This window comes from Novosphingobium sp. CECT 9465 (genome assembly GCF_920987055.1).
Classification (GTDB): Bacteria; Pseudomonadota; Alphaproteobacteria; order Sphingomonadales; family Sphingomonadaceae; genus Novosphingobium.
On the sequence record NZ_CAKLBX010000001.1, the window covers coordinates 170856 to 226415 of the forward strand.

The following is a 55560-nucleotide window of genomic DNA, read 5'->3' on the forward strand; positions in this document are numbered from 1 at the left end:
GGCCCAGACGGGCGTCGGATATCGACATCAGCCTTGCGCGCCGCTCCAAGCGAAACCAGCGAGGGCTGACTCAATGGCGTTGGTGTCACCGTCCACGTTGCGCAAGCGCGTTGTCGTTCCGGTCTCGCTCCAACCGAGCGCAAGAATTGCTCGCGTGCTTGACTTTGCGGCTTTGTCGAAACGCTTTCGGGGACTGCCAGTTGCTATGAGTTCGGCTGAAATTGCTGCACGACGCAGACCGGCGACTGCGCCAATTCCATCAGACAAGACCCGATCATCCTCGACCACCACGGTCACCTCGCAGCGTCCCTCGCCCTTATCCCCAACCAGCATCGCCAGCCGCTCGATTCCCGCAGCCCAGCCGACCGCAGGCGTGGCCGAACCGCCCAGCGCTTCCATCAGCCCGTCATAGCGCCCGCCGCCGAGCACGGTGCCCTGTGCCCCAAGCCGGTCGGTGACGAATTCGAACGCGGTGTGGCGGTAGTAATCCAGCCCTCGCACCAGTGCCGGGGCGCGGACATAATCAACACCAGCCGCCTTCAGACCGCTGGTGACTTTGGCGAAGAAATCCTGTGCTTCATCGTTCAGGAAATCGTCGATCTTCGGCGCGTCGGCGGTAAAAACCTTGTCGCGCGGGTCCTTGGAATCCAAAATCCGCAAGGGGTTGCGCTCCAGCCGGTCCTGCGAATCCTCGCTCAAATCCGCCGCATGGGCGCGGAAGTATTCGATCAGCGCGGCGCGCCAGGCGTCACGGCTGGCGCCATCGCCCAGCGTGTTCAATTGCAGCGTCACGCCATCGGAAACACCCAGTTCCTTCAGCAACTGGTCGGCCATCACCAGCAGTTCCACATCCGCCTGCGGTTCGCCCGCGCCGATGATCTCGGCGTCGATCTGGTGGAACTGGCGGTAGCGGCCCTTCTGCGGGCGTTCGTAGCGGAACAGCGGGCCGTGCGTGGCGACCTTGAGCGGGGCATATTGCTGCCAGCCGTCGGTGAGGTAGGCGCGCGCGATTCCGGCGGTGAATTCCGGGCGCAGCGTCAGCGATTCCCCGCCGCGATCCTCGAAGCTGTACATTTCCTTGGAAACAACGTCCGTCGTCTCGCCCAGACTGCGGCTGAACACGGTGGTCTTTTCGAACACCGGCATTTCCACGCGGCGGAAGCGGTACAGCTTGCGCACACGCTCGAAGGTTTCGACGACGAAGCCGAAAGCCTCGGCATCGGCGCCGAAAATGTCCTGGGTGCCGCGAATGGCCTGTGGTGTTTGTTGACTCATGGCGCGCGATTAGCCGGAAAGCGCGCAAACGAAAAGCGCTGTCAAAAAGGTGTGCGGGAATGGTTGCGGATGCGACCGCTTCGCGCCATGAATTGCTGCATGATAAAGACATTTGCGGCAGCCCCGCTCATTCTCGCCCTCCTGTCCACCTCGGCGCTGGCCCAGAACTCCGCGCCCATGGCCGTGCCGATCACGCAGACCGTGCCCGATGCACAGGATGTGCCCTATCCCGGCACGATGACGCTGGATATCGATGCATCCGATGTGATGCGCGGTGCCTACCGCGTGACGCAGACCGTGCCGGTCGCGTCCGGCGCGAAGGAACTGATCCTGCTCTATCCGCAATGGCTGCCGGGCAACCACGGTCCGCGCGGGCCGCTGTCCGAACTGGTCGGTGTGCAGTTCTTCGTCGATGGCAAGCCGGTGGAATGGAAGCGCGACCGGGTGGAAATGTACGCGTTTCATGTAATGCTGCCCGCAGGGGCCAAGGAAGTCGTCGCCAGGTTCATCCACACTTCGCCACTGGCATCGGCAGAAGGGCGCATCACGATGACGCCCGAAATGCTGAACCTCCAGTGGGAGAAGATGAGCCTGTACCCGGCCGGGCACTATGTGCGGCAGATCAAGGTGAAGCCCACCGTCACCCTGCCGCAGGGTTGGACGCCTGCGACCGCGCTGGATGGCATGGCCATGGCGGGCAACCGCGTGACATGGGGCGTTACCGACTATGAAACGCTGGTCGATTCGCCGATCTTTGCGGGCAAGAACTTCAGGAAGTGGGACCTCGGCCAGAACGTCACGCTGAACGTGGTGGCCGACAAGCCGGAGCAGCTTGAGGCCAAGCCCGAACACATCGCCGCGCACAAAGCGCTGGTGGACGAGGCGAAGCTGGCCTTTGGCGCCAACCACTTCGATCACTACGAATTCCTGCTGGCGCTGTCCGACAAGATCGGCGGCATCGGTCTGGAACATCACCGGTCGAGCGAAAACCAGCTTGAGCCGGAAGCCTTTACCGAATGGGCCAAGCAGGAATGGGACCGCAACCTGCTGCCGCATGAATATGCGCATTCGTGGTCGGGCAAGTTCCGCCGCCCCGCGCGGCTGTGGACGCCCGATTATCGCCAGCCGATGCAGGGCGATCTGCTGTGGACCTATGAAGGGCAGGACCAGTTCTGGGGTGCCGTGCTGGCCGCGCGTTCGGGGATGCAGGGCAAGGACATCGTGCTGGGCATGCTTGCGGCATGGGCTGGCGGCTTCACGCAACAGCCGGGGCGCGATTGGCGCTCGGTCGAGGATACCGGATTCGATCCGGTCTTCGCCTCGCGCAAGCCCAAGCCGTTTGCCTCGCTCGCCCGCAACGAGGACTATTACACCGAAGGCGCGCTGGTGTGGCTTGAGATCGACCAGATCCTTCGCGAAGGCACCGGGGGCAAGAAATCCATCGACGATTTCGCCAGGTCCTTCTTCGGCATGCGTCCGGGCGATTGGGGTCAGATCCCGTTCGAGGTGGACGAGATCGTGACCAGGCTGAACGCGCTCCATCCCTATGACTGGGCCAAGCTGATCGACACCCGCATCAACCAGCCTGGCCAGCCCGCGCCGCTGAACGGGATCGACAAGGGCGGCTACAAGCTGGTGTGGAAGGAAGAGCCGAACCCTTACATGAAGGCCGCGATGGACTTCGGCAAAGGTCTCAGCCTCGCCAATTCCATCGGTATTTCCATCGACAAGGACGGCAAGGTCACCGGCACCCGCTGGGACAGCCCGGCGTTCAATGCGGGGATCGTTACCGGCACACAGATCATGGCGGTGAACGGCATGGCCTACAGCGCGGATGACATGAAGAAGGCGGTCACCGCGGCCAAGGGCGAATCGGGCAAGCCGCTGGAACTGCTCACCAAACGCGGCAGCCGGTTCGAGACCGTGAAGATCGAATACAAGGACGGCCTGCGCTACCCATGGCTGGAACGCGTCGCCCCCGGCAAGGCACCGACCGGGCTTGATCTGCTGCTTACGCCCAAGCGTCCCGGCGGAAGTGTTGCGGCAAAGAAGAAGTAAAGGCGATGGGGCAGGGCGGGGCAGGCTTGGGCAAACGGCTTGCCCCGCCTCGCTTCGTGCTGTTTCTTGTGCTGCTGGTGGCAGGCCTGGCCGGACATTGGTTGTGGAACTGGGCCGAAAACCTGGCCGACGCCGTGGCGATGAGCTTCGATCTTGCGGCGCTGGTGTTCCTGTTGTCGCTCGTGCCGCTGCTGCGCGATACCGACGTCGCTACGATCCGCCACCATGCCGACGCGAACGATGCCAATCGCGTACTCGTGCTGATCGTCACTACAGTTGCGACAATGGTGGTGATGGCGGCGATCGCCGGAGAACTGCCGCGCGCGATGAGCGGGGAAGGCTTTGCCATGGCCAAGCTGGTCAGCACGCTGGCCGTGACATGGCTTTTCGCCAACGCTGTCTATGCGTTGCATTACGCGCACCTCTACTATTCCAGCCGGCCAGACACTGGCGGGGATGCAGGCGGCATTGAATTTCCGGGTGAATCCGCGCCTGACTATCTCGATTTCATCTACTTCAGCTTTACGCTGGGCATGACCTTCCAGACTTCCGACGTGCAGATAACCGGGCGTTCGATTCGCCGCATCGCAACGCTTCATTCGCTCCTCGCGTTCGTTTTCAACCTGGGCGTCATCGCCTTTACCATCAACGCGCTGGGCGGATAGTAATCGGCGGCGCATTTCATCCATAAGTCTTGTTGCAGCGCACAAGCGGCTTCGCTAGGGGCGTGGGCACTCTATCAACACACTGAACAGGGCTGACCCATGCGTATCGACATGATTCCCACCGGCGACAATCCGCCGGAAAGCCTCAATGTAGTCATCGAAGTTCCTGTCGGCGGAGAGCCGGTGAAGTATGAATTCGACAAGGCTTCGGGCGCGCTGTTTGTCGACCGCATCCTGCACACGCCGATGCGCTACCCCGCCAACTACGGCTTTGTGCCGCACACCCTGTCGCCCGATGGCGATCCGCTCGACGCGCTGGTGATCGCGCGTTCGCCATTCGTCCCCGGTTCTGTCGTGCGCGCGCGTCCGATCGCCGTGCTCAACCTTGAAGACGAACATGGCGGCGATGAAAAGCTGGTCTGTGTGCCGGTCGATTCGACCTTCCCGTACTATTCCGACGTGAAGGAAAAGGAAGACATCCCCGAAATCGTGCTGCAGCAGATCGAGCACTTCTTTACCCACTACAAGGACCTTGAAAAGGACAAGTGGGTGCGCGTTGGCGTGTGGGGCGGCGCTGACGAAGCCCGCCGCATCACGATCGAAGCGATCGAGCGCGAGAAGGCGTCCAAGAACGCCTGATCCGGCCAGAAGCCAGTAAAAAGGGCCGCAAGTTCACGATGCTTGCGGCCCTTTTTCGTGTCAGTCGCCCGCGATACTCATGCCGTCCACCCGCAAGGTCGGCACATCGATGCCACGATAGATTTCAAGATCATTGGCGGCGGTCAGCCTTGCGAACATGTCGATCAGGTTGCCCGCCACGGTGAATTCCGCGATCGGCCCGGCAAGTGCGCCATTGACGATGCGGAAGCCCGATGCGCCCCGGCTGTAATCGCCGGTCACCCCGTTCACGCCGTGGCCGATCAGTTCGGTCACATATACCCCATCGGCGATATCGGCCATCAGTTCGGCGGGCGTCACTGTTCCCGCAGCCATTACCACATTGCTGGCGGTCACATGCGGCGGGCCTGACGATCCGCGCGAGGCATGGCCGGTCGGCTGGCGGCCAAGCTGGCGCGCGGCGGCACAGTCTATCAGCCAGCCGGTGATCCGCCCGCCTTCGACCAGATTGCGTGGTCCCGTCGGCAGGCCCTCGCCATCGAACGGGCGCGACCGCATGCCGCGCCGCACATGCGGATCGTCGGCAATGGTAATCGCGCTGTCGAACAATTGCTCCTCCTCGCGGTCCAGCAGGAAGCTGGCACGGCGCGCAATCGATGCGCCCGACATCGCGCCGAGCAGGTGGCCGACCAGCGAATTGCCGACGCGCGGATCGAAGATCACCGGCACCTGACCACTTTTCACGCGACCGGGATTGAGCCGCGCGACGGCACGTTCGCCTGCTTCAAGCCCGATTTCGGCGGGGCGCTTGAGATCAGCCGCATGCCGTGTGCTGCGCCATGAATAGTCGCGCTGCATCAAGCTGCCTTCGCCCGCGACCACGCTGGCAGAAATGCTGTGGCTGGATGCGGCATAGCCACCGGAAAAGCCGTGGCTGGTCGCCAGCGCGAACAGCCCGCGACCAGCGCTGGCGCTGGCACCTTCGCTGTTGGTGACGCCAACTACGCTGCGCGCGGCATCCTCGGCTTCTTCGGCAAGGTGGCGTAACGCCTGAGGACTGCGCTCCATCGGATCGTCAAGGTCGAGATCGGGTGGCGTGTCGCGCAGCAGCAGTTCCTCTGGCGCAAGCCCGGCGAACTTGTCCGCCGGGGCAAGCCGGGCCATGGCGACCGCCCGGCTGGCCAGTTCGTCGAGCGCGGCATCGCCAAGGTCGGTCGATCCGATGGAGGCCGCTGCGCCGCCTACGAACACCCTCAACCCGATATGTTCGGATTCCGAGCGTTCGACGTCTTCGAGCGCCCCCAGCCGCACCTGGATCGATTCGGATGCATTGGCGACATAGATGGCATCGCCTGCATCGGCCCCGGCGCGGCGCGCACGCTCTACCAGCGCTTCGCAGCGCTTCTGGGCTTCGCCGGGTGACAACATGAACAGACCTTTCGCAGCATGGGAAGCTGCGGGGTCTAGCCGCCGCGCCGGGCCGTAGCAATCAGCCTGTGGGACGCTTCTTCAAAACAGGCCGGACAGCAGCTTGAAGCCGCCGGTGATCAGGAATGGAAGAACGGCGGCAAGCAGCCAGACCTGGGCCTGATCGCGCCGGAACGCAGCCTTGAACGCCAGATTGTGGGCCTGTTCGTCGGTCAGCTGTTCCCACTTCCGTTCGAAGTGACGAAACATCGGGATGATCGCGGCGACGAGAATCACCAGTACGACCAATGGCAGGATCGATGCGCTGGTCCCCTGGATTTCGTGCATCGTGACGAAAATCTGCAGCGCGGTATAGACCAGCAGCCCGTAGGCGACATTGTCGCTCATCTTCTTGCGCCAGTCGACCCGCAGGTCTGTTTTCTGTTCCGTCTGGAGGGCCTTGTTCACGGCGCTTCCCCTGTATGATCCTGTTCCCACCGCACTAGATCACGCGTTACAAGGCGCCGCAAGATCAAATCGCCGCCGACCATTCCCCACCGATGCAAAAGCTGGTGCCATGCATAAATCCTGCCAGATTGCACATGGCGGGTTTGCCGGGCCGATCCGACGCGCTATTGACGTATCGAAGAGCTTGAAAAAGACAGAAACCGATGACCTTGACCCAAGACGCCCCTGTTGTCGTAAGCGCTGCCCAGCCGATTCCGCAAGGCGGGCTGGAAGTGGTGTCGATCGCCAAATCCTATGACAAGCGCGCTGTGCTGACGGACATTTCGCTGTCGGTCGGCAAGGGCGAAGTGCTCGGTCTGCTCGGCCCGAATGGCGCGGGCAAGACCACCTGCTTTTATTCAATCATGGGGCTTGTCCGCCCGGATTCGGGTCGTATCCTGCTTGACGGCGTGGATATCACGAAGCTGCCGATGTACCGGCGCTCGGTGCTCGGTCTTGGCTACCTGCCGCAGGAAACATCGATCTTCCGGGGCATGACGGTTGAACAGAACATCGCGACGGTGCTGGAACTGATCGAGCCGGACAAGGCCACGCGTGAGAGTGAACTCGAACGGCTGCTCGATGAATTCGGCCTTGCCCGGTTGCGCAGCAGCCCGGCAATGGCGCTTTCCGGCGGTGAACGCCGCCGTTGCGAAATCGCCCGCGCGCTGGCGGCAAGGCCCTCGATCATCCTGCTAGACGAGCCTTTCGCCGGCATCGACCCGCTTTCGATCAGCGACATCCGCCATCTGGTGAAGGACCTTTCGGGCCGGGGCATCGGCGTACTCATCACCGATCACAATGTGCGCGAAACGCTCGATATCGTCGACCGCGCCTGCATCATCTATGGCGGGCAAGTGCTGTTTGCGGGCAGCCCGGAAGCGCTGGTCGCAGATGCCAACGTGCGGCGGCTCTATCTGGGCGAGGGCTTCACGCTCTGATGTTCTGCCCTGGGGGGATCTAGGACATGGCGCTCGGCCCCAGGCTGGATCTGCGGCAATCCCAGTCGCTGGTGATGACGCCGCAATTGCAGCAGGCGATCAAGCTGCTGGCGCTGTCGAACCTTGAGGTCGAGACGTTTATCGGCGAAGCGATCGATGCCAATCCCCTGCTGGAGATCGGTGATTCCGCTCCGTCCGATGGAATGGATGCTCCGCCTGAGGAATTGCGCCGTACGCACCTCGAATCCTCGCCGGTCGACCAGCTCGTCGCCGAAGGCCGCGTTGCCGAGGATCGCCCGTTGGACATCGATGCCAGCGCGCTCGATCGCGATCGCGACACCGGCGATGGCGGATTGGCCGACCTTTCAGCCGCGCACGATTTCAGCGGCGGCGGCGGCGAGGGGCCAGACATCGACGAGCGGGGGCGGTTCGATGAAACGCTGGCCGAACACCTCCATGCCCAGATCGGCACGACCACGTCCGATCCGCAACTGCTGTTCGTTGCGCGCTGGCTGATCGACCAGATCGACGAAGCTGGATACCTTACGATTCCGCTGGCCGAGGCTTGTGAAGCACTGGGCCTTTCGATGGTGGTTGTGGAACGCGCGCTGGGGCACGTGCAGTCGCTCGATCCTACCGGCGTCGGCGCGCGCAATCTGGCCGAATGCATTGCGTTGCAGGCCAGGGAGGCGGATCGCTACGATCCATGCATGGCGCGGCTGATTGCCAATCTCGAACTTGTGGCGCGTGGCGAAGTCGCCCGGTTGAAGCGGCTGTGCAATGTCGATGACGAAGACTTTGCCGAAATGCTGGCCGAACTGCGCAGCTACGATCCGCGCCCCGGCCTGCGCTTCGGCAGCGGCGCGGGTGAGGCGGTGGTCCCCGACATTCTGATTCGTGCGGGAAAGGATGCCAAGGGTAATGCCGGGGACTGGGACATTGCGATCAACCAGGCAACCCTGCCGCGGCTGATCGTCAACCGCAGCTACTATGTCGAGATGCGTGGAGCCTGCGTTTCAAAGGACGCCAAGGCGTGGCTGGGCGAGAAGCTGGCCGATGCCAACTGGTTGCTGAAGGCCCTCGACCAGCGCCAGAAAACCATCCTGAAAGTCGCGGCGGAGATCGTGAAGCAGCAGGACGGCTTTTTCCGCCATGGCGTGGCGCACTTGCGCCCGTTGACGCTGAAGACCGTGGCAGATGCGATTTCGATGCATGAATCAACCGTCAGCCGTGTGACATCGAACAAGTATCTGCATTGCAATCGCGGAACCTTCGAACTGAAATACTTCTTCACTTCGGGTGTCGGATCGTCCGATGGCGAAGGCGCATCGGCGGAAGCGGTCAAGGCGGCGATCCGCCAGCTGATCGATGCCGAAGATCCCAAGGCGGTGCTTTCGGACGATGCGCTGGTGGATTTGCTGAAGGGAAGGGGTTTCGATCTCGCCCGCCGCACCGTGGCCAAGTATCGCGAGGCGATCGGCCTTGGCAGTTCGGTGCAGCGCCGCCGCCAGAAGACCCTCGCCGGAGTGCGTTGACTGCGATAGGATCGTCGCCATTGCAACGATCGTGGGGGCTACCTTGATGAAATTCCGGCTTTTTGTCGCAGTGGCGCTTGCTTCGGCGGCCTCTCCGCTGGGCGCAAAGCCCATCGAGTACCGGATGATCACCGAGGATTCCGACATCGGCCACTATATCGTTGATCGTGATGGCGCGACGATCACGGTCGATTACAACATCAAGCAGAACGGGCGCGGGCCGACGGTTGTGGAGAAGATCGTGCTCGGCCCGGACGGAACCCCGGCCAACTGGACGATCACGGGGCGCACCACATTCGGCAATGCCGTGGACGAGCGTTTCACCCGCAATGCCAAAGGTGCGAGCTGGCAGGATCTGGCCGGGCCGGGCACGATCAAGGGTGCCGATGCGCCGCGTTATTACGTGACCCAGAACGGGTCCGTCAGCGATATTGCGCTGCTGGCCAAAGCGCTGCTCACCGCCCCTGGCATGGCGCTGAACGTGGCACCCGCAGGTACGGCAAGGCTGATCGAGAAAGGCCGGCATGGATTTGACGGGCCGGACGGTACGCTTGCCGTCACGACCTATGAATTGAGCGGGTTGGCGCTCGATCCCAATTACATCGCGCTTGATGCCACGGGCGAATTGTTCGCCGTTGCGTCGGCGGATTCGGTACTGGTTCGCAAAGGCTATGAAAAGATCGCGGTCGAACCGCTGCGGCTTGAGGCTGAGCGACTGGGTGCCGAACGATTCGTTGCGCTGCAGAAGGCCAGCGCGAAGCTTTATCCAGGGCCGGTCCGCATTCGCAATGTTCGCCTGTTCGATCCCGCCGCCAAGGCGCTCACCGAACCACGCGATGTCGTGGTGTTCGGCAACCGGATCAGCGAAGTCGTTGGCGCGGGCAGTCCGGCCACGCCCGGAGAAACCACGATCGAGGGCGCGGGCGGTACGCTGGTGCCCGGCCTTTACGAGATGCATGCCCATCTGGCGCAGCAGGATGCGTTGCTCAATGTCCTTGCCGGGATCACGTCCACCCGCGACATGGGCAATCGCGACGATGTGCTAGACAAGCTGGTGGCGCGTATTGATTCTGGTGAACTGGCCGGGCCACGGGTCACGCGGTCGGGCTTCATCGAAGGCGAAAGTCCGTTTTCGGCACGCAACGGCACCGTCGTTTCGACGCAGGATCAGGCCCTTGCAGCGGTGCGCAAATATGCCGCGCGCGGGGCGTGGCAGGTGAAGCTGTACAATTCGATGAAGCCGGAATGGGCGCCGACCGTGGTGGCAGAGGCCCACCGTCTCGGCCTGCGCGTGGCGGGCCACGTTCCGGCCTTTTCAAGCGCCGATGCGATGATCGCAGCGGGGTTTGACGAGGTGACTCATGTCAACCAGTTGATGCTCGGCTGGGTGCTGAAGCCGCAGGAAGATACGCGCACGCTGTTCCGCTTCACCGCGATGCGGCGCTTTCCGGCGCTCGATGTGAAATCGGCCAAAGTGCAGGCCACGCTCGATGCGATGGTGGCTGGCAATGTGGCGCATGAGCCGACCATCGGCATTCACGAACTGGGTCTCACCGCGCTGGATGGCCAGCCCAACCCCGGCGCGCTCGATTATATCGATCACATGCCGCCCTCGGAACAGCGCCAGTTGAAGCAGGCCCTGTTCGGCGCGGATTCGCCAAAGGAGCGTGCAGAATACGTTGCCGCCTATGCCAAGGTGCTGGAAACGCTGACGGAGATGAACCGCAAGGGCATCCTGCTGATCCCCGGCACCGATCTTGGCGGCGCGTTTTCCTATCACCGCGAACTGGAACTGTTCACCAAGGTCGGGATGACGCCTGCGCAGGTGCTGTCGCGCGCCACGCTGGAGATGGCGCGATACCTTGGGCAGGACCAGCAACTGGGATCGATTGAACGTGGCAAACTGGCCGACTTCTTCCTTGTTCCAGGCGATCCGGTGAAGGATATCAAGGCGGTCAAGGCCGTCGCCATGGTCGTGAAGGATGGTGCGTTCTACTATCCGGCCGACATCTATCCCAAGCTGGGGATCAAGCCCTTTACACTATCACCAGACGTGAAACTGCCGAACTGAGGCCTCAACTGGTGCCTTGCGGCCGTTCGGCCAGCATGTGCTGGATCATGCCCTGGAGGTTTTCGTCATAGCGGGCGAGCACCTGATGGTCCTCCGCCGTGTCCCAGTGAGTGATCAGTTCACGCCCGTTGAACCAGTGCAGTGCATAGCCGGGTGGATCGGCGATGATCAGGCTGCGCTGGTCGGGCACGTCGGGGTTGATCGGACGCAGGTCCAGCGCCACTTGCGGCGCGGTTGAGGGGCAGGTGGCGACAATCGTGCTTTCCCATACCGCGGTGATCGCGCGGTGGATGTGGCCGCAGACGATCCCGATCACGTTGCTTCGCCCGCGCAGGCATTGCCCCAGCCGTTCGACCCAGGGTTCGGCGGGATCTGTGTTCATCCATGCGATGCCAACCTCGATCGGCGGGTGATGCTGCACGATCAGCGTACGCGCATCGGGCGCTTCATCCAGCCGCGCCTTCAGCCATGTGGCGCGGGCCTCGCAAAAGGCACCGCCATGGCGGCCCTGTTCCAGCGTATCCAGCACAATGATCCGCAACGGACCTGCATCCACGACATATTGCAGGAAACCGTCGTCAAAGGTCGCTTCGGGGAAAACGTCGGCAAAGGTCGCGCGTTCGTCATGGTTGCCAAGGGCATAGTGCACCGGAAAGGGCAGGTCGGCAAAAGCTTCGCGCAGGCGTTCGTAACTGGTCCGGTCGCCCCGGTCGATCAGGTCGCCCGTGGCAAGCAGCAGGTCCGGGCGCGGCTCCATGCCAGCCAGTTCCTCCAGCACGCGATCAAGCCGCTGTCGGTTGAATTCACCGGGGAAATCAGGTTCGAACCCCAGATGAATATCGGTGACCTGTGCGATCAGCATCTTCCCCCGCAGACGTTCTAGTGGGGCTTGACCGGGAAACGGGGCCTTTCGGCCACGGCCACGGTCTGCCTGACGTCTTTCTTCTTGTCTTTCGCGGGCGCCCACGGCGCTCCTGAATCCATGTGATAGGAGTGGCACATCGCGCACGAGGAATCGACCGGGTCTTTTACCGAAACGGTCGAAAGTTTCGCGCCTTCGCCGCCGACATGGCACGAACGGCAGCCGCCCTTGCCATCGATTCCCGGCACCAGCAGATCGCTGGCCTTGCTGGAAGTGCCAGCCTCGGTGTGGCAATCGGCGCAATCGCTCTTGTTGTGCGCCTTATGATCGAACCAGCCCTTGTGATAATAGCGATCGTTCTGGGCCACGGGCTGCACGGCAAAGCCGCCGCTTGCCACCGTGCCGCCGCGCGTCACGGTATGGCAATCGTAGCACATTCCCCCGTTCGAGAAGACCTGTGCCACGGCCTGTTCTGCCCGCGTCGGGTAGAACCGCACCGCGCGCGCATAATCCGCTGCGGTTGAGCGCAAGGCTGCGTCACCGGGTACGCGGCGGGCAAGGCCCGACAGGTTGGCCGGGCGCGAGGGCGCTCCGCCGCGATAGAACGAGCGCAATTCGGCCACGACCTGCTCAGGCTCGCCATGGCGCAGGGTGCGGAAAGTGCCGCCGACCTGATCGAAGCTGAGCGAGTGACAGGCCTGGCACGAATCTTCCATCACCACCGGCTTGAACCGGGTGCCGGTGGCATCGGACTTGTGGCAGTCCTTGCAATCCAGCGCGTCATTCTCGGCAAAGCGGCCGGGCATCCGGCGAACCATCTGGGCAATGCCATTGGTTTTCGACAAATGCTGGCCGTGCGTGAACTTCAACCCGTTGTTCTCCTGCAACGCAGGGGTCCAGTTCGTGCGCGTGAACAAAGGCTTGTCCCCGTCCATGCCGCTGATGATCATCGGCTTGAACTGGGGGTGGGCCATCCCGAAATCGGCGGCATCGGCGATTTTCGTGTCCGGCAAGCGACCCTTCATCCCGTTGTGGCAATCGGCGCAGAACTTCTGCTGGGTTGCTGGCATAGCGCCTTCACCCTCATGCTCGGTGTGACAATCGACACACCTGCCCGCCGGACGATTGAAAGCGGTGGCAAACGCGCGCTGGATCGCGGCCATGCCGGTGGGTTCGCCCCGCGCTTTCAGCAGCCGCGATTTGTCGGCAACGTGATCGTGCGCGTCCTTGGTGTGGCACGTCAGGCAGGCGTTGTCGGTCACCGCCACGAAGGCTTCGGTGTGGCAGGCCTGACAATCCTTGCCGAGGTTCTTGTGGGCAAGGCTCAAGGGACCGGACGACCATGTCTGATCGGCGTGGAAGCTATCGGGCCGCCGCGCCTTTTCCTGCATCGCCAACGGTTTGTAGGTGATATAGCTGTAAATCGGGAAGGCCAGAAAGGCGATCAGCACCAGCACGGCAAAGGTCCATGCCGACATGCGCTTGCCCGGCAGCAGGCCCTTGAGCGTGTAGGCGGTGGTTATGTCCTTGTCTTCGGCGGAATCCGAGACAGCTTCGACCCGGCGCACGGTAAAGGCAAGCAGCCCGCTTTCATCATCGCGCGAAATCGCGATGCGGTGCCCGCCGAACATCAGTTCTGCGCCGACAGCCGGATCGAGCATGGCCTGCGTGGTCGATCGTCCGTTCACTTCGAACGGCTGCGTACCCACCGATTCGATGGTCAGGCTGCCCTCTGCGGTTTGCGTCACGGTGGCGTGGCGCGGATCGACCGCGAGGTCGGGCAGGTGAATGGCGTTTGCCGCATCGCGGCCGATGGTCAGGACATCGCCCTCGATGGTCGAGGGGCGCACGATCTCCTCACCACTGGATTTGAGCGCGATCTGACGGACAAGAAAGCTCATCGTTCGCTCACCAGTAGAAGAAGACGCTGACGATATGGGCGGAAAGCGCCGCAATCAGCGCAAAGGTCACGGGCACATGGACATAGAGCCAGGCCTGCAACCAGGATTTGAGTTTCAGGTGCCGTCGCATTCGGCCCAGCATGGCCTCCTTGCGCGTCAGCAGCGCATCGACCTTGTCGATCGGGTCGTCGTCCGTGCGCGGCTTGTAGGCGCGGATGCGGCGCAGTTCGGCAGCGGCATGGCGTGTCGCGCACCTGGGGTAACTGCCGGTCATGCGGTTCCAGAATGATCCGGTAAACGGGTCCTGTTCAAGGCTGCGGTTGACCAGTGCGGCGCTTTGCGGATTGAGCGGCTGCGCGGCATCGTGGATCTGCCGGTCCAGCGAACGCAGCGATTCGATCATCTGCTTTTCAGTGATCGCGCCTTCATCGTCATAACGGTTGGCCGATAGCGCGCGCGGCGTGGTTGCATAGACCCAGATGCCGAACACACCCGAAGCGATCACCAGCAGCATCAGCGCCCACGCCAGCGTGTGCACGTTCCAGCCGAAGTGAAAGCCCGAATGCAGCGTACCGATCACGGTCAGGCACAGGCCGAGGTAGACGTGAGCGCTGGTCCATGCCTTCAGGCTCCACCGACCCGGCGTGATCGCGCGCTTGCGCATGCCCAGCATGGTCAGCCACAGGATCAGCAGCGCGCCGATGGTGCCAAGCGTATAGCCCAGCCAGCTTGAACCGAAATGCGTACCCGGCAGCGGCACCCAGATGTACAGCGCCAGCAGGCCGAGCGCGAGCGCGGCGGAAAGCTTCGCCCAGAACAGGTTGTTGTGCCGCAGGAAGCCTTCGTGGGTGCTCGTGCGTGTGCGGCTGGTCGTTGCCCGCTTCCTGGGTGCGATGGATGCCATCTGTTCAGGCCCCTTCGTTTTCAAGGCGCGACACGGTCAGGAACTCGTCGGGCGAAACGCGAATGGCGGCGCCGGTCGGGCAGGCGCGCACACAACTGGGTCCACCGTCGATCCCGGCGCACATGTCGCACTTGATCGCCTTCTTGCGGTCGAGCAGTTCGTCGACCGAAGGATCGCCGGTGTATTTGGTGTTCTTTTTCGACCACTTGTAGGGCGGCTCGCCCGGTCCCGGCCCGGACCCGAAGAACAGCCAGCTCAGCAGCGAAGGCTTCTTCGGCGGCACCTTGTCCATGCGAATCACGCCATAGGGGCAATTGCGTTGGCAATTGCCGCAGCCGATGCAGGTATCATCGATGAACACTTCGCCGTCCGGGCCGCGATGGATCGCGTTGGGCGGGCAATCGGCCATGCAGTGCGGGTGTTCGCAGTGGCGGCACGATGTGGGAACGTGCAGGTGGGCAAAGCTCTTGCCCGCCTCGCGGTCCAGCCGGGAAAGGCCATCGTGGCTGTCGGCGCAGGCCTTTTCGCAATTGTCGCAGCCCACGCAAAGGCGTTCATCGATCAGCAGAACGTCCGTCGCTTCGCCAAGGCCCTGGGCCACAAGGAATTTGGCCTGTTCGGAATAGAGATCGACGACGCCCGAAAAGCTGTCTTTCTTCGATTCGATGAAGGCGTTGGTCGCACGGCGCACTTCCATGTCCTTGCGCGCGCGTTCCAGCAGTGCGGGCTTGGCGGCAAGTACGCGCCCGAAGGCCTCGCCATCGATCCTGATCACTTCGCTCTTGATCGCGGCGCGGACCGTTGCGGTGCGGCGGCCCCCGTCGATCAGCGCCATTTCGCCCACATAGGACCCTGCGGGCAGGTAGGACAGGAACACCGGCTTCCCGCCGACTTCCTTTTCCACGATCATCGATCCGACGCGGATGACGTAGATGTCGTTGTCCTCGTCACCCTCGGTGATGATCGCCTCGCCCGCGCGGACCGGAACGATCGTCGCAGTCTCGACCACTTCGGCGATGTCGGCGCTGGTCAGCCCCGATCCGAACATCTGGAGGATCTGGCGCTCGGTCGATATGCGTTCGATCGCGCGGCGGGCGGTCGGCACCTGGCTTTGCAGCTTGAGCGCGGCATTGCGGCTGATTTCGACGCAGACGGTATCTTCGGCGGCCACGATGGTCGCGCCGCGCCGACGCCCCGAAATCAGGCCCACTTCACCGAAGATCGTACCCGCGGGGATCGGGATGACCTTCGAAGGATCGGTCGCATCGATCCGCACATGGACCGAGCCGGACGCGATGGCGAAGAGCGACGATCCCGGATCGTTCTTTTCGAACACCACCTGCCCCTTGGCATAAGCGCGGGCCGACGAATCAAGCATGAATTCGCGCAACTGCAGCGTGGTCATGCCATCGAGGATCGAGACATTCGTGCGCAGGAATTCCAGCCATTCATTGACCGAACGGTTGCCGGGAAGCCCTGCAAACTTGGCTTCGAGCAGTGGCTCGTCCGCCGGTTTCAGCGCGGTGTTGCCGTTGATGAACTCGACGACATCGTAGCCCTGATTCATGCAGTGCTTGATCAGCGGATAGCCCGCCAGCGCCCCGATCACGAAAATGCCCGGCGCGGTCGATTCGAACTGCGGTGACAATGTCGGGAAGGCAAGCCGATCGGCACTAGCGAATTCGATGCCGCAATCTTCGACGAAGGCGCGCGGCGGGGCAGACCCGATTCGCGCGATGATCCGGTCGCAGCGGATGCGTTCCTCGCCATCGCGGGTGGCCAGCGTGATCCAGCCTGGCTCGATGGCCTTGGTTTCGGTTTCGTAGCGGATGGTCAGGCGGCCCGCCGCGTCATCCTCGACCAGGCCGCGCGCATTCTCGATCCCGGCGTCGCCCGTGCCGATCACCACGATGTGCTGGTCCAGCAGGGCATAAGGATCGTCGAGCTGGTAAGTCACATGCGGCAGGTCGCCGCCGGGGCAGCGCATCAGGTTGGGGTTGCCCTGCGTACCGATCGCCAGCACCACGTTTTCGGCCATGACCGTTTCGCCACTGGTCAGTTCGATGGCGTATGGCGGGGCGAAGCGCTGGAGTTCGGTCGTCGTCGTCGATCCGTCGCGACCGCGTGAGACGATCTTCTGGATCGATCCTGCGATGGCGGGGCCGGTGCCGCGAATCGATTTGACGTCGGCATTGTATTTCACGTTCACGCCAAGGTCGGCTGTGCGCCGCTTCCACTTGTCGAGAATGTCTTCTTTCTTGCCGGCGTCGAATTCCTGATCGGACCGCAGGATCAGCTGCGATGGCGTGGCCATCACATGCTTGCCCTTCTGGTATTTGTAGATCGTATCGGAAAGGTGATCGGTCTTTTCCAGCAGGACATGGCTAAGGCCAAGCTGCGCCGCACGGCCCGCAGCGCTCATGCCTGCAGGGCCGGAACCGATAATCGCAACCTTGAAAACCTCGCCCACCGGTATGCGTCCCCCGCATCGCGCGCACGGACGGCGCATGTTTCCACGCCTGCCCTTGCCAATAAACCGATTTGCGACCCCTATCGAGCGGACTTTACCCGATGCGCCGCGCATTGCCAGCCGCAAATTGCGCATTATCCGGTCCGCGGCGTTGTAGCGGACCGAATGGCAGCTCTTCAAGCGCTTGCAAGGCACCCGTCCGCCGCGATATGCGCTTCGGGTGCGACGGTGCTGCCACGGGCGCCCGACAGGAGTATGCAATGACCGAGCCTCAGCCTCCGCTCCCGTCCAAGGCGGAAACGCGCGATTCTGCGCAGAGTGGCTCGCGATTCGGCAAGGTTGCGCTGGCGGCCGCGGCGCTGATCGCGCTGGGCGCTGGGGGCGTGGCCATGATCCGCGGCCCGGAAACGCCGCCTCCCGCCGCAGTGCCGCCTGCGGTCACCCCCAATCAGCAGCCGTCGGTCGACGATGTCATCGCCAGGCTGGAGAAGAAGCTGGCCGAAAACCCGGAAGATGCCGAAGGTTGGCGCATGCTCGGCTGGTCCTATTTCCAGACCGAACGCTATGCCGAGGCTGCCACCGCGCTGAAGCAGGCGACCAGGCTCGATCCCGAACATGCCGAGACATGGTCTTTCCTGGGCGAAGCGCTGGTGCTGGCGAGCAAGGAAGAAGGCCGGATGCCGCGCGATGCCAAGGCGGCATTCGACAAGGCGATCAAGCTTGATCCCAAGGATGCCCGTGCGCGCTATTTCCAGGCGGTCTCGCTCGATCTGTCGGGCCGCCACCGTCAGGCGATCAACGCCTGGTTCGATCTGCTGGGCGATACGCCCGCCGATGCCCCCTATGCCGAGGATATCCGCGAAGTGATCCGCAATGTCGGCGAACGGCGCAAGATCGACGTGGAGAAGCGCCTTGCCGAAGCGCAGTTCGCTGCTCCTGCCAATGGCGTCATCACCGATGGCCCGCACAAGGCCGCCGCCGGGATTCCGGGGCCGACGTCCGAGGAGATGAAGGCTGCCGCCGGTTTGCCCAAGGGCCAGCAAGAGGCGATGATCCGCGGCATGGTCGATGGTTTGGAGGCCAAGCTGGTTGCAAATCCCGCCAATGCCGATGGCTGGATCATGCTGATGCGCAGCCGGATGCAACTGGGTGAGCCGAAAAAGGCTGCCGACGCCCTCCAGAAGGGCCTTGCCGCGTTCCGCAATGACAGCGCCGCCGCCCGCAAATTGCGGGAAGCCGGGTCCAGTCTGGGTGTGGCAGGGGCGTGATTCGTTTTGCACGAATCGCCGAAGACTCCCGGATTGTCCCTAAGTGTTAACCACGGTGTGGGTTTTCAGCCTGCGGAACATGTGACTGATTCATAACGGGACAGCCCGGATTTTCGGTGAAAATCGCCTCATCTGAATCACTTCGCACCAGACCGGACTCATTACCGGGCATCTGCGGTGTTGCTGCGATGCTTTCATGGCATTGCGTTTACAGCAAATTAACCTTTCATGTTCATTCCTCCTATGGTTAATGGCGGGCAAGACGGGATGATCCCGGTTTGATTGCCAAGGGGACATGGCAAGTAAGGGGCGGATCAATGCGCGTACTGCTGATCGAAGACGAACCGACGACCGCCAAGGCGATCGAACTGATGCTGACGACCGAGGGGTTCAACGTCTATTCGACCGATCTCGGCGAAGAAGGCCTCGATCTCGGTAAACTGTATGATTACGACATCATCCTGCTCGACCTGAACCTGCCGGACATGCACGGCTACGATGTGCTGAAAAAGCTGCGCGTCGCCAAAGTGCAGACCCCCGTCCTGATCCTTTCGGGCATTTCGGAAATGGACTCCAAGGTCCGCTCGTTCGGCTTCGGTGCCGACGATTACGTGACCAAGCCTTTCCATCGCGAAGAACTTATCGCTCGCATTCACGCCGTGGTGCGCCGCTCCAAAGGCCATTCGCAGTCGGTCATCCGCACCGGCAAGCTTTCGGTCAATCTCGATGCCAAGACAGTCGAAGTCGATAGCGCCCGCGTGCACCTGACCGGCAAGGAATACGCGATGCTGGAGCTGCTTTCGCTGCGCAAGGGCACCACGCTGACCAAGGAAATGTTCCTCAACCACCTTTATGGCGGGATGGACGAACTCAAGATCATCGACGTGTTCATCTGCAAGCTGCGCAAGAAGCTGGCGCATGCCTGTGGCGGTGAAAACTACATCGAAACCGTCTGGGGCCGTGGCTACGTGCTGCGCGATCCTGACGACATGGCGGCCACCGAAGCGGCCTGACGCCGCGCCTCCACGCCATCCCTCGAAGCGGCTCGCCTGACCGGCGGGCCGTTTTCGCATTGGTGGCCCATTGACCGCCTGCCGTCCTCCTGCCAATCGCGCCACCCATGACTGCGCACAAATCCGGCGATCCGACCACGCTCAACCGGCTTTATGGCCGCGCCAAGGGCAAGCCCTTGCGGCAGGGCCAGCAAGGGCTGGTCGATACGCTTCTGCCCAAGATCGCGATGCCTGCCGAGGGGCCGATCACGGCCGAGGCGCTGTTCGGCGAACCCCGGCCATTGCACTTCGAGATCGGCTTTGGTGGAGGCGAGCACATGGCGTTTCGCGCCGACATGCTGCCCGATCACGGCTTCATCGGCGCCGAACCGTTCCTCAACGGGGTGGCGCAGGCGCTGACGCATGTGGCTGGTGACAACGGTGCTCACGCGCCGCTCGGCAACGTACGCATTCATCACGGCGATGCGCTTGAAGTGCTTGCGCGCGTTCCCGATGGGTCGCTGTCGTTCCTCTACCTGCTGCACCCCGACCCATGGCCAAAGGCGCGCCACGCCAAGCGGCGGATGATGAACGATGGCCCGATCGACATGTTCGCCGCCAAGCTGCGGCCCGGCGGAGAATTTCGTTTCGGCACCGATCATGATGTCTATCTGCGCCACGCGCTGATGGTCATGCGCCGCCACAAGCACCAGTTCGAGTGGCTGGCGAAGGATTGCACCGATTTTCAGGTGCGTCCCGGCGGTTGGCCTGAAACGCGCTATGAACACAAGGCGCGCACTGTTTATGGCCATGAAGTGTGGTACTTCCGCTATCGGAAACGCTGATCGCCGGTCCTGCACGGCATAGCGTCGTTTCACCGGGGCAAACCAATTCTTCTGTTTTGGTAGACATTGTTTGCGGCTAATCCACCGTCGAACAGGGAAGGATTCGCGATGGAGTTTCTCGCCGGTATCGATTTTGCCGCGCTGTTGCCGTTTATCGCGGTCGGCTTCGCCGCGCAGATGATAGATGGGGCGCTGGGCATGGCCTTCGGCGTCATTTCCAACACGTTGATGGTCGGGGTTCTGGGGATCCCGCCCGCGCTGGCATCGCAGCGGGTCCATATCGTCGAATGTTTCACCACGGCGACGTCCGGCATCAGCCACCTGATTCACGGCAACATCGACAGGAAGCTGTTCTTTCGCCTGCTCGTTCCAGGTGTTATTGGCGGTGTGCTTGGCGCTTATGTGCTGTCGTCGCTGGATGCATCGGTGGTAAAGCCATGGGTGCTGCTCTATCTTGCCGCCATCGGCGTCTACCTGCTGGTGCGTGGCCTGCTTTATCCGCCCAAGATCAAGGAAGCAGGCTGGGTCGCGCCGTTGGGCCTTGTCGGGGGCTTCCTCGATGCTGCGGGCGGTGGCGGTTGGGGGCCGGTGGTCACCTCCAATCTGCTGATTCAGGGCGCCGATCCGCGCAAGGTCGTGGGCACGGTCAATTCGGTGGAATTCTTCCTGACGCTGACGGTTTCGGCCACTTTCATCTGGCATCTTGGGTTTGCCGATGTGGCCGGCGCAACGCTGGGCTTCCTGATCGGCGGGATCGCCGCCGCGCCGTTCGGCGCATGGGCGGCCAAGCACATCCCGGCCAAGGCCATGCTGATCATGGTCGGCGTGGTGCTTACGCTGACCAGCCTCTATGGTGCCTATAGCGCGCTTTCCTGATCGTTATCGGGACAGGCGGGATCGCCCGCAGTGCTGCGTCGTAGTTATGGTTACGCGAAATTAACCACGACGTGACAGGATCAGTCCCGCGCCCGAACGGATTTCGCGGCTGGCAGGGGAGTTGATCATGGCGCGGTACGATGCAAGCGGAATGACCATCGCCGAATTGCGCGAATTCGCCAGCTTTGCGCCGTGTGAACAGCGCTATATCCGCCGTAGTCTCGATATTGCGCTGGGCCGGGGCGATGCCGTGGCACGGTGGGCCAGGGACGAGGACGAAGCCGCCTCGATCCGCGCACAATGCGTTGCCTACCGGGATCTCGACCAGTTGCGCACCATCCTGCCGAGCGTGGATGGCCTCGACAGTCTGCAGCCGTTCATGGCGCGGGTCATGCACCAGACCGCGTTCGATCTGATGCAGGGCCGGATCGCAGGCTTCTCCGCTTACCGCTTCCTTTATGAACGGCTGTTCGGTGCAGAAGTGCGGCCCTGGCTGCCTGCCGCGTTCTGCGGGGCAGCGGCGATGCCGTTGATTCGCCCGGAAAAGCGCCGCGTCCTGTTGCAGTCGATCAGCGAAGCGGCCGCCACCGCGCACGGCTGGTCAACCCGTCCGCCATCCTTCTATCCCGAATTCGTCGAGGCGGAAGCCGCCTAGAGCCAGACGACGTATGATTGATCCACCGGGACGGAGCCGATTTTGGCTCAGGGCAAGGAACGAGGAGGGAGCCATGTCATCGCATCGTGACCGACGAGTGACGCAGCACTGGGCCAAAATCGGCCCGCCCCTTCGGGGTTGCTCTGTGAGGCTCGCCGCCCGCGTCACGTCGCTGGCACGGGCAACCAGCCCGCGCTGCACGACGCTCCTTGGCAGCGAACCTCACAGAGCAATCACGGTGGGTCAATCATATGTCATCTGGCTCTAGGGGACCAGCACCGTGTCGTGCGCTTCGGCATCGGTCCGGGGGTAATCCAGCGTGTAGTGCAGCCCCCGGCTTTCGTGTCGTGCCCGTGCCGAACGCACGATCAGTTCGGCGCTTTGCAGCAGATTGCGCAGTTCGATCAGGTCGGTCGTCACGCGGAAGTGACCGTAGTAGTCGTTGACCTCGTCATTCAGCATCTGGATGCGATGCGCGGCGCGCTCCAGTCGCTTGTTGGTGCGCACGATGCCCACGTAATTCCACATGAACCGGCGGATTTCGGTCCAGTTCTGCTTGATGACCACTTCCTCGTCCGAATCGGTAACGCGGCTTTCGTCCCACGCCTGCACTTGCGGCGGCGCGTCGAAACTGTCCCAGCGGCGCAGAATGTCGCGTGCGGCCACATCGCCGAACACGAAGCATTCCAGCAAGGAATTGGAAGCAAGGCGGTTGGCGCCATGCAATCCGCTTTCGGTGCATTCGCCAGCGGCATACAGTCCCGGCAGGTCGGTGCGGCCATCAAGATCGATCAGCACACCGCCGCAGGTATAATGCTGGGCCGGCACGACCGGGATCGGCTGGTGGGTCATGTCGATGCCAAGGCCCAGCAGCTTTTCGTAGATGTTGGGGAAGTGCCCCTTCACGAATTCGGGCGGCATGTGGCTGATGTCGAGGTGAACGTAATCCAGACCGAACCGCTTGATCTCGGAATCGATCGCGCGAGCCACCACATCGCGCGGAGCCAGTTCGAGCCGTTCGGGATCGTAGAACTCCATGAAGCGCTTGCCGGTGCGCGGATTGATCAGCCGTCCGCCTTCGCCGCGCACGGCTTCGGTGATCAGGAAGTTCTTCACGTCAAGGTTGTAGAGGCAGGTCGGGTGGAACTGCATCATTTCCATGTTGGAAACGCGGGCGCCTGCCCGCCATGCCATCGCAATGCCGTCTCCGGTCGCCCCGCGCGGTGCGGTGCTGAACTGGTACACGCGGCCAGCGCCGCCCGTGGCCAGGATCGTGGCGCGGGCTGTGTGGGCTTCGACCCGGCCTGTCGCCTCATCCAGCGCATAAACGCCCCAGACCCTGCCCGACCCGGAATAGCGCGCCGCCTCGTGGCGTCCGGTGATCAGGTCGATGCACGTGCGCCCAGGCAGCAGCGTGACGTTGGGGTGCTCCCGCGCGGCATTCAGCAGGGCTTTCTGGACAGCGGCCCCCGTGGCATCGTCGACATGCACGATCCGGCGGTGTGAATGGCCACCTTCGCGAGTGAGGTGCAGCGAACCTGCCTCCGCGTTGAACGGGACGCCCAGCTTGCTCAGGCGCTCGATTGCCGCGGGGGCATGCTCGATGACGAATTCAACCGTTTCGCGGCGATTCAGGCCGGCACCGGCGATCATGGTGTCGCGGATGTGATCCTCGAAAGTATCGCCTGCATCCAGAACGGCAGCGATGCCGCCTTGCGCCCAGTTGGTCGAACCGCCATCCAGCGCGCCCTTGGCCAGCACCAGCACACGGCATCGTTCGGCCAGCACAAGCGCGGCCGTCAAACCCGCGGCACCTGAACCGATGATCAGGACGTCGTGCGTTTCCATGACGGCGCCGTTCGATTGCTCGCCGCGCATTGGCGGTTCTCCATCCTCTTCCGCCGTTTCCGGCATGGTCAGCCGCCCTAGCTTGTGTCCGGCGCGCTGGAAAGACCCCCGTTCGCTCGTGTGTCAATTCACCCTTTATGTGATCAAGCGCACAACCGTCTTGCTTCGCAATCGCAGCATGGTAAGTATTTACCTATAGGTTTTCTTCTGGACGCCGGAAGGTCCCATGCCCGTGCTTCGTGTCTTGTGTCTGTTCAACCGTCATCGCCCGATCCGTGAGGAAGTCACGTGGACGGGTCTGGCTCACGAAGGTGCCTGCAAGCGTTGCAGAGCGCCTATCCGACGGCTGGAAGGCGGTGGTTGGCGGAAGCGTAAAGTCAAAACACTTTGATTAATATGCATTAACCAATTTAATCGTGGATTGATTGCGTCAATTTTGTGGGCTGCTTGTCAGGGTCACAAACACATCTTCCAGGTCTGCTTCGCGGGTTGAAACGTCCACGATGGCATAGCCTTGGCCTTGCACTATCGACATCACCTCGCCCGCAGTCACGCGATCCTTGTCATATGTGATCTCGACCTGACGTTCGCCGGTGCGGACGCTTTTGGTGAACAGCTCATGCTGCAATGCAGCATTTATGTCGCGATCGAGTGTCAGCACCACGATTTTTTCGCGGGCCATATCCACCATTTCGCGTGTCGGCTTGTTCGCAATCAGCTTGCCATGATTGATGATCGCGATCCGGTCGCACAATTCTTCGGCCTCTTCGAGGTAATGCGTGGTCAGGACCACGGTCACGCCCTCGCGGTTCATTTCGCCGACCAGTTCCCACAACTGCCGCCGCAATTCCACATCGACGCCCGCCGTCGGCTCGTCCAGCACCAGCACCGGCGGGCGATGGACCATGGCCTTGGCAATCAGCAGCCGACGCTTCATTCCGCCGGAGAGGGACCGGGCATAGGCATCGGCCTTGTCCGCCAGATGGACGGCGCGCAGCAGTTCCATCGTCCGGCGCATGGCCTTGGGGACACCATACAGCCCCGCCTGGTTCTCCAGCACTTCGGCGGGTGTGAAGAACGGGTCGAAAACGATTTCTTGCGGCACGATGCCGATCGAGGCCTTGGCGTTGCGCACGTCGCGGTCAATGTCGTGGCCCCAGATTTCGACCGAACCGGACGTTTTCGTAACCAGCCCGGCAAGCGTGTTGATCAAGGTCGATTTGCCCGCGCCGTTGGGTCCGAGCAGACCGAAGATCTGTCCCTGCGGTACGTCGAAGCTGACCCCGTCCAAAGCCAGCTTCCCGGCAGATTTTCCGGTGGGGGCATAGCGTTTCACGAGATCGCGAATACGGATGGCGGGGGCGTTTTCGGGCTGGGACTGCATGGAGCGGTGCCTGCCCGAACCCGGACCAAAACGCAATTGTCTGTGGCTACCGCATTTGCTAGCGCAGAGCCATGCAACAGGCTCCTGAAACCGAGTTTTCCGATACCGCCCGCGTCAAGTGTGACGGTGCTTCCGATATTCGTGGCGGCATTGCGCTTGGGCATCCGCGCGTCTGGCTTGAAATCGATGAGCGCGGCTATGTCGAATGCGGTTATTGCGACAAGCGCTTCGTGCTGAAGGGCGGTCCGGCGGACAGCGCGAAGGCCGCCTGAAAAGCGGGCCTGCCTGAAGCGAGGTCGTCTGGCAAAACGCCGCATTGGCGTTTACGGGCAGAGCGCCTATATCGGGCGGAATGACATTCACCGATCCCCGCTCGCTGCTCTATCGTGCCGGTCTGCTCACCCCGGACGATGCGCAATGCCTCACGCGTGAGGCCCTGCAAAACTGCGATGACGGGGAACTGTACTTGCAGTTCATCGCATCCGAAAGTTTCGGGTTTGACGATGGGCGTTTGAAAACGGCCGATTATTCGCGCGATGCCGGGTTCGGCCTGCGCGGCGTTTCCGGCGAGATGACCGGCTTTGCTCACGCGAACGAGATTTCCGCTGCCGCAATCGCGCGCGCGGGCGAGACGCTGAAGTTGCTCGATCCGGCCAAGGGTCAGTCTGCTCCGCCGCCGCGAAACAACAATCGCCACCTCTATACCGATGCCTCGCCCCTGGACGCCGTGCCGTTCGAGGCCAAGGTCCGGCTGCTCGAAACCATCGATGCGGCGGCGCGCGGGCGCGATTCGCGTGTTGCGCAGGTTTCTGCCTCGCTCTCGGCTTCGTGGTCGGTGGTGGAGATCGTGCGCGCCGATGGCTTTATCGGGCACGATGTGCGTCCGCTGGTGCGGCTCAACGTCTCGATCGTGGCCGAACAGGACGGACGGCGGGAAACCGGCACGTTCGGCATTGGCGGCCGCCGCCTCTATGACGATCTGTTCGCGCCGGCCACCTGGAACCGCGCGATTGACGAAGCGCTGGCACAGGCACTGGTGAACCTTGAATCGGTGGCTGCGCCTGCGGGCGAAATGACGGTATTGCTCGGCCCCGGCTGGCCCGGCGTGTTGTTGCATGAAGCGGTCGGGCACGGTCTCGAAGGCGATTTCAACCGCAAGGGCACCAGCGCTTTTTCAGGGCGCGTCGGCCAGCGCGTGGCCGCGCCGGGCGTCACCGTCGTTGACGATGGCTCGATTGCCGGACGGCGCGGGTCGTTGTCGATCGATGATGAAGGCACGCCGACGCAGGAAAATGTCCTGATCGAGGACGGCATTCTCAAGGGCTATATCCAGGACCGTCTCAATGCCCGGCTTATGGGTGTTGCGCCCACGGGCAACGGCAGGCGCGAATCCTATGCCCACGCCCCGATGCCGCGCATGACCAACACCTTCATGCGCGCTGGGAATGACGATCCTGCCGAACTGCTTTCCCGCATGAAGAGCGGCATCTTCGCCAAATCGTTCGGGGGCGGGCAGGTTGATATCACCAGCGGCAAGTTCGTTTTCTCCTGCACCGAAGCCTACCTTGTCGAAAACGGCAGGCTGGGCGCGCCGATCAAGGGCGCAACGCTGATTGGCGATGGCCCGACCGTGCTGACGCGCGTGACCGGCATCGGTAATGATCTTGCGCTCGACGAAGGCGTCGGAGTGTGCGGCAAGGGCGGTCAGAGCCTGCCTGCTGGTGTCGGCCAGCCGACCCTGCTGGTGGAAGGACTGACCGTGGGCGGGACCGGCTGATTTCAGGCGGCATTCAGATGAATGGGGGTATTCTACGCGAACCGATTCGAAAGGAAGTGCCAGCCATGAAGACTGTTGCCGCCAGAATTGCCACGGCGCTCGCTGCCGGTTCGCTGCTTCTTGCCGGTGCGGCCGCCGATGCCAAGCCGCGTCTCACGCCCGAACAGGAACTCGCCAAGGCGCTTGAAGGCCGCGTGGCCGGAAAGCCGGAAAGCTGTCTCTATCTGCCGCGGGTCACCAACACCCGCATTTATGACAAGACCGCCATCGTTTACGACACGGGCAAAACGCTCTGGGTGAACCGCCCTGAATCAGGTGCCGGGAGTCTCGACGACAATGACATCATGGTCACGACGCCCTTTGGATCGCAACTGTGCAACGTCGATATCGTGCGGATGATCGATCGCACTGCCGGGTTCTGGCGCGGCTCGGTCGGCCTGGGGCAGTTCGTGCCCTATACCAAGGTGAAGGCCGAAGCCGAAAAGGGCTGATACGGCAGTAGCGCACCCCGCATTGGAACCGTAAGGCTGCGGGCATGACGCTTCGCCTTGCCGTGCCTGCTGACGCTCCCGCCATTGCCGATCTCGGCCGTCGTGCCTTCGTGGCGAAGTTCGGCCATCTCTACAGTGCCGCAAACCTCGCCCGATTTCTCGACGAATCGCACGGCTTGGCCAAAGTGGACAAGGAACTGGCCGACGCTGCCATGATGGTTGCGGTGATCGAGCAGGACGGCAGGCTGGCCTCGTTCTGCAAGATCATCCGCGCCAGCAGCCTCCCCCGCCACACGGCCGCTCAGGCCCCGATGGAACTCAAGCAGCTTTATACCGATCCCGATCTGATCGGACGCGGGGCAGGCGCCCGCCTGATGGACTGGGCGCTGGCGCAGGCGCGTGATTGGGGTGCGGACGAGATGCAATTGTCGGTCTATGCCGATAACCCGCAAGCGCAGGCGTTCTACCGCAAGTTCGGGCTGGAAAAGGTGGCCGACATCGAATTCTGGGTGGGCGATCACTGCGATCCCGAATTCATGTTCGCGCGGACGATTTAGACGCCTTTCAGTCGTCACGGCTTGTCTCTATAGGAGGGGCTATGTCCTCCATCCGTCCATGGCGCGATATCGCGCGTCGCAAGAGCCGCCAGATCATGGTTGGCGCGGTTCCCGTTGGCGGCGATGCGCCGATCACCGTCCAGACCATGACCAACACGCCAACGTCGGATGCGGTCGCCACGATCGACCAGATCCGCCGGTGCGAGGATGCGGGCGCTGACCTGATCCGCGTGTCCTGCCCCGATGTGGAAAGCACCGCCGCGTTCAGGAAGATCGCCAGGGCGGCGCGCGTGCCGCTGATCGCGGATATCCATTTCCATTACCAGCGCGCGCTTGAAGCTGCCGATGCAGGCGCGGCCTGCCTGCGCATCAATCCCGGCAATATCGGCAGCAGCGCGCGCGTGGCCGAAGTGGTCCGCGCGGCCAAGGCCAACGGCTGCGCGATCCGCATCGGCGTGAACGCTGGCAGCCTTGAGAAGGACCTGCTCGAAAAATACGGGGAGCCATGCCCCGAAGCGCTGGTGGAATCCGCGCTCGATCACATCAAGCTGCTGCAGGACCACGATTTCCACGAATACAAGGTGGCGGTGAAGGCTTCCGACGTGTTTCTGGCGGTTGCGGCCTACATGGGTCTTGCCGACGCGGTCGATTGTCCGCTGCACTTGGGCATTACCGAAGCGGGCGGCCTGATCGGCGGAACAGTGAAATCCTCCATCGGCATCGGAAACCTGCTGTGGGCGGGGATCGGCGATACCGTTCGCGTCTCGCTTTCGGCAGAGCCGGAAGAAGAAGTGCGCGTCGGCTTCGAAATCCTCAAGTCGCTGGGCTTGCGTACGCGGGGCGTCCGCGTCGTCTCGTGTCCCAGTTGCGCGCGTCAGGGCTTTGACGTGATTCGCACGGTCGAGGCACTCGAAAAGCGCCTGTCGCACATCAAGACCCCGCTTTCGCTGTCGGTTCTCGGCTGCGTCGTCAACGGACCCGGCGAAGCGCGCGAGACCGACATCGGCCTGACCGGCGGCGGCAATGGCAAGCACATGGTGTACCTGTCAGGCGTAACCGACCACACCGTGCAGTCCGAAGACATGCTCGAACACATCGTGGCTCTGGTCGAAGCCAAGGCGGCGGAGCTTGAAAGCGACACGACCGATGTGGGCAATGTGACCGAGGCGGCGGAGTAAGGCTCTGGCTTGTCCAATGGAATCTTGGTAACCTTGCGCTATGGGCAAGCTTGAGAAACTCTCCGTCGAAATTCCCGCTGAATTGCTTGATTGTGCGAAGAGTGCTGTCGCCGGAGGCGAATTTGCATCGGTCGAACAGGTGATTGACGCTGCGCTGCGCAGCTGGATGATTAAACGTGATGTTGAACTGGCCAGAATTCGCGGGTTGCTTGAAGAAGGCATCGCCAGCGGTTTTGAGCCTTGGGACGGGGTTGAAGGGATCATTGCTGAAGGAAGGCGGGGGCTGGCTGAGCGCAAGGCGTGACCTTCCGCATCGAGCGCGCCCTCAAGGTACGGCAGGATCTGCTGGAAATCTGGCAGGGCGTTGCGATCCACGACCCTGAGGCCGCCAATCGACAACTGAGCCGGATCGAAGACGCTATAGCTGCGCTGGCCGACTTTCCTCATATCGGTGCTCCAAAGGAAGACGTTCTTGCTGGGTCAAGAACGATCCTCAAGTCACCGCATCTGGTGTTCTACCGCGTGTTTGAGGCCGAACGGCTTGTGCAGATACTCAGAGTTTTGGACGGTCGCCGCGATATGAAAGCATTGTTTTTGGAATGACCCTCACCATCCGCCCCGCTGTTGCCGATGACGTGCCCCTGATCGCCAGCCTGATCCGCGCTCTGGCCGAGTACGAAAAGCTGGCTCACGAGGTTCGCTTCGATGAAGCGGTGCTGGGTGAAAAGTTGTTCGGTCCGCGGCCCTATGCCGAAGTCGTGATTGGCGAGATCGACGGTTTGCCCCAAGGGTTCGCCTTGTTCTTCCACAATTTCTCGACGTTCGAAGGCAAGCCGGGGATCTATCTCGAAGACCTGTTCGTGCAGCCGCAAGCGCGCGGCAGCGGGTTGGGCAAGGCGCTGCTGGCGCATCTGGCCGCCTTGGCGGTGGAGCGCGATTGCGCGCGGCTGGAATGGTCGGTGCTCGATTGGAACACACCTTCTATCGGATTTTACAAGTCGCTGGGCGCAAGGGCGATGGACGAATGGACGGTTATGCGCCTCGATGGCGCCGCGCTGGCTCAACTGGCTGGAAATCGCCTGGAAAATGCGTAGAATAGCCTTGTTCACGCTGGATAAGGGCGGGGCGTGATAGGGACTAGGCATGAGCATCGTGGTTGACAGACGAAAGGTTCTGGCAGGCGTTGTGGCAAGCGCCGCGGCCGCGGTGTTCCCTCCGCGCGTGGCCGCTGCAACGTATTACCCCAACGATCAGCACCGCCGCGTTCTGGAACTGGCGAAGGAACAGGTCGAACGGCACCGCGCCTCGCTGTGGCGGACTGATATCGTTGCCATTGCCGATTTCGCGATGCCGTCGTCCCTGCCGCGTTTCCATTTCGCCAATCTTGACCGGGGTGAAGTGCGCTCGTTCCTTGTCTCGCACGGGCGCGGGTCCGATCCCGAACATGACGGCTTTCTCAAGACTTTCTCGAACGAAGTCGGCAGCCTTGCCACCTCGCGCGGGGCCTATCTCACCAACGAATGGTACAAGGGCAAGTACGGCACCTCGATCCGCCTCACCGGCCTTTCGCCCGAAAACTCCAACGTGCTGGACCGCGCCATCGTGCTGCATCCGGCAAAGTACGCCAACCCGGACATGCTGGACCGCTTCGGCAAGCTGGGCCGCTCGGACGGTTGTTTTGCGATGAGCGAGGCCGATTTCAACGAGGCGCTGTGGCACTTGTCCGGCGGTCGCCTGATCTACGCCGACAGGCTGGGTCTCGGTTAACAGGGCCTCGGTTAATCGGGCTTCGGTTATAGGGGACGGGGTTGGCGCCGTCCCTTGGTACGACTCGTCAGGTGGAAGCGCCTGCACCTGTCGCATGCGTAAGCGTGAAGCACGAGGCCACTTGTCCGCGCGGCCTCGATTGCGTCTTCACGGCTCACATAGCGCAGCTTGCGCTGGCAGACACTCAGCCGGGTTTTCACGCGATCCCCACGCGATTACAGCGGATTGTCGAGCTTGATGACTTCCTCGGTGCTCTTGCGTTGCGTGGTGTGCAACTGGCGCGGTTGCGCAAAGCTGGCGAGCACCGGGGCATCGCGGTTGTAGATGTCCGGGAAGGACCGCAACATGCCAGTCACGTCGCGCGCCACGGTGAAATAGGTGAGATAGACCGGGACGGTGCGGGTCATCGGCACTTTCGTGTAAATCTTGGACGTGTGCGCGGCATAGGCGTCGTCCGGCGTCATTCCGGCACCAAGGATAGCCATGGTCATGGCCAGTTCAATGGCACCTTCAACACGCACGCAGCCATGGCTAAGTGCGCGCGAAGGCAGGTTGAAGGCTGCCTTGCTCGGCGTATCATGCAGGAAGATCGCATGCTCGTTCGGCATGTCGAGCTTCATCCGCCCCAGCGAATTGTTGTCGCCCGGCTGCTGGACGACATAGATCGTGCCGTCGGCAGCTTTGGTAACCTTGTAGCCTTCGCGCGCGGCTTGCTTGGGGTTGCCAACCAGTCGGGCGCCAAGGCCTTCGCCGACCACGATTGATTGCGGCACCGTCCACGTCGGGTTGAAGATCACGCCTTCCACAGTCTCGGCCAGTTGCGGCGTTGCCGTGCGGCCGGGTTTTCCGACCACGACCTTGTAGGTTTTGATAACCTTGTTGCGCACGGTGATCCGCAGCATCTGTTCGGGCACGTTGGCAAGCAGGTACGGCGATCCGAGATCGCGCGCCAGCCAGCGCCAGCGGTCCATGTTGGCGCGGATCAGGGAGGCCTGCTTGGGCGTCTGCGCCTTGGGCAGGGCGGCCTTCAGTGCGGCATAATCGGGAACGGTGGGGGCAAGCGCCATCAACGCGCCCTTCACGTCGCGGCGCACCAGAGCATCGGCCAGGATCAGCGAGGTAGGATTCACGTCCTGATCGGGATCGACCGCGAACCATTGCACACGAGCGGTCATCGGTGTGCGCCCGTCGCGCAGGTCTTCGGCAAGCCAGGTGAACAGGCGCGTGGCGGTCTCGTCCAGTTCCGGGCCTTCGCCTTGCATGATCGCGGCGAACAACGCCTCTGGCTGGTAATCCCTGGGAAACAGGCCCTCGGCTCCGATGCCCTTGATCGTGGCGAGCAGGCTTTGCGCATCGGCCTGCGACCAGTGGGGCGTGGGCAGCGGCGCCTGCGGCGTGGCAACCGTGGGCGCGGCAACGGGGGCGGGCATGGCCTGTTTTGTCAGGTCAACCGGGCCGGTACTGGCAGCGGACTGCGCCAGCACAGGTTGTGCCGCAAGCGTCAGGCATACCATCGCCACGCCCAACTTGCCGGGAAGGCCGGTCCTGTCGATCACACGCTTCACGTTTGCATCCCTGTATTCCACGCACCGGCATTTCGCCCGTGCAAATCGTCCTGCCGTCACCACGTCCTGCCCCAAGCCCTGAAATCTATCAAGCATTGCCATCGATCGGGCATCGCGCCTGACTGCACGCTTAATCGGGCGGGGTGCCTCATCGGTAACGAACGAGGGACAAGGCGGTTTCGGACTTGCGCCAACTTCCCTATGCCGCCCGCCATGAACCACAATCGTACGCCATTCATGCCAATCGTTGCGGCGCTGCTGGGGCTGGGGCTGTTCTCGATCATGGACGGGGTGATGAAGGCAGCCTCGATCCTGGCAGGAGCCTATGCCGCCATGTTCTGGCGCGGTCTTGCAGGCTCGGCGATGATGCTTCCGCTGTGGCTCCGCCGGGGCAATGGCTGGCCCCCGCGCGCGACGATGCGCGTTCATGTCCTGCGCGGCATCGTTGCCGTCAGCATGGCCACGCTGTTCTTCTACGGGATCGTTCGCACCCCGCTGGCCGAAGGCATTGCGCTGTCGTTCATCGCGCCCTTGATCGCGCTTTATCTGGCGGGGATCATGCTGGGCGAGAAGATCCAGTCGGCGGCGGTCGGCGGATCGGTGCTGGCCCTGCTGGGCGTGGCGGTCATCGGCTGGGGCAAGTTCGATGGCCCGTCCGATCCCGAGGCGGTGAAAGGGCTGATTGCCATCTTGGTCTCGGCGATTCTCTACGCCTGGAACCTTGTGCTGCAGCGCCAGCAGGCGCAGATCGCCGGGCCTGAGGAAGTCGCCTTTTTCCAATCGCTGGTGGGGTTCTTGTTTCTTGGCGTCGGTGCGTGGTGGCTGGCCCCCTGGCCGAGCGCGACGGCCTGGGGGCTGATCGTGATATCGGCGGCGCTCTCCACCGGATCGCTGATGCTGCTGAGCTGGGCCTATTCCCGCGCGGAGGCGCAAGTGCTGGTCCCGCTGGAGTACACGGCCTTCATCTGGGCTGCCATCGTGGGCTGGATCGCCTTTGCCGAACCGGTCACCCTGCCCACATTGGGTGGAGTCGTGCTGATCGTGGCGGGATGCCTGTATGCAACGTGGCGCAACCCTGATCCGCCTCGCCCCGAAATGCCCAATTGAGCCTGTCGCACGGCGAATTGCGCGCGTTTTTGCAAATGCAAATCAATAAGGGAAATTTTGTGCGACTGCGGCATGGATTGGTGCGCCCCCGCCCTTGACGGGGGGCCGGTTTACGCGCATCGCGCTCTCGCTTTCAGGCCGTAATCCGCCACGCCGCGTGGGTTTTCCTATCGCGAATTCCTGCGTGGCATTTGTGCAAATCGGCCGCGACAGGAGGGAAGACGCACAGCCATGACCCAGGTCGGACAGGATACACTCGGCGCCCGCACCACGATGAACGTCGGTGGCAAGGACTACGCCTACTATTCGCTCAAGAAGGCTTCCGAAAAGTTTGGCGACATTTCGCGCCTGCCTTTCTCGATGAAGGTCCTCCTCGAAAACCTCCTGCGCTTCGAAGATGGCGGTTTCACCGTCTCCACCGATGACGTGAAGGCCGTGGTCGACTGGCAGAAGAACCCCAGCGAATCGAACAACGAAATCCAGTATCGCCCCGCCCGTGTGCTGCTGCAGGATTTCACCGGCGTTCCCTGCGTTGTCGATCTGGCCGCGATGCGCGATGCCATTGCGACGCTTGGCGGCGATACCAGCAAGATCAACCCGCTGGTTCCGGTCAACCTCGTGATCGATCACTCGGTCATGGTGGACGAATTCGGCCATCCCAAGGCCTTCGAACAGAACATGGAGATCGAGTACGAGCGCAACATGGAGCGCTACGACTTTCTCAAGTGGGGTTCGAAAAGCCTCAACAATTTCTACGCCGTGCCTCCCGGCACCGGTATCTGCCATCAGGTGAACCTTGAAAACATCGCGCAGACGGTGTGGACCAGCACCGATCAGAACGGCGTGACGGTTGCCTATCCCGACACTTGCGTCGGCACCGACAGCCACACCACCATGATCAACGGCCTTGGCGTACTCGGCTGGGGCGTTGGCGGGATCGAGGCTGAGGCCGCGATGCTGGGCCAGCCCGTCTCGATGCTCGTTCCCGAAGTCGTCGGCTTCAAGATGGTGGGCGAGATGAAGGAAGGCGTCACCGCCACCGATCTCGTGCTCACCGCCACCAACATGCTGCGCAAGCATGGCGTGGTCGGCCGCTTCGTCGAATACTACGGTCCCGGCCTTGCCTCGCTCTCGCTGGCTGACCGTGCGACACTGGCGAACATGGCGCCCGAATATGGCGCCACCTGCGGCTTCTTCGGCATTGATGACAAGACGCTGGACTACTTGCGCCTCACTGGCCGCGAAGAAGACCAGATCGCGCTGGTCGAAGCCTATGCCAAGGAACAGGGCTTCTGGATCGATCCTTCGATCGAGCCGATCTTCTCCTCGACGCTGGAACTCGACCTGTCGACCGTCGTGCCCTCGCTTGCCGGACCCAAGCGCCCGCAGGACCGCGTATCGCTTCCTGAAGTGGATGACGTTTTCAACGCCGACATGGCCAACACCTACAAGAAGGCACAGCAGCGCGTGCCGGTTGCAGGCACCGATTACGACATCGGCGATGGTGACGTGACGATTGCCGCTATCACCTCGTGCACCAACACGTCGAACCCCGGCGTTCTGGTTGCGGCGGGTCTCGTGGCCAAGAAGGCCAATGAACTGGGTCTCAAGCCCAAGCCATGGGTCAAGACTTCGCTGGCCCCCGGTTCGCAGGTCGTCACCGACTATCTCAACCGCGCCGGTTTGCAGGAACATCTCGATGCGGTTGGCTTCAACCTCGTCGGTTACGGCTGCACCACCTGCATCGGCAATTCCGGTCCGCTCGCCGAGCCGATCAGCAAGGCGATCAACGACAATGGCCTTGTCGCCGCTGCCGTGATTTCGGGCAACCGCAACTTCGAAGGCCGCGTCTCGCCAGACGTTCGTGCGAACTTCCTCGCCTCGCCGCCGCTCGTCGTTGCCTATGCGCTCAAGGGCACGGTGATCGAGGACTTCACCACGACCCCGATCGGAAAGAGCAAGGACGGCGTCGATGTCTACCTGAAGGACATCTGGCCTTCGAACGCGGAAGTCGCCACGACCATGGCCGGCTGCATGGACCGTGCGATGTTCCAGGCCCGCTATGCCGACGTCTACAAGGGCGACGCGCACTGGCAGGCAATCAACGTCACGGGCAGCGAAACCTATTCGTGGCGCGCCGGATCGACCTATGTCGCCAACCCGCCGTACTTCGAAGGCATGTCGATGACGCCGGCTCCGGTGAACGACATCATCGATGCCAAGCCGCTGCTCATCCTCGGCGATTCGATCACCACCGATCACATCAGCCCGGCAGGCTCGATCAAGGCCGACAGCCCCGCCGGCAAGTGGCTGATGGAGCATCAGGTCGCCAAGGCTGACTTCAACTCCTATGGCGCGCGCCGTGGCCACCATGACGTGATGATGCGCGGCACCTTTGCCAACATCCGCATCAAGAACGAAATGGTCCCCGGCACCGAAGGCGGCTTCTCGCGCTATGGCGACGAAGCCGGCTCGGTGTTCGATGTGGCGATGAAGCACAAGGCTGACGGTACGCCGACGGTCGTCATCGCGGGCAAGGAATACGGCACCGGCTCCAGCCGCGACTGGGCGGCCAAGGGCACCAACCTGCTGGGCGTTCGCGCCGTGATCGTCGAAAGCTTCGAACGTATCCACCGGTCGAACCTCGTCGGCATGGGTGTGCTGCCGCTGCAGTTCAAGGAAGGCCAGAACCGTACTTCGCTGGCGCTTTCGGGTGACGACACCTTCACCATCAAGGGTGTTGCCAGCCTGCAACCGCGCCAGGACGTGGAAGTGGAAGTCACGCGCAAGGACGGCACCAAGCTGACCTTCACCGCGCTTTGCCGCATCGATACCGCCAATGAAGTCGAATACTTCATGAATGGCGGCATCCTGCATTACGTGCTGCGCAAACTGGCTTCGTAAGGCGCAGGCGGCATTGCCGAAAACAAAACCCCGCCGGGATCATCCCGGCGGGTTTTTGCTTGGCCACCCTATCGTTTCAAAGGTGCGCGCTGGTACGCCGCCACCGATGAAGGCAACACAATCGCCAGGGAAATAGGACTTATGTCGCTTTGCTTCATCGGCTTCGCCTCCTGGCAATGACGAAGGGATGTTTGCAAATGACACAATCACCAAGGAAAAAGGGCGGCTCCCCCCGGAGACCGCCCTTTCATTTTGCCCCGCCGGAGAGCGGGGGCTTTAGCTGATGTGCGTCAGTCGGCTTTCGCCTTGCCAAAGCGCCGGCGTGCGACAAGGCCCGCAGCTGCCGCGCCGAACAGGATGATCATCGACGGTTCGGGCACTTCGGTGCCGCCCGTGGTCGATGATGTCGTCGTCGTGCCACCGTTCGAGCTGGAGCTGGAAGTCGAGCTTGAGGTCGACGACGATGTCGAACTGCTGGTGCTGCTGGATGACGAAGTCGATGAACTCGACGTCACGTTGCCTGACGAAGTGGATGTCGACGAACTGGACGTGACATTGCCCGACGATGTGCTGACGTTTCCACTGGAGGTTGATACGTTGCCGCTCGAACTGGACACGTTTCCGCTCGACGTCGATACGTTGCCCGAACTGGTCGAGACATTGCCCGACGAGGTGGAGGTGGATGTCGAAACACCGCCAGTCGAGGTGGACACGCCGCCGGTAGATGTCGAAGTCGAAACGCCCCCGGTCGAAGTGGAGATGCCGCCGGTCGTTGTCGAACTGGTGATGCCGCCCGAGCTGCTCGACGTGGAGCCGCCCGACGACGATATCGATCCGCCGGAGGTCGAGGTGGAGCCGGTGCTGGTCGAGGAAACGACCACGCTGCCCCCTCCTCCTCCGCCGCCGCCGCCGAAGAATCCGCCGAAGAATCCGCCGCCAAAGCCGCCAATACCGCCGCCGCCGATTACCACGGGAACACCACCTCCCGTGCTGCCGCCGATGGGCTGCGGGGGCATTGGCGGCATATAAGGCACCGGCACCATCGCCATCTGCTGGGCAGGCTCGCAAGACTTGGTGGTCGTGGTCGTCACAACGCGGCGAGCGCGATGCACCTGGCGCGGCGCGGCGCGCGCAATCTTGCGCTTGGCAGGCTTGGCCTGCTTGACCTTCACCGGCTTGACGTGATGGATTTCACCCTTTGAAGGCGCTTCCGATACGTGGACTGCGCCGCCGCCGAGCATTGCTCCGCCCGCTGCTGCTGCTGCCAGTTTTGCCAAAGCCATCCGAACCGACATGATCTGTGCTCTCGTTCTTCCCTGGGAAAGCGCCTTAGCAAGGACGGGTTAACGCCCTGCTAGCCTTTCCTGACCTGTCCAAGAACGCAGATGGGTGCGGGTGGGGCAATCCCGTTAACCCTGTTTGAACCCCTGAATCTGACCGAAATCGGGACCACGACGTCGCAGCGGTTAACAGTGTCCCAATATGGAACCGAATCCCCGATGAGTCCTTAAAGCGTCACTCGTCGTCGAACAGGGAGGGTGTCGAGCCGGTCGGCGGGGTGAGTCCCAGATGTTGCCAGCCGCGATCGTTCAGGCAGCGCCCGCGCGCGGTGCGGGCGACCAGACCCAGCTGGATCAGGTACGGCTCGATCACTTCCTCGATCGTGTCGCGCGGTTCCGAAAGGCCCGCCGCCAGCGTCTCCACGCCCACCGGCCCGCCCTTGTAGATGTCGGCGATCATCATCAGGTAGCGCCTGTCCTGCAGGTCCAGCCCGATCTTGTCGACTTCAAGCCGAGTCAGCGCGCCGTCCGCGATGCTCTGCGTAATCGTTTGCACGCCATCGACTTGCGCAAAATCGCGTACGCGGCGCAGCAATCGCCCGGCCACGCGCGGCGTGCCGCGCGCGCGGCGGGCAATTTCGGTGGCGCCGCCCTTGTCGATGCCCACACCCATCAGCGATGCCCCGCGCGCCACCACGCGCTCCAGTTCGGCCACCGAATAGAATTGCAGCCGTACCGGAATGCCGAAGCGGTCGCGCAAGGGGGTCTGCAACAGCCCCTGCCGCGTCGTAGCGCCGATCAGCGTGAACGGCGGCAGATCGATCCGCACCGACCGCGCCGAAGGGCCTTCGCCGATGATCAGGTCAAGCGCGCGATCCTCCATCGCCGGATAGAGCACTTCCTCGACCACGGGATTGAGCCGGTGAATCTCGTCGATGAACAGCACATCACCCGATTCGAGATTGGTCAGCAGCGCGGCCAGATCGCCCGCCTTGGCGATGACCGGGCCGGACGTGGCACGAAAATTGACGCCCAGTTCGCGCGCGATGATCTGCGCCAGCGTGGTCTTGCCAAGGCCCGGCGGCCCGAAGAACAGCACATGATCCATCGCCTCGCGCCGCATTTTGGCCGATTCGATGAACACCCGCAGGTTATCGCGCGCGGCTTCCTGCCCGACGAATTCGTGCAGCGTCTTGGGCCGCAGCGCCGCGTCCGGGTCTTCGTGCTGGCGATCAGGGGAAAGGAGGGGGTTATCGGTCATGCTTGGCCTGCTTCACAGCGCTTTGAGCATCCATTGCATGATGTACGATACGCACAATCAGCAGATCGTCACGCGTGAGCTTGTAGATAATGCCATGTTGACGGTGGCTCAGGTAGCGAACGCCACGCCCCAATTCAGGCATAGCCCGTCCCGCCTTCGGGAAATCGCGCAATTTCTGGAATGCGCTGGTGAAGCTGTGCATGTAGGCAGCCGCTACGGCACTTCCGAACTCGCTCATGCTATACGTATCGATGTCCGCAAGGTCGTTTTCGGAAGCAATGGAAAAGCGAACTTCAACCACGCGCGGATTTACGCCGCGAAATAATAGTCTCGATAATTGTTTCGGGCGTTTCCGAGGAGATACCCGAAGCAACACCTTCCTCTATCATGCCGCGTAACCGAGCGGTTTTATCTGCCGCGCTTTCGAGATCCCGCTCGATGAGGTCACGGACATAATCGCCGACGTCAGCATAACCGGCTTGGGTCGCACGATGCTCGATCCGGCTGTGAAGCGGCGAGGGGATGGAAAAGCTGAGATCGGTCATGGGTCGACAATACCGTTTTTGGAGCGGGATGGCAAAGTGCGTGGACTTGCGTCAAGCATGTCGGCAGGTTTCGGAAGAGTAGTCCCAAGCGCCACCAACATCGAGACACGCGTCAATGGAAAATTGGCGGTTCGACCAGAGCCAGAAGCTGCTCAACAGCAGCGCCATTGCAATGAGCACTGCCGCGCGGAGCATCACCCCGCCGCCCTCTTCAGCGCGACCCGCACAAGGTCGTTCAACCCCGCGTCCTCGCCCAGTTCCTCGACCGCCTTGCCCACCGCGTTGTTGGCAACCAGCGGCTTGAAACCCAGATTCTGTAGTGCCGAGATCGCGTCCGCACTGGCCGAACCCGGCGGCACGTAAGAGACATCGCCGCCCATTCCAGCAGGAGAGGCATAGCCCGCGAGACCGCCTGCCTTGTCCTTCAATTCGTTGACGATCCGGCTCGCCAGCTTCGGCCCGACGCCGTTGGCGCGCGCCACCATCGCGGCATCGCCATGGGCGCAGGCGCGTTGGAGTTCCTCGATGGCGAGGGCTGAAAGGATCGCCAGCGCCACTTTGCTCCCCACGCCCTGCACGGCGGTCAGCAGGCGGAACCAGGCGCGTTCGCCCGCGCTGGTGAAGCCGATCAGGCGCTGGTCGGTCTCGCTCACCTGCATTTCGGTGTGAACCACCACCTTGTCCCCGCGGATGCCGAGATGGGTCAGCGTCTTGGCCGAGCACTGCACGAGGTAGCCGACGCCGTTCACGTCGATCACGGCCCAGTCGGGGCCGGTGTCGTCGAGTATGCCGGTGAGCTTGGCGATCATGGTTTGTTCCTATGGCAGGGAACCGGAGATGGAGCAAGCGGGGGTGTGCATCCTTCGACAGGCTCAGGATGAGCGGCGTTGGTGATGGTCAAGCCCGCATTTGCATGCAGCAATTCGATTCGCTCATCCTGAGCCTGTCGAAGGATGCCGCGATACATCCGCGCCTAGCGATGGCTGCCGAGCATGTTGGCGTGAGTGATTGCCACGGCCAGCGCGTCGGACGCGTCCTCGCCTGCCAGCTTCACGCCGGGCAGCAGAATCTTGAGCATGTGCTGGATCTGCTGCTTTTCCGCGCCGCCGGTGCCGACCAGCGCCTTCTTGATGACCTTGGTCGAGTATTCCTCAACGGGGATGCCGGACCGCGCGATGGACAGCATGGCCACCCCGCGTGCCTGCCCCAGCTTGAGCGTGGATTGCGGGTTCACGTTCATGAACACCTCTTCCACGGCACCTGAATCGGGCTTGTAGAGGTCGATCACGGTGCCCAGCGCCGCGTCGAGTTCGACGAGTCGTTCGGCCATGCTCGCCTTGGCATTGGTGCGGATCTGGCCATTGGCGACATGACGCAGGCTGCTGCCCGATTTGGAGATCACGCCCCAGCCGGTGACGGTAAGGCCGGGATCGATGCCAAGGATGATCATCGGTGTATGAGCACGGCTAAAGTCTCAGCCCCAACCGTGGACCGATTTGTATCATCGCGAGATAAAGCGCGACGGTGAGCGCGCAGCCTGCCCCCAGCGCCATCCAAAACGGCATGCCCGCACGTAGCATGCGCGGGATGACGAGAAACATGGGGAGCGAGGGGAGGACATACCAGAACGTCGCTTCGGCATGAACGGCCATGTTTTCGACATCTGGCCGCTCGCGCCAAAGCAAAATCATTCCAAGAACGGAAACAAGCGGAAGCGAGGCTACCAGTGCTCCTACCGCCGGAAGCTTTCGCCCGATCTCGGCGATCAGGGCGATCAGCAATCCCGACAGCAGCGCCTTGGCAGCCAGAGCGATCATCCGCTGTTTGCTCCGCTGTCCGCGCCTGACATGTTCAACCCAGCTTCTCCATCACCTCGTCGGGGATTTCGTAATTGCCCCATACGGTCTGCACGTCGTCATCGTCGTCGAGCACGTCGATCAGCTTGAGCAGGGTGGCCGCATCGTCGGCAGAAACCACGGTCTTGAGGCTTGGCTTCCATGCCAGCTTCACGCCCTCGGCCTCGCCCAGCACCTTTTCAAGTTCGCGGGCGACTTCATGGAGGTTTTCCACGGCGACCCAGATGGAGTGCGAATCCTCGTCCGATTCGACATCGTCCGCGCCCGCTTCGATCGCGGCTTCGAGGACTTTTTCCTCATCGCCCACGCTGCCGGGATATTCGATCAGACCCAGTCGTTCGAAGCCGTGGCTCACCGCGCCGCTCGCGCCAAGGTTGCCGCCGTTCTTCGAGAATGCGGTGCGCACGTTGGTGGCGGTGCGGTTGCGGTTGTCGGTCAGGGCTTCGACGATGACCGCGACGCCGCCGGGACCATAGCCTTCGTAGCGCACTTCTTCGTAGTTATCGCCTTCGCCCTTGCTCGCCTTGTCGATGGCGCGGGCGATGTTGTCCTTGGGCATGGACTGCGCCTTGGCCGCGTTGACGGCGGCGCGCAGGCGCGGGTTCATGTCCGGGTCGGGCATGCCCATCTTGGCCGCGACGGTGATTTCGCGGGAAAGCTTGGAGAATTGCGCCGAGCGCTTTTTGTCCTGCGCACCCTTGCGGTGCATGATGTTCTTGAATTTGGAATGGCCTGCCATGGTCCGTGCTTCTTGCTGGTCTTGCTGAAATGTGGGTTGCCCCTAGCGGACGGCGCGCTTTCGGGCAATGATTGCGCGATGATCGATCAGACGACCGTTTCCGCCACCTTGACCGAACCCTTCGGCTTCTGGCGCCACCCCCGCCCGATGCGGCCCGAAGGCTTGCGCGCGCCGGGGGCGTGGCGGCGGTGGGGGCTGCTGACCGCGCTGCAGGTGGGCGTGCTTCTGGGCGTGGTCGTGCAGGTGATGATGCTGTGGCAGAAGGCGTTCGGCCTGCCATCGCCCGATGCGTTCGATGGTCTCAACCCGCTGGCCTTGTGGGGCGGGGCGGTACTGCTGGCCCCGGTGCTGGAGGAACTGTTCTTCCGGGCATGGCTTGGCGGGTTGCCGCGCGCGCTGTGGGCCATGGCGGCGGTCGTGCTGGGCCTCGCGCTGTTCGTTGCCGTGGGCAAGGGCAGTGCAGTTGTCGGCGGCGGCATACTGGTGGCGACGGTAGTCGTGGCGCTGGGCGGATGGTTGCGCCTGCGTCGCCGTGCCGATTGGCCCCGTTGGTTCGATCGTGCCTTTCCGGTGCTGTTCCATGTGAATGCCGCCATTTTCGCAGCGATTCACCTCGCGAACTATCCGAAGTTCACGTGGGTCCTCATCCCGATGGTGCTGCCGCAATTGTGGACGGGGTTGATGCTTGGCTTCATCCGCCTGCGCATCGGGCTGATTGCGGCGATGCTCACTCACGTCGTGTCGAATGCGGTCACGCTGGGCATCGCGCTTTCGGCGGGTTAGGCCGTAAACTCATAAATCACACCGTCGAGGTTTGAGGCAAAACGGCTCAGCGCAAGGAGGGCAGACGCAGGAATATGTCGATATTTCAAGTCTGCCCGACGAAGCGATGGGCCGTTTTGCCTCAAATCCGCAGGACGTCGAAATGACTTCCATCTCGAACCAGGTCGCCCTTGGAAGGGCAACCAGCCCTCCCAGCGGGCGCCTTGGCCCGATATGTTCGTCATTTCGACGCCTCGACGGTGTGGTTTATGAATTTACGGCCTAAAGCACGACCGCCGTGCCGCTGACGCTGACCATCAGCATCGATCCGCGCGCACCGATGGTTTCGTAATCGATGTCCACGCCGATCACGGCATTCGCGCCCATCGCCAGTGCCTTGTCCTCAAGCTCGCGCAGCGCCTGTTCGCGCCCGCGCGAAAGCACTTCCTCATACTTGCCCGAACGCCCGCCGAAGATGTCGGTAATGGAGGCGAAGATGTCGCGCACGATGTTCGCGCCAAGGATCACCTCTCCGGTCACCACGCCAAGATAGCGCTGCACCGGACGGCCTTCGATAATGCTGGTGGTGGACAAGATCATCTGGCTGGCCTTTCGCGGATATTGTATGGTCGGGCTAGCACTCTGGAATATTGCGTCCAGTTCCGCGTCAGCACAATGGCGTCTCGACCACTTATTTCGGACTAGGCCGTGAACCCATTAACGCGACGGTGTCTGAGCCTTCTTGATCTGTCGCACCGCCCAGATGACAATCGGAATTGTCAGAATCAGGAACACGATAAGTCGGGTGTTCCACTGCTCACCGCTGAAGAATGCGATCAAGGCAGCGGCAAAGAAGAATAGCGTCCAAGACATCCAGGGCTTCATAGGGTTCATCGTAACACGCCTTTCCTTGTTGAGCGAAAGCTGATTCAGGGACTGGATGAGCCGATATGACCTGACCGATTTCGAGTGGCGTGTGATCGAACCAATGTTGCCCAACAAGCCTAGAGGCGTGCCACGTGTCGATGACCGGCGTGTGCTGAATGGCATCTTCTGGGTGCTGCGGTCAGGGGCGCCGTGGCGAGACTTGCCGGAACGCTATGGCCCGCGCACAACCTGCTACAATCGCTTCGTGCGATGGCGAAAAGCCGGTGTGTGGGATCGAATGATGGACGCCATCACCGCCGCCCATGATGGCGATATCCAGATGATCGACAGCACTTCCATCCGGGCGCACCAACAGGCTGCGACGGCAAAAAGGGGGATCGAGATCATTGTCTCGGTCGCTCCCGAGGCGGGCTCACCACCAAAATCCACGCGGTCGTCGATGGGCAAGGCCTCCCGATCCGGCTCAGCCTGACTGCCGGGCAAAGCCACGACGGGCAAGCGGCTGACGATCTACTCAATCACGTTGGCGCCGGAACAATCGTGCTGGCAGACAAGGCGTATGACGCCGATCGTATCCGAGCGTCTCTCCGCGAAAAGGGATCGTTTGCCAACATTCCGCCCAAGGCAAACCGGAAGTCGAAACCGTACTTCAGCACATGGCTGTACCGCGAGCGGAACCTGATCGAACGCTATTTCTCCAAATTGAAGCACTTCCGCAGAGTAGCTACCCGCTACGACAAGTTGGCCGAAAACTTTCTGGCCATGGTCCAACTCGCCTCAATGCGCCTGTGGCTGCGCGTTTATGAGTCTACGGCCTAATATTTGTTGCTGCACGAGTGCAGGAGGGTGGATGAGCAATTCCAAAACTTCAAACGATGAACAGCGCCAAGAGTTTGAAAAAGCGTTTGTCGCCACTTTGATCAAGGATGCAGAAGCAGCAATCCGAAGGTTCGGGTCATCAGGCCGCGAAGTTCAGCAAGCGCGACGTGACCTTGTCCGTAGTTTGCACGCCACAATCGAAGGTGTTGTTTGGGCATTCAGAGAACACGTGCGCTCGTCAAGCAAAACAATGGATTTGCTCACATCCGCAGAGGAAGCCGTATTGAGCGAAACGACCTTTCAGGTAAGTGATAGTGGCGCAATCTCTATTCAGCCACGCTATCTACCGATGCTTGGTGCCGTGCGATTGGCTTGCAAAATCGCGACAAAGATCAACCCAACATTTTCAGTCAATTTCGACGGAAAGGAATGGGCGGATTTTCGGCAGGCGGTTGCTACGAGGAACCGGCTTATGCACCCGAAGACCCTTGCCGATCTCGCCGTATCAAGTGGAGAGATTGCTACGGTCATCAGTTCCTTCTTCTGGATACTTGAAGTCTCAATCCGGGCGATGGAAGCATCCGTTGAAGCTCTGCGCGACTTTGTCACGAAACTTGATGAGGTATTGCAGGGCTTGAAGATAGGCGATCCCGAAATCGTTCAAATGGTCGAAATCGTCAAAGCACATCGCCAAGCCCTTGGTGATGACTAGCCTTACTCGATACCCAAAGCGGTCTTGTAAAGCTCTAGAATCGCTTCCATCTCACGGCGGTCATCGGGCTTCATCTTACGCAAACGAATGATCTGCCGCATGATTTTAACATCGTATCCGACCGCCTTGCCCTCATTGTAAACGTCCTTGATATCGTCGCCGATGCCCTTCTTTTCCTCTTCGAGGCGTTCAATGCGTTCGATCAGAAGGCGCAGGCGGTCATCGGCGGTTTCGGCCATCGGGAGGTCTCCGGGTAACGGGTGAATCGGTTGGCCGCGCTGATAGACGCGCCGCCCGCTATCGGCAAAGCAGGGCTTGTGGAAATCTTCAGCCGCTATGGTCCGATCAGTGCGTTGCGCGGTTCTTCTTCACGCTTTCCTCCATGCGCGCCAGCTGTTCCGGCGTGGCTTCGGTCTGGAAGCGCGTCTTCCATTCGTCAGCCGGAAGTCCGTGGATGACTTCGCGCGCCGTCGCCTTGTCGAAGCCTGCGCCGGCATCGTTGATCCAGTCCGCCAGGCAATTTCGGCAGAAGCCTGTAAGGCCCATCAGATCGATGTTCTGGACATCGTGTCGATGGCGCAAGTGTCGGACGAGCCTGCGGAACGCGGCAGCGGCCACGGCATCGGGAAGCTGGTCCAGCGCATCGCGATCATCTGGGCCGTCATGTTCGATTGCATTCGTATCCACTGTAATCGTCCTTGGGTTTTTCGAGGGCATACGCCATAGCGCGTGACGTTAGTGCATAAGGGAGCAAACCGCCGTGGCAAAGACCGATCCTGCTGCCATCATGACCAGAGGGCGCAAGGTCAAGATTCTCGCCACCGTCGGCCCGGCCAGCCGCTCTCCCGAAATGCTGGAAAAGCTGGTGCGGGCAGGGGCCGACGCCTTTCGCGTCAACATGAGCCATGGCGACCATGCCGTCCATGCCGAAACCATCGCCAGCATCCGGGCGCTGGAACAGAAGCTTGGCCGCGCAATCACGGTGCTGTGTGATCTGCAGGGGCCGAAGCTGCGTGTGGGGCAGTTCAAGGAGGGCCGCGCGGTGATCCGCCATTCGGGCCACTTCACGCTTGATCGCAATCCTGAACCGGGCGACGAAACACGCGTCTGCCTGCCGCACCCGGAATTGTTCGGTGTGCTTCAGAAGGGCCAGCGCCTGCTGATTGACGATGGCAAGTTGCGGCTGCGCGTGATTCGCGCCGACGACAACGAGATCCTGTGTTCGGCGGAAGTGGGCGGCGTGATTTCCGACCGCAAGGGCGTGAACGTGCCCGATGCGGTCGTGCCGGTGCCTGCGCTTACCGAAAAGGACCGCCGCGACTTGTCATTTGCGGTTGAACATGGCGCGGACTGGATCGCGCTGTCATTCGTTCAGCGCCCTGAGGACGTGGCCGAAGCCCGCCGCCTGATGGGCGGCTATGGGGCGCTGATGGCCAAGATCGAAAAGCCCGCCGCCATTTCGCGTCTTGAGGAGATCGTCGAGCTTTCGGACGGTATCATGGTGGCGCGCGGCGATCTGGGCGTCGAACTCAATCCCGAAGAAGTGCCGCCGCTGCAAAAGCGCATTGTTGAAAGTGCACGTCGCCAGGGCAAACCGGTGGTCGTCGCAACGCAGATGCTCGAATCGATGATCGAGGCGCCGACGCCGACCCGTGCCGAAGTCTCGGACGTGGCCAACGCGGTCTATGATGGTGCGGACGCCGTGATGCTTTCAGCCGAAACGGCGGCGGGCGCGTGGCCTGAAGAAGCGGTGACGATCATGCATCGCATTGCCGCGCAAGTGGAAGCCGATCCGGGCTATGCCGCGCGCGTCCACTTTGTCGAAACGCTGCCCGACCCGACGACCGCCGATGCCCTGGCACAGGCTGCGGCGAGCATTGCCGAAACGCTGCCGATTGCCGGGATCATCGTGTTCACAGGCTCTGGCTCCACCGCGCGCCGGGTGGCGCGTGAACGGCCTGCCGTGCCGATGCTGGTGCTGACACCATCTGAAAAGACCGCGCGCAAGGTGGGCCTGCTGTGGGGCGCGCACGCGGTCAGCACCAGGGACATCGGCAGTTTCGAGGAAATGATCGCAAAGGGCAAACGCATGGCCTTGCGCCATGGCTTCGGCACGGCGGGGTCACGCCTTGTGGCGCTGGCCGGCGTTCCGTTCGGTACGCCGGGCGCAACCAACCTGTTGCACGTGGTCACGCTTACCGGCAACGAACTGGATCGCTACACCTGATGGGCGCGGGATTTCTGCGTTTGGCGTGATGAAGCGTCAGGTCTGCCTTGCGTTGATCGTTGCCAGCCGCGGGGCATCGCGCCCTGATCGTCGTTCGGATGCCAGTACGCAGTTCTTGCCCGCTTTCTTGGCGGCATAAAGCGCGGCGTCTGCAATCGGCAGGATGTCGGTGGCAGAGGTTGCGGTTTCGGGCACGGTGGCAACGCCCAGCGATGCACTGATCGCGCATTCGTGGCTGCCGCTCAGCGATTCGATGCGTTCACGCAGCAGTTCGGCCTTTTCCAGCGCGTCTTCCAGCGAACAATCGGGCAGGATGGCGACCAGTTCTTCGCCACCATAGCGGCAGATGACATCGGTGGGACGCAACGCGCCCACGATCTGCGCGGCAACGTCGCGCAGCACCGCATCGCCCTTGGCATGCCCATGGTCGTCGTTGAGTCGCTTGAAATTGTCGAGATCCAGCATGACGACCGCGGTGCTGCCGCCGTTGCGCGAACCGAGCGATACGAACCGCTCCAGCGCGTCTTCCATATAGCGCCGGTTGTACAACCCGGTCAGTGGATCGCGCAGCGATTGCGTACGCAGCTTTTCGCGCAGGGCGATGTTGGACAGTGCCAGCGACATCGAATCCGATAGCGCCCGGCCCATCCGGCGAATGTCCATCAGCCGGTCGAATGCGCCGTCGATTTCCGCATGGGTCAGGATCAGCAGGCCATGAAGCTGGCCGGATGCCATCATCGGCAGTTCCACGCTGGCCACTTGCGAACCGTGATGCGCGCAGCACAAGGTCATTTCGTGCGGTGCATTGATATGTGGCTTGCCGCGTTTCAGCGCCCAGCAGTTTGCAGGGGACAGCATCTCTTGAGCGACAACGCCTTCGGGCATGTCCCAGGCCCGCGCCAGATCCAGCCGGTCGCGCGAATTGTTGAATATGTAAAGCGCCGCACCATAGCCGGGCAACAGGCGCCGCGCGGTGGCCATCAGAACGGCGGCGGCGTCCTCATACGTTTCGGCCGCCTGGAGCATGTCCGTCATCGCGAACAGTTCCTGGATCTGTTCGCGGGAATCGCGGGTCTGGGTGAACTGCGCGCGCTGTTGTTCGCGGAGCGCCACAGCAACGCGTCGCAAAAGAAGCTGAAGCACGAATACGATGACCAGCCCCAGCGCAGCGATGCCCGCAAGCTGGTTGTGGTAATGATCTTGCAATACGAGATTGAGCAGAACCGCGACGAGCACCACGCCCTGCGCTGCCATCGCTGCAATGTGCGCGCGGTCCAGCAACGAATTGTTGGCGAAGACCCGCTCACTCTTGTCCGATAGCTTGGCGGCCATGGCCGTCGATTCTCCCGTTTCCTGCGCAATTTCTGCGCTTCAATCGGGAACATTGGGTTAATCCCGACGACAGTGGGAACACTCTGGCTAGAACGTGTGAAAGTAAGGTTAAGAATCTATTCTTTTCAGCGTGTTCCGAAAAGAGCTGAACCTACGCGCACGTGCGTCGCGCCCAGTTGCACCGCGATTTCCAGATCGTCGCTCATGCCCATGGACAAGCCGGCCACACTATTGTCGTCGGCAAGTTTGTCGAGCAGCGCGAAAAACGGTGCCGGTTCGATCCCGGCAGGCGGAACGCACATCAGGCCGATCACGTCGATGCCGCTATCCCGCGCCCGTGCCAGCAGCGTGGGCAGATCAGCGACGGCACAGCCGCCCTTCTGGTCCTCGGCCCCGATGTTCACCTGCACGAAGCACGGTACGCGCTTGCCCAGCTTGTCCTGCGCCTTGGCAAGCGCGCTCACCAGACTGGGCCGGTCAAGCGAATGGATGCAATCGAACAGCGCGACCGCTTCTTCAGCCTTGTTCGATTGCAATTGGCCGACAAGGTGCAGTTGCAGATCGGGATGTGCGGCGCGGATCGCGGGCCACTTCTCTTGCGTTTCCTGTACGCGGTTTTCGCCGAACACGCGCTGGCCCTGTGTTATCAGGTCAAGAATCGCCTCGGCAGGCTTGGTTTTCGAAATGGCGATCAGCGTCACTTCAGCCGCCTTGCGGCCTGCCATACGGGCGGCCCCGGCAATGCGGGCGCGGACCTGTTCGAGCGGCGATGAAGGGACTGCCTGTTCCATGGCGCGGTGCTATAGCGAAGGCATGGCAAAGCGCCAGACCAACAAACGGACTCCTGTCCCTTGTCTCATTCTCCTCAGCGACGCGCGCAACGATGCCGCGCTGGATCGCACCCTGGCGCGCATGCCACGCGGGAGTGCATTGGTGTTTCGCCATTACCATCTGCCCCCTGCCGAAAGACGCTTACGGTTCACCCGGCTGAAGCGCATTGCCCGCGCCCATGGCATCACCGTCGTCGGCGCAAGGGTGCCGCGCGGCTGGGGCACGGACGGTATTTACGGCCCCGCCCGCGATGTTGCGGGGCAGCCCGGCTTGCGTCTCGTCACCGCGCATTCGCTGGCCGACGTGGGTGCGGCGGCGCGGGTGCGGGCGGATGCAGTATTGCTGTCGCCGGTGTTCCGCACGCGATCTCATCCGGGCGCGGCGGTGCTGGGGCCGGTGCGGTTCGCCCTGATCGCGCGCCAGTCACCCGTTCCCGTGATCGCGCTGGGCGGGATGACGCGCCGCCGCGCTGCGACCCTGCCGGTCCACGGCTGGGCTGCCATCGACGGTCTGACGTGCTGAATCCCCACGCTTCCTGTCGGGATTCTTGACGCTGACTCCCCTTCGGGCGCATGATGGGCACAGCAAGGGCAGGGATACGCGATAGTCATGGCAAGCCGGGCAGCATCGAACGCACGCGGAAGTGGCGCAGACTGGCGCGCCGTGCTGCGCCGTTCCCTGCGCCGCAGCCTTGAACTGATCGGCGGCGGTGTGCTGGTGGGCGTACTGGTGTTCCTTGCGCTGTCGCTGGTCAGCTATACGCAGACCGATCCTTCGGGCAGCACGGCTTCGGGCAGCCCGGTCGAAAACTGGATGGGTATTCCGGGCGCGTGGGCGGCCGAACGCGTCCTGCTGTTCTTCGGCCTGCCCGGCGCGCTGTTTTTGCCGCTGTTGTGGGTGTTTGCGCGCCGCCTGTGGGATGCCGAAAGCGACCTGATCGATGGCGACGACGAGGAGGGCGAGGCATCTTCCCCGCGCTGGTGGCGGCCGACGCTGCTGCTGTTCGTGGCGATGGCGCTGGTCGGCACTGCGCTTGCGCTGTGGGGCGCCAGCGCAGGTAGCCGTCTTCCTGCCGGGCTGGGCGGCATGGCGGGCCTGCTGGGTGCGGCAGCGATTACCGCGCTTGCCAATCTGATCCCGCAAGCGGAGGCGTGGTGGATCACCGGGCCGCTGGGCCTGATCGTATTGGGCGGCGGTATCGCCATCGCCAGCCGTGTCTTCGCGTTCGACTGGGGCCGGATGTTGAGCCTTCCGCCATTCCTGCGCCGCGCGCCGCGCGCTGATATGGGCGATGACGAGGAGCCTGTCGTGGCGACGCCCAAAAAGGCCCGCCGCGAAAAGGAAGCGCGGGCGGTTGCCGAATCAATCGATATCGAAGCCTCGCTCGCTCCGCGCAAGCCGACCGAGATTTCCGATCCGAGCCGCAATCCGCCGCCCGCCGCCGCACAACCCAAGGCGCGGCAGGGCGATCTGTTCGACAAGTACGAACTGCCCTCGATCGAAATCCTCGTCGAAGCGCCCGCGGGATCGGCCCAGAAGATCGACAAGCTCGCGCTCGAACGCAACGCCCGCCTGCTCGAAAACGTGCTCGACGATTTCAACGTCAAGGGTGAGATTACGGCCGTGCGCACCGGCCCGGTCGTCACCATGTACGAACTGGAACCGGCCCCCGGCATCAAGGCCAGCCGCGTGATCGGGCTGGCCGATGACATCGCCCGCAATATGAGCGCGATCTCGGCGCGTGTGTCTGCCATCCCCGGTCGCACGGTCATGGGCATCGAACTGCCCAACGCGATCCGAGACATGGTCAGCTTCCGCGAACTCGTCGCCTGCGAAAAGTTCGCCAGTTCGAAGGTGCTTCTGCCGATCATTCTGGGCAAGGACATTTCGGGCGAACCGATCGTGGCCGACCTTGCCACCATGCCGCACTTGCTGGTTGCGGGCACCACCGGATCGGGCAAGTCGGTCGGTCTCAACTGCATCCTGCTTTCGCTGCTCTATCGCCTCACGCCCGCGCAGTGCCGGTTAATTCTCGTCGATCCCAAGGTGTTGGAACTGAAGTCTTATGATGACATTCCGCACCTGCTCTCGCCGGTTGTCACCGAGCCTGCCAAGGCGGTCCGCGCGCTGAAATGGGCGGTTGAGGAAATGGAGCGGCGCTACCGCCAGATGTCGTCCATTGCCGTGCGCAATATCTCCGGCTTCAATGAAAAGGTTCGCGCTGCGCAGGCCAAGGGCAAGCCGCTGGGCCGCCGCATCCAGGTGGGCTTCGATCCCGATACGGGCGAAGAACTGTTCGAGGAACAGCAGCTCGAATACGAAGTGCTGCCCCAGATCGTGGTCATCGTCGATGAACTCGCCGATCTCATGGTCACTGTCGGCAAGGAAATCGAAGTCCTGATCCAGCGGCTTTCGCAAAAGAGCCGCGCTGCCGGGATTCACCTGATCATGGCCACGCAGCGCCCGTCGGTCGATGTCATCACCGGCGTGATCAAGGCCAACCTCCCCACCCGCATCAGCTTTGCCGTGACCAGCCGCATCGACAGCCGCACCATCCTTGGCGAACAGGGCGCCGAGCAATTGCTGGGCAAGGGCGATATGCTCTACAAGCCCAATACTGACCCGATCAAGCGCGTCCACGGCCCGTTCGTATCTGACGAAGAGGTTGAAAAGGTTGCCGATCACTGGCGCAGCCAGGGCAGCCCCGACTATGTCGATTCGGTCACTGAAGAGCCGGAAGACGGCGGCTTCGGCTTTGACGACATCGATGGTGCGTCCGATAATCCCGAAGATCGCAAGTATCGCCAGGTCTGCCAACTTGTATTCGAAAGCCAGAAGGCATCGGCAAGCTGGATTCAGCGTCAGATGGGCGTGGGCTATAATACAGCGTCGAAATGGATTGAACGGATGGAAGCGGATGGCCTTGTCGGCCCGGCAAACCACGTCGGGCGCCGCGAAATCTATCGCGACAAGGATGGCAACGTGCTGTGAAATGATCGCTCAATTCTGAACAATTCGGTTTGGGCACATCATTGTATTATTGGTGGTGATGTTAACCGGCCTCTAATCTTGTCGGCCTAGATCATATCAATGGCTTGGACTTGCGGAAGATGGCTGTGGCTTTTCGTTCTGCTGTTGGCGGGATTGGCGCCCGTCACGGCGGCTGCGGAAATCGTGCCGGTCGGGCCGGTATGCCACGCCGATGCGGCTGCCACTGAATCGCTGTCTGCCATCTCCCGCGATCCACAACGCTGGCGCTGCGACAACAGTCGGTGGAGCCTTTCAGCCGAAGCCGTCGTCATAACTTTTGACCTGGGCCGCGATGAAGGGCGCCCGTTGCCGCAAAGCCTGACGACGCATACGGGCCATTTTGAACGTATCGACATTGGCCTGATCGACGATCGGGGCAGGGCGCGCTGGTCGTCCTGGTCGCCCGCCGATCTTCCGCACCTTTCTACCGGGCCATACATGTCCCTGCCGCTCGGCAAGGTTGATTCGTCCATACGGCAGGTCGCGGTGCGGGTGGTTCGGCCCTGGAGCAAGACGACTCTGAGCGAAATGCACCTCGATTCCGAACCGCGCGGCACGGGGTGGCCCCTGCACAGGATCGTGGCAATGGCTGCGATCTGCGGCATGCTGCTGGTGCCATTGCTGATCAACACCGCATTCTATTCGGTCATGCCCGAACGCTATGTGATCTGGCACCTCGTGATGGTGGCAGCAATGCTGGGGCAGGCGGGTTTTGCCACCGGCTTCGTCCACCTGCTGGCCGATACCAGCCCGATGCTGGAATGGCAGGCATCGAACCTGGCCTTTGCCGCGATGGTCGGGGCGGCACTGATGTTTGCCGCCACCTTCATTGAACCGGACAAGCTTCATCCCTCCTTGCGCCAACTGGCGGTGCGTACCGCTCCGCTCATGCTCGTCGTCGGTGTGCTTTCGTGCATTCCGCTGGAAGCGGTGCGCCCGCATTCCGCGCCCGCCATGCACATCGCGATTGGCATTGCGATTGCTGTCATCGTGGCGATCATGATTGACGCGTCGCGTCGCGGCAGCAAGGCAGTCCGGTTCCAGATCGTGGGCTGGACTCCGGTGCTTATCGTAGGCAGCTACCGCATCCTTGCCTATGTCGTGCCGGCATTGCGGCCGACAGAAGCGATCGTCACCTATCAGCTGGCATTGGCACTGGAAGTGCTGGTCACCGCGCTCGGCATTGTAAGCCGCTTTGTCGAAGTGCGCCAGCAGCGCGATGTTGCGACTGCCCGCGCCATCGAACTCGAAGGTGTGGCAGGGCGCGATCCGCTGACCGGTCTGCGCAACCGGCGCTCGATCGAACGGCGCTTCGATGAACTGTTCCGCACAGGCTTTCGTACCATGGCGGTGATTGATCTCGACCAGTTCAAGTCAGTCAATGACACGCATGGCCACGCTGTGGGTGATGTGGTGTTGCGCAGCGCGGCGGCGGCGCTGCTTGATGATCGCGATACCAAGGCGATCCGCATGGGCGGCGAGGAGTTCCTGCTCCTGCTGCGAGGCCCTGATTCCGCCAGCCGGGCCGAGCGTTGCCGTCGTGCAATCACGTCGCGCATTGCTGCCGAAGTGCAGGGCCTTGACCGCATGGTCACCGCCAGCATGGGACTGGTGGAACATGATATGCATGGCACGTTGCAGATCGAATTCGTGACGCTCTACGCCCGATGCGACCAGCTACTTTATGAAGCCAAGCGGCTCGGCCGGAATCGTACGATGAAGGAGCGGGTAACGGGGTTCGAAGCAGCCCGCACTCCGGTTCCTCACAATGCCCCGGCTGAAACAGGTTTGTCATCGACGGGCCTATGAACCGTAAGCGCCGTCACCATGCCTTGCACGGCATCGCGCAACGCGTCCAGTTCTGCCGAAGACAGCGCCAGCTCTCGCGCCAGCGTGGCGGGCACGCGACTGGCCGGCTCACGCAAGGCGCGCCCCTTTTCGGTCAGCGTTACGAGCACACGGCGTTCATCCGATGGATCGCGCAGCCGGGTGATCAGTTCCGCAGCTTCCATCCGTTTCAGCAGCGGGGTAAGTGTGCCGCTGTCAAGGTGCAGCCGCTCACCCAGCGAGCCCACGGTCTGCGGTGCCTTTTCCCACAGCACCAGCATGACCAGATACTGGAGATAGGTAAGCCCGATTTTATCGAGCACGGGCCGGTAAAGGCGGGTCAGCAGATTTGAGGCAGCGTAAAGCGGGAAGCATACCTGCCGGTCGAGACGCAAAAGATCGTCAATGTCGTCCGGCATGGCAACTCCCCGCTTTCGCGTTTGTCCTTAGTGGGTCGTGACGGTGATTGCGACGTCAATGTTGCCCTTTACCGCGTTGGAATAAGGGCAGACCGCGTGTGCCTGGCCGACTATCGCTTCTGCAGTGGCCTGATCGATCCCGGCAATCGCCACGTCCAGCGCTACCGAAAGGGCAAAGCCGCCGCTGCCGTTGGGGGCCATGCCCACTTCGGCCACGACGGTAATGTCATTGTCGCGCACCTTTGCGGCCTGGTTGCGGGTGACGTGAATCACCGCGTTTTCAAAACACGCGGCATAGCCGGCTGCAAACAGTTGCTCCGGGTTGGTTGCACCGCCCTTGCCGCCAAGCGCAGGCGGCAGGGCAAGGCTCATTTCGAGCAAGCCGTCATCGCTGCGGATCGTGCCGCTGCGGCCGCCAATCGCGGTGACCCTGGTGCTGTACAAAGTGCTCATGCGAATCTCCTTCGTGATCGACGAAGGTCTTCTAGACCGCAATTAGATTGTGTACAATATAATTGTTAAAAATATTATCCTTGGTCAGCCACACCCAGCTGCCAGAGAATGAAGGCGAATTCCTCTGCCGTTTCCTTGAGCGATTCGAACC

At 62.2% G+C, this 55560-nt stretch carries 58 protein-coding genes (2 of these 58 running past the window's edge); 30 read left to right on the top strand and 28 right to left on the bottom strand.

Features of this window, described 5'->3' with window-relative positions; genetic code table 11:
* Positions 1–28, bottom strand: partial view of a peptide chain release factor 1 gene (prfA, locus tag LUA85_RS00805; RefSeq protein ID WP_231466431.1) — the beginning only. It extends 1037 nt beyond the left edge of the window; 28 of the gene's 1065 nt are visible here — the first part of the coding sequence; its start codon is at positions 26–28; the stop codon falls past the left edge of the window.
* Entirely contained in the window at positions 28–1275 is a 1248-nt protein-coding gene (gene hisS, locus LUA85_RS00810) for a histidine--tRNA ligase (protein ID WP_231466432.1), read from the bottom strand. The genes prfA and hisS overlap by 1 nt, the downstream gene beginning before the upstream one ends.
* 99 nt (positions 1276–1374) lie before the next feature.
* Between hisS and LUA85_RS00815 the strand changes: the two genes are divergently transcribed.
* From LUA85_RS00815 to ppa, 3 genes are all read left to right on the top strand, one after another.
* Positions 1375–3333, top strand: coding sequence for a M61 family metallopeptidase (locus LUA85_RS00815; protein WP_231466434.1), 1959 nt, complete (start codon positions 1375–1377; stop codon positions 3331–3333).
* Positions 3334–3359: 26 nt separating this feature from the next.
* Positions 3360–3998, top strand: a complete 639-nt coding sequence (locus LUA85_RS00820; RefSeq protein ID WP_371823633.1) for a DUF1345 domain-containing protein — start codon at positions 3360–3362, stop codon at positions 3996–3998.
* Positions 3999–4097: 99 nt separating this feature from the next.
* Positions 4098–4637, top strand: a complete 540-nt coding sequence (ppa, locus tag LUA85_RS00825; protein WP_231466438.1) for an inorganic diphosphatase — start codon at positions 4098–4100, stop codon at positions 4635–4637.
* A gap of 60 nt (positions 4638–4697) precedes the next feature.
* On the opposite strand, the gene LUA85_RS00830 is transcribed toward ppa, so the two are convergent.
* Both LUA85_RS00830 and LUA85_RS00835 read right to left on the bottom strand, forming a co-directional pair.
* Positions 4698–6044 carry a TldD/PmbA family protein gene (locus tag LUA85_RS00830; RefSeq protein ID WP_231466439.1) on the bottom strand — a complete coding sequence of 449 codons (1347 nt, stop codon included), beginning with the start codon at positions 6042–6044 and terminating at the stop codon, positions 4698–4700.
* Between the two features lie 81 nt (positions 6045–6125).
* The gene (locus LUA85_RS00835; protein WP_231466441.1) at positions 6126–6491 is read right to left on the bottom strand and encodes a hypothetical protein; all 366 of its coding nucleotides are present in this window, start codon (positions 6489–6491) and stop codon (positions 6126–6128) included.
* 203 nt (positions 6492–6694) lie between these two features.
* Here LUA85_RS00835 and lptB point away from each other — a divergent pair, with 203 nt between their 5' ends.
* The 3 genes from lptB to LUA85_RS00850 are packed head-to-tail and all read left to right on the top strand — an operon-like array spanning position 6695 to position 11077.
* Complete coding sequence (gene lptB, locus LUA85_RS00840; protein WP_231466443.1) at positions 6695–7471, top strand: LPS export ABC transporter ATP-binding protein; 777 nt, start codon at positions 6695–6697, stop codon at positions 7469–7471.
* 26 nt (positions 7472–7497) lie between these two features.
* Positions 7498–9006: an RNA polymerase factor sigma-54 gene (gene rpoN / locus LUA85_RS00845; RefSeq protein ID WP_231466445.1), complete on the top strand. Its 1509-nt coding sequence runs from the start codon at positions 7498–7500 to the stop codon at positions 9004–9006.
* Between the two features lie 46 nt (positions 9007–9052).
* Positions 9053–11077, top strand: a complete 2025-nt coding sequence (locus tag LUA85_RS00850) for an amidohydrolase family protein (protein ID WP_231466446.1) — start codon at positions 9053–9055, stop codon at positions 11075–11077.
* A 4-nt stretch (positions 11078–11081) separates the two neighbouring features.
* Here the strand turns inward: LUA85_RS00850 and LUA85_RS00855 are convergent, their stop codons facing one another.
* Genes LUA85_RS00855 through LUA85_RS00870 form a run of 4 tightly spaced genes read right to left on the bottom strand, consistent with a single transcriptional unit; the run spans position 11082 to position 17253 of the window.
* Complete coding sequence (locus LUA85_RS00855; protein WP_231466448.1) at positions 11082–11939, bottom strand: phosphodiesterase; 858 nt, start codon at positions 11937–11939, stop codon at positions 11082–11084.
* Between the two features lie 17 nt (positions 11940–11956).
* Positions 11957–13840, bottom strand: a complete 1884-nt coding sequence (locus tag LUA85_RS00860; protein WP_231466449.1) for a cytochrome c3 family protein — start codon at positions 13838–13840, stop codon at positions 11957–11959.
* A gap of 7 nt (positions 13841–13847) precedes the next feature.
* Complete coding sequence (locus LUA85_RS00865; RefSeq protein WP_231466450.1) at positions 13848–14744, bottom strand: hypothetical protein; 897 nt, start codon at positions 14742–14744, stop codon at positions 13848–13850.
* Positions 14745–14748: 4 nt separating this feature from the next.
* Positions 14749–17253 carry a cyclic nucleotide-binding domain-containing protein gene (locus tag LUA85_RS00870; protein ID WP_256448202.1) on the bottom strand — a complete coding sequence of 835 codons (2505 nt, stop codon included), beginning with the start codon at positions 17251–17253 and terminating at the stop codon, positions 14749–14751.
* 221 nt (positions 17254–17474) lie between these two features.
* On the opposite strand from LUA85_RS00870, the gene LUA85_RS00875 reads away from it, so the two are divergent.
* From LUA85_RS00875 to LUA85_RS00895, 5 genes are all read left to right on the top strand, one after another.
* Entirely contained in the window at positions 17475–18482 is a 1008-nt protein-coding gene (locus LUA85_RS00875) for a tetratricopeptide repeat protein (protein WP_231466453.1), read from the top strand.
* A 317-nt stretch (positions 18483–18799) separates the two neighbouring features.
* Positions 18800–19495, top strand: a complete 696-nt coding sequence (ctrA, locus tag LUA85_RS00880) for a response regulator transcription factor CtrA (protein ID WP_231466455.1) — start codon at positions 18800–18802, stop codon at positions 19493–19495.
* A 107-nt stretch (positions 19496–19602) separates the two neighbouring features.
* Positions 19603–20319, top strand: coding sequence for a tRNA (guanosine(46)-N(7))-methyltransferase TrmB (locus tag LUA85_RS00885; protein ID WP_231466456.1), 717 nt, complete (start codon positions 19603–19605; stop codon positions 20317–20319).
* Between the two features lie 108 nt (positions 20320–20427).
* Complete coding sequence (locus LUA85_RS00890; protein WP_231466458.1) at positions 20428–21195, top strand: sulfite exporter TauE/SafE family protein; 768 nt, start codon at positions 20428–20430, stop codon at positions 21193–21195.
* 127 nt (positions 21196–21322) lie between these two features.
* On the top strand, positions 21323–21850 hold the full coding sequence (locus LUA85_RS00895; protein WP_231466459.1) for a hypothetical protein: 528 nt from the start codon (positions 21323–21325) through the stop codon (positions 21848–21850).
* Positions 21851–22114: 264 nt separating this feature from the next.
* On the opposite strand, the gene nadB is transcribed toward LUA85_RS00895, so the two are convergent.
* Both nadB and LUA85_RS00905 read right to left on the bottom strand, forming a co-directional pair.
* Positions 22115–23698 (bottom strand): L-aspartate oxidase, encoded by a 1584-nt coding sequence (gene nadB, locus LUA85_RS00900; protein WP_371823704.1) that lies wholly within the window; start codon positions 23696–23698, stop codon positions 22115–22117.
* Positions 23699–24128: 430 nt separating this feature from the next.
* Positions 24129–25082, bottom strand: coding sequence for an ABC transporter ATP-binding protein (locus tag LUA85_RS00905; RefSeq protein WP_231466460.1), 954 nt, complete (start codon positions 25080–25082; stop codon positions 24129–24131).
* Positions 25083–25153: 71 nt separating this feature from the next.
* Between LUA85_RS00905 and LUA85_RS00910 the strand changes: the two genes are divergently transcribed.
* The 9 genes from LUA85_RS00910 to LUA85_RS00950 all read left to right on the top strand — a co-directional run bounded on the left by LUA85_RS00910 (position 25154) and on the right by LUA85_RS00950 (position 30852).
* Complete coding sequence (locus tag LUA85_RS00910) at positions 25154–25354, top strand: zinc-finger domain-containing protein (RefSeq protein ID WP_231466461.1); 201 nt, start codon at positions 25154–25156, stop codon at positions 25352–25354.
* An 80-nt stretch (positions 25355–25434) separates the two neighbouring features.
* A complete protein-coding gene (gene tldD / locus LUA85_RS00915) occupies positions 25435–26859 on the top strand; it encodes a metalloprotease TldD (RefSeq protein ID WP_231466462.1) in 1425 nt (474 codons plus the stop codon).
* 65 nt (positions 26860–26924) lie between these two features.
* A complete protein-coding gene (locus LUA85_RS00920; protein WP_231466463.1) occupies positions 26925–27350 on the top strand; it encodes a hypothetical protein in 426 nt (141 codons plus the stop codon).
* 44 nt (positions 27351–27394) lie between these two features.
* Complete coding sequence (locus LUA85_RS00925) at positions 27395–27907, top strand: GNAT family N-acetyltransferase (RefSeq protein WP_231466464.1); 513 nt, start codon at positions 27395–27397, stop codon at positions 27905–27907.
* A 41-nt stretch (positions 27908–27948) separates the two neighbouring features.
* Complete coding sequence (ispG, locus tag LUA85_RS00930) at positions 27949–29085, top strand: flavodoxin-dependent (E)-4-hydroxy-3-methylbut-2-enyl-diphosphate synthase (RefSeq protein ID WP_231466465.1); 1137 nt, start codon at positions 27949–27951, stop codon at positions 29083–29085.
* Between the two features lie 40 nt (positions 29086–29125).
* Positions 29126–29389, top strand: coding sequence for a type II toxin-antitoxin system ParD family antitoxin (locus LUA85_RS00935; RefSeq protein WP_231466466.1), 264 nt, complete (start codon positions 29126–29128; stop codon positions 29387–29389).
* Positions 29386–29688, top strand: coding sequence for a type II toxin-antitoxin system RelE/ParE family toxin (locus LUA85_RS00940; RefSeq protein ID WP_231466467.1), 303 nt, complete (start codon positions 29386–29388; stop codon positions 29686–29688). The genes LUA85_RS00935 and LUA85_RS00940 overlap by 4 nt, the downstream gene beginning before the upstream one ends.
* Complete coding sequence (locus tag LUA85_RS00945; protein ID WP_231466468.1) at positions 29685–30179, top strand: GNAT family N-acetyltransferase; 495 nt, start codon at positions 29685–29687, stop codon at positions 30177–30179. The genes LUA85_RS00940 and LUA85_RS00945 overlap by 4 nt, the downstream gene beginning before the upstream one ends.
* A gap of 49 nt (positions 30180–30228) precedes the next feature.
* Positions 30229–30852, top strand: a complete 624-nt coding sequence (locus LUA85_RS00950) for a murein L,D-transpeptidase catalytic domain-containing protein (RefSeq protein ID WP_231466469.1) — start codon at positions 30229–30231, stop codon at positions 30850–30852.
* 215 nt (positions 30853–31067) lie between these two features.
* Here the strand turns inward: LUA85_RS00950 and LUA85_RS00955 are convergent, their stop codons facing one another.
* Positions 31068–32366 (bottom strand): L,D-transpeptidase family protein, encoded by a 1299-nt coding sequence (locus tag LUA85_RS00955; RefSeq protein ID WP_371823705.1) that lies wholly within the window; start codon positions 32364–32366, stop codon positions 31068–31070.
* 264 nt (positions 32367–32630) lie between these two features.
* Between LUA85_RS00955 and LUA85_RS00960 the strand changes: the two genes are divergently transcribed.
* Both LUA85_RS00960 and acnA read left to right on the top strand, forming a co-directional pair.
* On the top strand, positions 32631–33524 hold the full coding sequence (locus LUA85_RS00960; protein ID WP_231466471.1) for a DMT family transporter: 894 nt from the start codon (positions 32631–32633) through the stop codon (positions 33522–33524).
* Positions 33525–33755: 231 nt separating this feature from the next.
* Positions 33756–36428, top strand: a complete 2673-nt coding sequence (gene acnA, locus LUA85_RS00965) for an aconitate hydratase AcnA (protein ID WP_231466472.1) — start codon at positions 33756–33758, stop codon at positions 36426–36428.
* Positions 36429–36718: 290 nt separating this feature from the next.
* Here acnA and LUA85_RS00970 read toward each other — a convergent pair whose 3' ends face one another.
* Positions 36719–36793, bottom strand: a complete 75-nt coding sequence (locus tag LUA85_RS00970) for a hypothetical protein (protein ID WP_231471728.1) — start codon at positions 36791–36793, stop codon at positions 36719–36721.
* Between LUA85_RS00970 and LUA85_RS00975 the strand changes: the two genes are divergently transcribed.
* Positions 36786–37457, top strand: coding sequence for a hypothetical protein (locus LUA85_RS00975; RefSeq protein ID WP_231466473.1), 672 nt, complete (start codon positions 36786–36788; stop codon positions 37455–37457). The genes LUA85_RS00970 and LUA85_RS00975 overlap by 8 nt on opposite strands.
* A 486-nt stretch (positions 37458–37943) precedes the next feature.
* Here LUA85_RS00975 and ruvB read toward each other — a convergent pair whose 3' ends face one another.
* From ruvB to LUA85_RS01010, 7 genes are all read right to left on the bottom strand, one after another.
* Positions 37944–38969 carry a Holliday junction branch migration DNA helicase RuvB gene (gene ruvB / locus LUA85_RS00980; RefSeq protein WP_231466474.1) on the bottom strand — a complete coding sequence of 342 codons (1026 nt, stop codon included), beginning with the start codon at positions 38967–38969 and terminating at the stop codon, positions 37944–37946.
* Positions 38959–39345 carry a type II toxin-antitoxin system RelE/ParE family toxin gene (locus tag LUA85_RS00985; protein ID WP_371823634.1) on the bottom strand — a complete coding sequence of 129 codons (387 nt, stop codon included), beginning with the start codon at positions 39343–39345 and terminating at the stop codon, positions 38959–38961. The genes ruvB and LUA85_RS00985 overlap by 11 nt, the downstream gene beginning before the upstream one ends.
* The gene (locus tag LUA85_RS00990) at positions 39263–39514 is read right to left on the bottom strand and encodes a hypothetical protein (protein WP_231466476.1); all 252 of its coding nucleotides are present in this window, start codon (positions 39512–39514) and stop codon (positions 39263–39265) included. The genes LUA85_RS00985 and LUA85_RS00990 overlap by 83 nt, the downstream gene beginning before the upstream one ends.
* A 194-nt stretch (positions 39515–39708) precedes the next feature.
* Positions 39709–40323 (bottom strand): Holliday junction branch migration protein RuvA, encoded by a 615-nt coding sequence (gene ruvA, locus LUA85_RS00995; protein ID WP_231466477.1) that lies wholly within the window; start codon positions 40321–40323, stop codon positions 39709–39711.
* A 164-nt stretch (positions 40324–40487) separates the two neighbouring features.
* The gene (gene ruvC, locus LUA85_RS01000) at positions 40488–40964 is read right to left on the bottom strand and encodes a crossover junction endodeoxyribonuclease RuvC (protein ID WP_231466478.1); all 477 of its coding nucleotides are present in this window, start codon (positions 40962–40964) and stop codon (positions 40488–40490) included.
* Between the two features lie 16 nt (positions 40965–40980).
* Entirely contained in the window at positions 40981–41331 is a 351-nt protein-coding gene (locus LUA85_RS01005) for a DUF3147 family protein (protein WP_231466479.1), read from the bottom strand.
* A 34-nt stretch (positions 41332–41365) separates the two neighbouring features.
* On the bottom strand, positions 41366–42109 hold the full coding sequence (locus LUA85_RS01010; protein ID WP_231466480.1) for a YebC/PmpR family DNA-binding transcriptional regulator: 744 nt from the start codon (positions 42107–42109) through the stop codon (positions 41366–41368).
* 12 nt (positions 42110–42121) lie between these two features.
* Here LUA85_RS01010 and LUA85_RS01015 point away from each other — a divergent pair, with 12 nt between their 5' ends.
* The gene (locus tag LUA85_RS01015) at positions 42122–42892 is read left to right on the top strand and encodes a type II CAAX prenyl endopeptidase Rce1 family protein (protein ID WP_231466481.1); all 771 of its coding nucleotides are present in this window, start codon (positions 42122–42124) and stop codon (positions 42890–42892) included.
* Positions 42893–43153: 261 nt separating this feature from the next.
* Here the strand turns inward: LUA85_RS01015 and LUA85_RS01020 are convergent, their stop codons facing one another.
* Both LUA85_RS01020 and LUA85_RS01025 read right to left on the bottom strand, forming a co-directional pair.
* Entirely contained in the window at positions 43154–43471 is a 318-nt protein-coding gene (locus tag LUA85_RS01020) for a heavy metal-binding domain-containing protein (RefSeq protein ID WP_231466482.1), read from the bottom strand.
* 117 nt (positions 43472–43588) lie between these two features.
* The gene (locus tag LUA85_RS01025; protein ID WP_231466483.1) at positions 43589–43756 is read right to left on the bottom strand and encodes a hypothetical protein; all 168 of its coding nucleotides are present in this window, start codon (positions 43754–43756) and stop codon (positions 43589–43591) included.
* Between the two features lie 55 nt (positions 43757–43811).
* Here LUA85_RS01025 and LUA85_RS01030 point away from each other — a divergent pair.
* Both LUA85_RS01030 and LUA85_RS01035 read left to right on the top strand, forming a co-directional pair.
* Positions 43812–44578, top strand: a protein-coding gene (locus LUA85_RS01030; RefSeq protein WP_231466484.1) for an IS5 family transposase whose coding sequence is annotated in 2 segments (ribosomal slippage) — positions 43812–44124 and positions 44124–44578 — 768 coding nt in all. Because the reading frame shifts where the segments join, the coding sequence is not laid out codon by codon here.
* A 31-nt stretch (positions 44579–44609) separates the two neighbouring features.
* The gene (locus tag LUA85_RS01035; protein ID WP_231466485.1) at positions 44610–45290 is read left to right on the top strand and encodes a hypothetical protein; all 681 of its coding nucleotides are present in this window, start codon (positions 44610–44612) and stop codon (positions 45288–45290) included.
* 2 nt (positions 45291–45292) lie between these two features.
* Here LUA85_RS01035 and LUA85_RS01040 read toward each other — a convergent pair whose 3' ends face one another.
* A complete protein-coding gene (locus LUA85_RS01040) occupies positions 45293–45529 on the bottom strand; it encodes a DUF2312 domain-containing protein (protein WP_231466486.1) in 237 nt (78 codons plus the stop codon).
* Positions 45530–45635: 106 nt separating this feature from the next.
* Positions 45636–45977, bottom strand: a complete 342-nt coding sequence (locus LUA85_RS01045; RefSeq protein ID WP_231466487.1) for a DUF1244 domain-containing protein — start codon at positions 45975–45977, stop codon at positions 45636–45638.
* Positions 45978–46077: 100 nt separating this feature from the next.
* Between LUA85_RS01045 and pyk the strand changes: the two genes are divergently transcribed.
* Positions 46078–47517: a pyruvate kinase gene (gene pyk / locus LUA85_RS01050; RefSeq protein WP_231471729.1), complete on the top strand. Its 1440-nt coding sequence runs from the start codon at positions 46078–46080 to the stop codon at positions 47515–47517.
* Between the two features lie 36 nt (positions 47518–47553).
* Here pyk and LUA85_RS01055 read toward each other — a convergent pair whose 3' ends face one another.
* Both LUA85_RS01055 and LUA85_RS01060 read right to left on the bottom strand, forming a co-directional pair.
* Positions 47554–48849 carry a sensor domain-containing diguanylate cyclase gene (locus LUA85_RS01055; RefSeq protein WP_231466488.1) on the bottom strand — a complete coding sequence of 432 codons (1296 nt, stop codon included), beginning with the start codon at positions 48847–48849 and terminating at the stop codon, positions 47554–47556.
* 125 nt (positions 48850–48974) lie between these two features.
* A complete protein-coding gene (locus LUA85_RS01060) occupies positions 48975–49640 on the bottom strand; it encodes a YggS family pyridoxal phosphate-dependent enzyme (RefSeq protein WP_231466489.1) in 666 nt (221 codons plus the stop codon).
* A gap of 22 nt (positions 49641–49662) precedes the next feature.
* On the opposite strand from LUA85_RS01060, the gene LUA85_RS01065 reads away from it, so the two are divergent.
* From LUA85_RS01065 to LUA85_RS01075, 3 genes are all read left to right on the top strand, one after another.
* Positions 49663–50202 carry a thiamine phosphate synthase gene (locus LUA85_RS01065; RefSeq protein WP_231466490.1) on the top strand — a complete coding sequence of 180 codons (540 nt, stop codon included), beginning with the start codon at positions 49663–49665 and terminating at the stop codon, positions 50200–50202.
* A gap of 87 nt (positions 50203–50289) precedes the next feature.
* Positions 50290–52671 (top strand): DNA translocase FtsK 4TM domain-containing protein, encoded by a 2382-nt coding sequence (locus LUA85_RS01070; RefSeq protein ID WP_231466491.1) that lies wholly within the window; start codon positions 50290–50292, stop codon positions 52669–52671.
* A gap of 153 nt (positions 52672–52824) precedes the next feature.
* Positions 52825–54519 (top strand): diguanylate cyclase, encoded by a 1695-nt coding sequence (locus tag LUA85_RS01075; RefSeq protein ID WP_231466492.1) that lies wholly within the window; start codon positions 52825–52827, stop codon positions 54517–54519.
* Here the strand turns inward: LUA85_RS01075 and LUA85_RS01080 are convergent.
* The 3 genes from LUA85_RS01080 to LUA85_RS01090 form a co-directional block, all read right to left on the bottom strand.
* Entirely contained in the window at positions 54474–54956 is a 483-nt protein-coding gene (locus LUA85_RS01080; protein ID WP_231466493.1) for a MarR family winged helix-turn-helix transcriptional regulator, read from the bottom strand. The genes LUA85_RS01075 and LUA85_RS01080 overlap by 46 nt on opposite strands.
* Before the next feature lie 27 nt (positions 54957–54983).
* A complete protein-coding gene (locus LUA85_RS01085) occupies positions 54984–55409 on the bottom strand; it encodes an organic hydroperoxide resistance protein (RefSeq protein WP_231466494.1) in 426 nt (141 codons plus the stop codon).
* 74 nt (positions 55410–55483) lie between these two features.
* On the bottom strand, positions 55484–55560 hold the end of the coding sequence (locus tag LUA85_RS01090) for a S9 family peptidase (RefSeq protein ID WP_231466495.1). The gene runs 2005 nt beyond the window's last position; only the last 77 of its 2082 coding nucleotides appear in the window; its start codon lies beyond the right edge, outside the window; the stop codon is at positions 55484–55486.

What these genes read in the sequence shown, in the direction of transcription:
- hisS (WP_231466432.1), bottom strand. Translation starts at nt 1,275, where the DNA reads ATGAGTCAACAAACACCACAGGCCATTCGCGGCACCCAGGACATTTTC.
- LUA85_RS00815 (WP_231466434.1), top strand. Translation starts at nt 1,375, where the DNA reads ATGATAAAGACATTTGCGGCAGCCCCGCTCATTCTCGCCCTCCTGTCC.
- ppa (WP_231466438.1), top strand. Translation starts at nt 4,098, where the DNA reads ATGCGTATCGACATGATTCCCACCGGCGACAATCCGCCGGAAAGCCTC.
- LUA85_RS00830 (WP_231466439.1), bottom strand. Translation starts at nt 6,044, where the DNA reads ATGTTGTCACCCGGCGAAGCCCAGAAGCGCTGCGAAGCGCTGGTAGAG.
- lptB (WP_231466443.1), top strand. Translation starts at nt 6,695, where the DNA reads ATGACCTTGACCCAAGACGCCCCTGTTGTCGTAAGCGCTGCCCAGCCG.
- rpoN (WP_231466445.1), top strand. Translation starts at nt 7,498, where the DNA reads ATGGCGCTCGGCCCCAGGCTGGATCTGCGGCAATCCCAGTCGCTGGTG.
- LUA85_RS00850 (WP_231466446.1), top strand. Translation starts at nt 9,053, where the DNA reads ATGAAATTCCGGCTTTTTGTCGCAGTGGCGCTTGCTTCGGCGGCCTCT.
- LUA85_RS00855 (WP_231466448.1), bottom strand. Translation starts at nt 11,939, where the DNA reads ATGCTGATCGCACAGGTCACCGATATTCATCTGGGGTTCGAACCTGAT.
- LUA85_RS00860 (WP_231466449.1), bottom strand. Translation starts at nt 13,840, where the DNA reads ATGAGCTTTCTTGTCCGTCAGATCGCGCTCAAATCCAGTGGTGAGGAG.
- LUA85_RS00865 (WP_231466450.1), bottom strand. Translation starts at nt 14,744, where the DNA reads ATGGCATCCATCGCACCCAGGAAGCGGGCAACGACCAGCCGCACACGC.
- LUA85_RS00870 (WP_256448202.1), bottom strand. Translation starts at nt 17,253, where the DNA reads ATGCGCCGTCCGTGCGCGCGATGCGGGGGACGCATACCGGTGGGCGAG.
- LUA85_RS00875 (WP_231466453.1), top strand. Translation starts at nt 17,475, where the DNA reads ATGACCGAGCCTCAGCCTCCGCTCCCGTCCAAGGCGGAAACGCGCGAT.
- ctrA (WP_231466455.1), top strand. Translation starts at nt 18,800, where the DNA reads ATGCGCGTACTGCTGATCGAAGACGAACCGACGACCGCCAAGGCGATC.
- LUA85_RS00885 (WP_231466456.1), top strand. Translation starts at nt 19,603, where the DNA reads ATGACTGCGCACAAATCCGGCGATCCGACCACGCTCAACCGGCTTTAT.
- LUA85_RS00890 (WP_231466458.1), top strand. Translation starts at nt 20,428, where the DNA reads ATGGAGTTTCTCGCCGGTATCGATTTTGCCGCGCTGTTGCCGTTTATC.
- LUA85_RS00895 (WP_231466459.1), top strand. Translation starts at nt 21,323, where the DNA reads ATGGCGCGGTACGATGCAAGCGGAATGACCATCGCCGAATTGCGCGAA.
- nadB (WP_371823704.1), bottom strand. Translation starts at nt 23,698, where the DNA reads ATGGAAACGCACGACGTCCTGATCATCGGTTCAGGTGCCGCGGGTTTG.
- LUA85_RS00905 (WP_231466460.1), bottom strand. Translation starts at nt 25,082, where the DNA reads ATGCAGTCCCAGCCCGAAAACGCCCCCGCCATCCGTATTCGCGATCTC.
- LUA85_RS00910 (WP_231466461.1), top strand. Translation starts at nt 25,154, where the DNA reads ATGCAACAGGCTCCTGAAACCGAGTTTTCCGATACCGCCCGCGTCAAG.
- tldD (WP_231466462.1), top strand. Translation starts at nt 25,435, where the DNA reads ATGACATTCACCGATCCCCGCTCGCTGCTCTATCGTGCCGGTCTGCTC.
- LUA85_RS00920 (WP_231466463.1), top strand. Translation starts at nt 26,925, where the DNA reads ATGAAGACTGTTGCCGCCAGAATTGCCACGGCGCTCGCTGCCGGTTCG.
- LUA85_RS00925 (WP_231466464.1), top strand. Translation starts at nt 27,395, where the DNA reads ATGACGCTTCGCCTTGCCGTGCCTGCTGACGCTCCCGCCATTGCCGAT.
- ispG (WP_231466465.1), top strand. Translation starts at nt 27,949, where the DNA reads ATGTCCTCCATCCGTCCATGGCGCGATATCGCGCGTCGCAAGAGCCGC.
- LUA85_RS00935 (WP_231466466.1), top strand. Translation starts at nt 29,126, where the DNA reads ATGGGCAAGCTTGAGAAACTCTCCGTCGAAATTCCCGCTGAATTGCTT.
- LUA85_RS00945 (WP_231466468.1), top strand. Translation starts at nt 29,685, where the DNA reads ATGACCCTCACCATCCGCCCCGCTGTTGCCGATGACGTGCCCCTGATC.
- LUA85_RS00950 (WP_231466469.1), top strand. Translation starts at nt 30,229, where the DNA reads ATGAGCATCGTGGTTGACAGACGAAAGGTTCTGGCAGGCGTTGTGGCA.
- LUA85_RS00955 (WP_371823705.1), bottom strand. Translation starts at nt 32,366, where the DNA reads ATGGTATGCCTGACGCTTGCGGCACAACCTGTGCTGGCGCAGTCCGCT.
- LUA85_RS00960 (WP_231466471.1), top strand. Translation starts at nt 32,631, where the DNA reads ATGAACCACAATCGTACGCCATTCATGCCAATCGTTGCGGCGCTGCTG.
- acnA (WP_231466472.1), top strand. Translation starts at nt 33,756, where the DNA reads ATGACCCAGGTCGGACAGGATACACTCGGCGCCCGCACCACGATGAAC.
- LUA85_RS00975 (WP_231466473.1), top strand. Translation starts at nt 36,786, where the DNA reads ATGATCATCGACGGTTCGGGCACTTCGGTGCCGCCCGTGGTCGATGAT.
- ruvB (WP_231466474.1), bottom strand. Translation starts at nt 38,969, where the DNA reads ATGACCGATAACCCCCTCCTTTCCCCTGATCGCCAGCACGAAGACCCG.
- LUA85_RS00990 (WP_231466476.1), bottom strand. Translation starts at nt 39,514, where the DNA reads ATGACCGATCTCAGCTTTTCCATCCCCTCGCCGCTTCACAGCCGGATC.
- ruvA (WP_231466477.1), bottom strand. Translation starts at nt 40,323, where the DNA reads ATGATCGCCAAGCTCACCGGCATACTCGACGACACCGGCCCCGACTGG.
- ruvC (WP_231466478.1), bottom strand. Translation starts at nt 40,964, where the DNA reads ATGATCATCCTTGGCATCGATCCCGGCCTTACCGTCACCGGCTGGGGC.
- LUA85_RS01005 (WP_231466479.1), bottom strand. Translation starts at nt 41,331, where the DNA reads ATGATCGCTCTGGCTGCCAAGGCGCTGCTGTCGGGATTGCTGATCGCC.
- LUA85_RS01010 (WP_231466480.1), bottom strand. Translation starts at nt 42,109, where the DNA reads ATGGCAGGCCATTCCAAATTCAAGAACATCATGCACCGCAAGGGTGCG.
- LUA85_RS01020 (WP_231466482.1), bottom strand. Translation starts at nt 43,471, where the DNA reads ATGATCTTGTCCACCACCAGCATTATCGAAGGCCGTCCGGTGCAGCGC.
- LUA85_RS01025 (WP_231466483.1), bottom strand. Translation starts at nt 43,756, where the DNA reads ATGAAGCCCTGGATGTCTTGGACGCTATTCTTCTTTGCCGCTGCCTTG.
- LUA85_RS01035 (WP_231466485.1), top strand. Translation starts at nt 44,610, where the DNA reads ATGAGCAATTCCAAAACTTCAAACGATGAACAGCGCCAAGAGTTTGAA.
- LUA85_RS01040 (WP_231466486.1), bottom strand. Translation starts at nt 45,529, where the DNA reads ATGGCCGAAACCGCCGATGACCGCCTGCGCCTTCTGATCGAACGCATT.
- pyk (WP_231471729.1), top strand. Translation starts at nt 46,078, where the DNA reads ATGACCAGAGGGCGCAAGGTCAAGATTCTCGCCACCGTCGGCCCGGCC.
- LUA85_RS01055 (WP_231466488.1), bottom strand. Translation starts at nt 48,849, where the DNA reads ATGGCCGCCAAGCTATCGGACAAGAGTGAGCGGGTCTTCGCCAACAAT.
- LUA85_RS01060 (WP_231466489.1), bottom strand. Translation starts at nt 49,640, where the DNA reads ATGGAACAGGCAGTCCCTTCATCGCCGCTCGAACAGGTCCGCGCCCGC.
- LUA85_RS01065 (WP_231466490.1), top strand. Translation starts at nt 49,663, where the DNA reads ATGGCAAAGCGCCAGACCAACAAACGGACTCCTGTCCCTTGTCTCATT.
- LUA85_RS01070 (WP_231466491.1), top strand. Translation starts at nt 50,290, where the DNA reads ATGGCAAGCCGGGCAGCATCGAACGCACGCGGAAGTGGCGCAGACTGG.
- LUA85_RS01080 (WP_231466493.1), bottom strand. Translation starts at nt 54,956, where the DNA reads ATGCCGGACGACATTGACGATCTTTTGCGTCTCGACCGGCAGGTATGC.
- LUA85_RS01085 (WP_231466494.1), bottom strand. Translation starts at nt 55,409, where the DNA reads ATGAGCACTTTGTACAGCACCAGGGTCACCGCGATTGGCGGCCGCAGC.